The organism is Macrococcus sp. DPC7161 (assembly GCF_004117835.1).
Lineage (GTDB): Bacteria > Bacillota > Bacilli > Staphylococcales > Staphylococcaceae > SDSC01.
Genome location: NZ_SDSC01000008.1, coordinates 1 through 57,671 on the forward strand (window position 1 = coordinate 1; position 57,671 = coordinate 57,671).

The following is a 57,671-nucleotide window of genomic DNA, read 5'->3' on the forward strand; positions in this document are numbered from 1 at the left end:
TCATAGCCATTATTTCCATCTTTATATTCTTTAATAAGTCTTAATTTAAAATCAAGTTCATGCTTTTTATTCAAAATAAACACCCCTAAAGTTGAATTTTAAGGTTCAACTTTAGGGGTGCACTTCACCTATGCGTTTTTAAATATTAACTTTACCGTCGTACCTTCACCTTGCTTGCTACCTACTTCTATATGAATACCATGTATATCCGCTATTTCTTTAACGATTGCCATACCCAATCCATTCGATGTCACTTGATCTTCAGACACATTCGCTTTATAGAATCGTTCAAATAAATGCTTAAGTGTTTGTTCATCCATACCATATCCGCTATCTTCTATTAATAAATAGCCCTTCTCTAACGTCACCTGAATATCACTTTCACTCGGACTATATTTAATTGCATTAGATAGGACATTACCAATCATTTGAAACAATAAATCTTGATTACCTTCAATGGTTACTTCACTTAATTTCGTAGAAACGAACATTTCTTTTTGGTTCAATTGATAGCGATAACTTTTGATTGCTTCATGTACTAATGGCTTTAATTGGACTTTTTCAAATTGAATCGCTTTTTCTTTTTGTTCAATCGATGCGAGCATTAATAATTGAGAAGTTAAGCCACTAAGTCTTTTAGATTGATGTTTAATCGATTCAAGATGTGCTTTGTCTTGTGTTTGTTCAAACATATCAATTTCACCTAATAAATTCGCTATCGGCGATTGTATTTCATGTGACACGTTTGCGACAAATCGTTTGTTCATTGCTTCATGATGTTTAATTTTTTCACTCATGATATTCATTTCTTCTGCAAGTGTTCCGATTTCATCATTTCTTTTATCGATATCCGTCTTTAAATAATTACCCTCACCAATCTCTTTCGCCGCTTCTTTTAGTTTAACAACAGGTCTTACGATAAATTTAGATGATATAAATACAAAAATAATCGATATACCAATCATCAGTGCTAGAAGAATAGCAAGGAAAATTCTAAATTCGTGCATGCTATTCCCCACGTCTGGTCTTAAATAAACATCATAACCTTCGTTTTGAATGTTCATATGTATGCCTACAGTATTTCTCGTTTCATTGTCAAAGAACCCTGTAATCCATAAGCTAAATGGTCGATTTTTTATTCCGTGGTACATACCACTTTTCTCAATCGTCTTTGCAGCTTCTTGTGTATCTAGATTGTCCAATCTAAACTTTGAGCCGTAATGTTTCGTTTGTTGATTATGTACTGCAACAACTTGGTATTGATGGTTCGATAACTGCTTAAAGTAGTCATCTGCCTTTATTTCAGGGTGTGTTTCGATAAATGACTTCTCTTGTTTTAACATACGTGTGATACGCGCATCATTTTCTGACTTCAACATCATATGATAATACACGTTTGATATCATAAAACTAATGACACCACTAAAAATCATGACCATCAAGGTGATAAAAATAAAGCGTGATGATAAATGTTTAAACATGTACTTTATACCCTACCCCTCTTATCGTCTGAATTTCAAGTGTTGTATCATAACTTTCAAGACGCTTTCTAATACGCTTAATATGCACATCCACTGTTCTTTCATCACCATCAAAATCGTAGCCCCAAATAGCTTCAATGAGTGTTTCTCTCGATGCAACTTTAGGATAAGTTTTCATTAAATAGTACAGCAACATAAATTCTTTATTCGGCAAATAAATCACATCTGAATCAATCATGACTTCATAAGTTGCTTCATCAATTGTCACATTACCTAATGTAATTGCTTCGTTATTAATATCATATCTTTTTAAAATCGCTTCGATGCGAAACATGAGTTCCTCAACTTCAAAAGGCTTTGTTAAGTAATCATCACTGCCCGAAGAAAATGCGATACGCTTATCATTTAACGCACTTCTCGCCGTTAGCATAATGACTGGGATATTATAAAGAGATTTTATATCTTTACATAAACTAAAGCCATCTTGTCCTGGCATCATCACATCCACCACACATAAATGGATTGGCTGGTTTTCAAGAATTTCATGTGCCTCATCTGCATGCTCAGCACCTACAACATCATATAACCGATTTAAACCATTCATTACCGTTTCTCTAATTGCACGTTCGTCATCCACAACGAGTATGCTTTTTTTCATATTCTCACCTATTTCATATAGTGTTCATATTCCGTTCACATTACTTCCCTATACTTTAGTCATCAACCAATAGAAAGGAATTTTAAAATGAATTTAGCCATTAAAGAAATCAAATACGCCAAATTTAAATATTTTCTCATTGCTTCAATTATCTTTTTACTATGTTTCTTAGTGTTATTTGTATCAAGTTTAGCACAAGGATTAAAAAAAGATAACATTTCTTACATCGACGCATTAGACACTAAATACTTTATCGTCAGTAAAGATGCTGACAAAAACATTATGAACTCAAATCTATCATTGAATCAAAAAGTAATCGATAAGGAAGACTATCAAACTTTATCGATGATTCCTGTAGCATTCAGTTCTAATGACAAAGTATTATTATCGACATTTCATAATCCATCAACAAAGAACGCAGCATTACTTCCTAAAGAAAATGATGAAATGATTTTAGATGTGCACTTAAAAGGTGAAATAAAAACGCATCATACATTCAAAGGTACTAAACACAAAATCCACATTACGAAATATACGGACTATCAAATGTATGGTCACGCACCAGTAGGTTTTGTAACAGAAAAAACATTAAAGCATATCCGTCCAAATACAAATGCCATTTTGGCTCAAAACTTAGATGATGCAAAAGCAATCAAAGCAAAGTTAAAAGACGTTGAAATCATTAATAAAGATGATGCCAAAAATGCATTACCGAGTTTCCAAGCAGAACAAATGCCGCTCAACTTAATGGTATTTTTCTTATTCTTAATTTCAGCAATTGTCATTACAGTATTCTTCTATGTGATTACAATACAAAAAACAACAGAATACGGTATTTTAAAGGCCATCGGCACAAAGACGAGTAAACTTGTACAAAAAATCATAACTGAAGTACTAACAATCGTTGGTGTGAGTATCAGTTTATCCATCGCCATTATGTTTATCATCGATCAATTAATCCCTGATAAAATGCCGTACTACTTAAATACAAATTTAATATTTATCTTAGTTGGATTATTTATTTTAGTCTCTTTATTAGGTGCATTGTTATCTGTGATTAAAGTATTAAAAATCGATCCGATTAAAGCGATTGGAGGAGAATAATATGATTGAAATCAAACATTTAAATAAAACATTCAAAACAAAAACCGATACGACCGAAGTATTTAACGATATCAACTTAACTGTGAATGATGGCGAATTGATTTGTCTTTATGGGCCATCTGGATCAGGAAAAAGTACATTACTAACAATAATCGGTGCATTACAACAATCAACAAGTGGACAGGTGATTATTGATAACAAAGATTTAAGTCAACTTTCTGATGCTGAATTAACACAACTCAGACTCTCAGATATTGGTTTTATCTTTCAAGCATCGCACTTAATTCCTTATATCAATGTGAAAGATCAATTGATGTATGTTGCACAACTCGATAAACAATCAAAAAGTAATGCAAGTAAGAAAGCTGACCAATTATTAGAAGCATTTGGACTCTCACATCGCGCAAAAGAATATCCAAAAAACTTATCGGGTGGGGAAAAGCAAAGAACTGCCATTGCTCGTGCGTTTATGAATGAACCTTCATTAATATTAGCTGATGAACCGACAGCAAGTTTAGACTTTGAACGTGCCATCCAAGTCATCGAAACCATTCAAAAGCGCGTTAAAGAAACACAAACATCATGTATCATCATCACACATGATACACGTATCTTTAAATATGCTGATAAAGTATATAAATTAGAGAACAAAACATTAATAGAAGAAAAATAGAGTGTATATTATTTAATTGATTAGCTGAGTGAGCGAAGTCTATTCTTTATCGCTCACTCACCATCGATTTCATTCAATTTTAAACCCCAGTGAGCGAAGTATTCTTTTTATCGCTCACTGGGGTTATTTATTATGATTTATTATTATCTCGGATAGTTACCTGGGCACCATAAATCACCATTCGGACATGGTTCTGGTGTTTCAGCTGTTGGTGTTTCACCTGTCGGCTCTTCAGCAGTAGGTTCTTCACCAGTCGGTGTCTCACCTGTTGGTTCTTCTGACGCAGCACCAGAGATATCAACATATTGAATATGTTGTCCTTTATTGCTTGGTACTTTAAAGTCATCTTTAGCATCAAATACAACCGCACCTTGAGGCATTAATGACTCTGGTAAATTCGTAATATGAATTGGATTGATTTGATCAAATCCTGCTTCACCTTTAAAGCCATATGGTCCTGACTTATCTTTCTTCACTAAAGCCACTCGGAAGTTTGTCATAAATTGATCTACTGACATTGTTGGGCTTACATGTTTATGAATCGCATTTTGTAATGTTTCAATTGTTGTACCTTGGTCTTCTAAAATTTCTTTAAAGATCGCATCACCGTTGTCTGCTTGAGTTCTTAAATATTGACCAAATAAATATGATAATGAATAATTCGATAATACATCGTTATTATTTTGCCATTTAATTAATGAATGACCATTCGCAATCGATTCAGATTTATTAAAGTATTCAATACGCTTCGTTAATGGTTGTTTCGAGTAAATTTGTTCACTTGCCATAGAAAATGCTTCATTCAGCCATGTGTCCATTTTTCCATCAATAAAATCGCCTTTTTCTACTAATATATTGCGATTGAAGTTCACCATATGTTGATATTCATGTGCAAGTGTCGTATAGATTTTTGTTACATCCATTTCGCCGTTCTTGCCCATTGATGGGAAAGTATCCATGTAGAACGTTTCTGACATGTTAGAGCCATTCATCATTAATAAATCACGTGGATGGAAGTATCCTCCAACGTAACTACCAGTCTTTTCGAAGTCATCTTTAATATCAAACACTAATATATTGATTTTGCCGTTTTTATCAATATCTGATGGTGTAGAAAAATATTTCTCTACAACTGGTCCGATATTTTGATCAAATTCTTTTCCAATTTGTTCAGCCTTTTCTTTTGTCACACGACTATCTGCCACCCAAATTTGTGCTTTAGAGCCATCGTATTGCAACGTCGCTTTTGTCTTTTCATCCGCATTCGTTACCATATTGATTGTTGTAAAGTCACGCGTATCTCCTACTTGATAATCCTCTACTAAATTCGGAATTTGTGCTTTACTTTGCGTAATTTTGTCTTTTGAAACTTTAGGAATATCAAAGTTTTTGTCAATTTGGTGGATGTCCTTTGATTTTTTGTAATCCCCTAATATCGAATTATTTTTTGTTACAAGTGCCGAAGGTAAATCACCTAAAACTTCAGAACTCCCCAATTTGTCACTGTTTGAATTATTAATGACATAAGTTTTGGCATCTGCTACAGCTAAAGGTGCAGCGATGGCTAATGCAGCAATACAAGTCGTGAATTTTTGAATTTTTTTCATTCCACTTTTCTCCCTCATTATTCATTAATTGTTTTTTAACTATATTGATATAGAAATTACATCAAATAGTTGATTAAATTTTAATAAACATTACGATTTATGTCAATATTTTTTCTGAAAATTCTATTAACTTTTAATATAATTTATATATCAATTATCAATAATCAGAATAAACTACGAGTGTAAAATGGCATTATTATCAGTTTAAAATCACTCATTCCTATGTTTTTAAATTCTTTTTCAATGTTTTTGACATCTATTATTACTTTATTATATAAAATTTTATATTATTTAATAATAATAACTGAAAAATAAAAAAGCCATTCCCTTTAGGAATGACTTTAAAAAGATTCTATTTAGTTACGAATTAAATAATCAAATGCGCTTAATGCCGCTGTAGCACCTGAACCCATTGAAATAATAATTTGTTTGTACGTTTGATCTGTACAGTCACCTGCTGCAAAGATACCAGGAACGTTTGTTAAACCATTACGGTCTACAATGATTTCACCACGGTTGTTTTTCTCTAGTAAATCGCCAGTGAATTCTGTACTTGGTACTAAACCGATTTGAACGAATACACCTTCTAGTTCAATTGTATGTTCCTCATTCGTGTTACGGTCTACGTAAGTTAATGCTTTTAATTTATCATCACCAGTCAATTCTTTTGTAGCTGCTGATTTGATGATTTCTGTATTTGATAATGAATTTAAACGGTCTTGCAATACTTTATCCGCACGTAATGTATCACCAAATTCTAATAAAGTAACGTGTTCTACAATACCTGCTAAGTCAATCGCAGCTTCAACACCTGAGTTACCGCCACCAACAACTGCAACGCGTTTACCTTCAAATAATGGACCATCACAGTGAGGACAATATGCAACACCTTTATTTTTATATTCAACTTCACCAGGTACGTTCATATTACGCCATTTCGCACCTGTACCGATGATTAATGTTTTAGATGTAAGTTTACCACCGTTTTCTAATTCTACATGTACTAAATCGTCAATTTTATCAATTTTAGAAACACGCATTGCATTCATAACATCAATGTCATATGCAGCAATATGATCTGCAAGGTTTTGTGAGAATTCTGGACCAGTTGTTTCTTTTACTGAAATAAAGTTTTCAATACTAGCTGTATCATTTACTTGACCACCGATACGTTCTGCAACAATACCTGTACGTAATCCTTTACGTGCAGTGTAAATCGCAGCTGCACCACTTGCTGGACCTCCACCAATGACTAATACATCAAAAGTTTCTTTTGCATTAATTTCTGATGCTTCAATACCACCGCCTAATTGCGCGATGATTTCTTCAACTGTCATTTTACCTGAACCAAATTCTTCACCATTTAAGAAAATGCTAGGTACAGCCATGATGTCTTTTGATTCTTCACGGAATGCAGCACCATCAATCATAGTGTGTGTAATGTTTGGGTTGATCACACTCATCATATTTAAAGCTTGTACTACATCTGGACATTTTGTACAAGTTAAGCTAATGAACGTTTCGAAATTGAAAGGTCCTTCTAATTTCTCAATTTGTTTAATTACTGCTTCGTCAACCTTTGGTGCACGACCACTCACTTGTAATAATGCCAATACTAATGACGTGAATTCATGGCCTAAAGGTACGCCACAAAATGTAACGCGTGCTGCTTCATTTGGACGCGCTAAAGTAAAGCTTGGTGTACGTTTTAATGTCTCTTCTTTAATCGTAATGCGATTTGATAATGATTTGATAACGTTCAATAATTCCATCATTTCTTGAGATGTTTTGTCATCTGAAGCTGATGCAGTGATTACTACATCTCCTTCCATTAACTCTAAATACTGGGCTAATTGTTGTTTTAAATTATCGTTTAACATAGTATGCTCCTATCTTATTTATAAGATAAGGTTGAGACAAAAGCCCCAACCTTATCTGAATATTCGTTTCAAATTTACTCTGAAATATGATTTAAATGTCTAATTATTAGATTTTACCAACTAAATCTAAACCTGGTGTTAATGTTTCTCCGCTTTCTTTCCATTTCGCAGGACAAACTTCACCGTCATGGCTAGCAACGTATTGAGCAGCTTTTACTTTATCAACTAATACTGATGCTTCACGACCGATACCATCATTGTTGATTTCCATTGTTTGAACAACACCATTTGGATCGATTAAGAATGTCGCACGTTGTGCAAGACCAGCTTCTTCATCTAATACATCAAAGTTACGAGCGATTGTTTGTGATGGGTCAGCAATCATCGTATATTGTAATTTAGAAATTGCTTCTGAATGATCATGCCAAGCTTTGTGTACGAAATGAGTATCGCATGATACTGAATATACATCTACACCTAAACCTTGTAATGTTTCATAGTGATCTTGTAAATCTTCTAATTCAGTTGGGCAAACGAATGTGAAGTCTGCTGGGTAGAAACAGATGATGTTCCATTTACCTTTGATTGATTCGTTAGATACTGTTACGAATGAATCTGATTTTGGATCGTAAGCGTTAGCTGTGAATGGTAAAATTTCTTTGTTAATTAATGACATTGAATTGCCTCCTAAGTTTTATTTTTAATTAGCATTATTATTTTTATTTAGAGATGTGATTTTTATCACTTATTTATAATAATTCTAATTAAGCTTAATTTGATTATTACACGTTTAAAGTTTTAAGTCAACCGGAAACACTTTAAATACTTTAAATTTTTTATATGACTTATTACAAAATATTGACGCAATAACATTACCCTATTCTCAATAGGGTTAATAAGTTATCAGCCATAAATTTGATTCTTAATCTACAAACAATCGCTCTCTTAATAAAATATTCAAAAAAAGACACCCTATAGGTGCCTTTTAATCATTAATTATAGTTGAACTTTTTTCTTTTGATACTGATACACCGGAATACCAAGCAACGTAATAATGATACCTGTAATTGCTAGTCCAGGCTGTGTGAATAATGTATTTAACATAACAAATACACCTGAAAAAATTGCGATTAACGGCACCACTGGATATAGCGGTACTTTGTATGGTCTTAATGTATCGGGTTCTCTTTTTCTTAAAATCATCACAGCGATAAAACTCATCACATAAAATGCCCAAATAACAAATACCAACATGTTTGTAATAGAGTCAAATGCCCCTAATGCAACCATAATCACAGCGATTACAAGTTGTACTAATCCACTAAACCAAGGTGTAGACGATTTTGTAAGATTCATAAATTGTTTACCGAATGGTAATAATTTTTTCTCAGCCATTGCGAATGGTACACGCATGCCTGTCATAATGTAGCCATTTAATGCCCCATATACAGAGATTAAAATACCAATGGTAATCATCTTACCGCCTGATGCGCCAAATAACGAAATTGCAGTATCTGTTGCCGCATTTAAATTACCTGCTAAATGTGAAATTGGGAATGTCATTAAGAATGTTGCGTTGATTAATAAATAAATCGCCATTACTAATCCGATACCAATTGCGATTGCAGCTGGTAAATCCTTTTTCGGGTTCTTCATTTCTCCAGCAATATTCCCTACATGGATCCATCCATCATAAGCAAACATCGTCGCAAGTAAACCTGCTCCAATCGCTGTAAACGGACTTAATCCTGTATCTCCCATTGAAGGCACGATAGAAAATTCAACTTCATGTGACTGGAATAAACCGAAGACAACAATCGCTATTATTGGAATCAATTTAACGACTAATGTGACAGATTGAATCATACCACCGACTTTAGAACCTAATAAATTAATGAGTAATAAAGAAATAATTGCCAATACCGCAATTGGGCTTAGCCACAACTTGTTTAAGTGAAATAAATTCACAATTTGTTGTGAGAAGATAATCCCTTGCGCTGCCATCATTGCCGGGAAATAAATAAACGCTTGTGCCCATCCTGCTAAAAAGCCCCAAAAGTTACCGTATGTATGTTCTAAATATGTTGTTAAACCACCTGTTTTAGGAATCATCGCAGCAAGTTCAGCAGCTGTTAAACCTGCACAAATGGTAATTAAACCACCTAATACCCATATAAATAATGTCATACCAACCGTGCCTGTGTATTCTGTCATATTCGAAATTTTAAAGAATACACCAGAACCAATGATTGTTCCCATAACTAATGCAAGTGCCGGGAAAAACCCAATATTTTTCTTTAGTTCTTGATTCATTTTAATCACCATTTTTCCTTTCTAACCTAGCGATTATATAACTTATTTTTCAGTAGGTCAAAAGGAATAAAAAACTTCAGCCAATTAAAATAAATAAAAATAACGTGATGACAATGGACTTCATCATCCCGTCATCACGTTATCTCATTATATGATTATTTTAATAAATGCTTCTCGATATAAAATGCTGATTCTTCAATTGATTTATACTCTGTATTAATAACAATCGCATTTAAACGTTTGAATACTTCTTCAGCATAAATCAATTCTTCTTTAATACGTTGCATATCATTGTACTGACCTGTATTCGGTAATCCTAGTACTTTCATACGTTCTGTACGAATATTCATAATGTATTTTGGACTTGCTGTTAAACCAAATACCTTTTTATGCTTTTGTGTATACACATGTTCAGGTACTGGTGATTCCGGTACAAGTGGTATATTGGCTACTTTATAACCTTTATTCGCCAAATACATACTTAGTGGTGTTTTAGATGTTCTAGAAACACCGACAATAAGTGCATCCGCTTCTTCTAAATGTGTAAAGTTCTTGCCATCGTCATACTTCACTGAATACTCCATCGCTTCAATACGTTTAAAGTAATCACGATCAAGCTTACGTAAGGCACCACTTTCCATTAATGGCTGACTACCTGTCTTATCACTGATTAAGTGAATCAAATCAGACATGTAATCAATATACGGAATGCCTTGAGCGTTTGCATACTCATGCCCAAATACATTCAAAGCCTCTTCAACCAATGTCGTTACAACAATGGCTTCTTTTTGCTTTGCCAAGTTTAAAATATTCTTTAATGCTTCTTCATCATGTACAAATGAAAACTTCTTCACTTCAACATGACTTAAATCCGGAAACTGCGATAATGTTGCATGTGTCATACGTTGTGCAGTTTCACCGATTGAATCGGATACTACAAAAATACTTAACTGACCTTGTTCAACCATAACATTCTCCTTAAACATTACTTTGGGCAGTTGCTAAAATCGCTCCTGGTACACGGAATGGCGAACATGATACATAATCAAGTGCTAAAGTGTTAAAGAAGTGAATTGATTTAGGATCGCCGCCTAATTCTCCACATACACCAATCTTAATTGACGGATTAACTGCTTTAGCTGATTCTACTGCTAATTTGATCAATTGTCCAATACCATCTACATCTAAAGTTTGGAATGGATCAACTGCTAATATTTCTCGACTTGTATATTCATTAATAAATTTACCTGCATCATCACGAGAGAAACCATAAGTTAACTGTGCTAAGTCGTTTGTTCCGAAACTGAAGAATTCAGAGTGTTTCGCTAACTCACCAGCCACTAAACATGCACGCGGTGTTTCAATCATTGTACCGATTAAGTACTTCACTGATTCACCCATTTCTTGTTCTACTGATTCAATTTTCGCTTTAATAATCGCTTTTAAATCCGTAAACTCTCTCACTGTAGAAACTAAAGGAATCATGATTTCTGGGCTTGTTGTGATACCCTCTTTTTTAAGACGAATCACACTAGAAATGATTGCTTCAGCTTGCATTTCATATAATTCTGGATAAGTAATCGCTAAACGACAACCACGGTGACCAAGCATTGGGTTAAATTCGTGTAATTCTTCGATACGTTTTTCTAAAGTGATGACATCTACATTTAATTGTTTAGAAACCACTTCAATTTCTTCTTTTGATTTAGGTAAGAATTCATGTAATGGTGGATCTAATAAACGCACGATTGTTGGACGGTCTTGAGATAATCTAAAGATTTCTTCAAAGTCTTCCGTTTGATAGACTTTGATTTTATCTAACGCTTGAACACGTTCTTCATGCGTTGACGCTAAAATAAATCGTCTCATTTCAATTAAACGTTCTTCACCAAAGAACATGTGCTCTGTACGTACTAAACCAATACCTACCGCACCAAACTCATAACCTGCTGTAATATCTTGTTTCGTTTCAGCATTCATACGCACTTTTAAGCGTGCAGTTTCTTCAGCCCATTGCATTACTGTATCAAAGTCTTCACTCTTCTCAGCATTTGTTGTTTCAATTTCACCGATATAAACAACACCAGTTGAACCATCTACAGAAACAATATCCCCTTCATTTAATACCTTACCTTGATATTTCACATATTTTTCTTTTGTGTTGATTTGTAAATCGCTACATCCCGTTACACAACATTTACCCATACCACGTGCAACAACCGCAGCATGTGATGTCATACCACCATGTGTAGTAACAATTGCACGACTTGCAACCATACCTTCAATATCTTCTGGCGATGTTTCAGGACGCATTAAAATAACTGCTTCTCCTAATTCAGCTTGCGCCTTTGCATCAACTGCTGAGAATACAATTTTACCAGTCGCCGCACCTGGTGAAGCCGGTAAACCTTTATCTGAAACAACTTCTGCTTGCGCTAAACTTTCTGGTTTAAATGATGGGTGTAATAATTGATCAATTGATTTCGCTTCAATCATTGATACTGCTTCTTGTTTAGAAATCACACCTTCATTGACTAAATCAACGGCAATTTTAATAGCAGCTTTTGCTGTACGTTTACCATTACGCGTTTGTAAAATGTATAATTTTTCATTTTCAATTGTAAATTCAATATCTTGCATATCTTTATAATGCGCTTCTAACTTATGTGTCACATCAACAAATTGTTGGTACACATTTGGCATTTGCTCATCTAAAGTAGCAATTGCTTGAGGTGTACGAATACCAGCAACAACGTCTTCACCTTGTGCATTTAATAAGTACTCACCATATAATTTATTTTCACCAGTTGAAGGGTTACGCGTAAATGCTACACCCGTACCTGAACGCTCACCACTGTTTCCAAATACCATCTCTTGAACGTTTACAGCTGTACCAATATCATGTGGAATATCATTTAAATCACGGTAAACACGTGCACGATCGTTGTTCCAAGATTTAAATACCGCTTCAATCGCTTCTTTCAATTGATCAATCGGCGCTTGAGGGAATGGTTTGTACACTTCCTCTAAATACACTTCTTTAAAGCGTTCACTAATTGCTTTCAATCCTTCAGCTGGAATATCCGCATCAAATTGATGACCATTTTGCTCTTTATATTGATTAAAGTAATCTTCAAAAGCATGCATTGGAATGTTATATACAACTTGACCAAACATTTGTAATAAACGTCTGTAGCAGTCATAAGCAAAACGTGCATCGCCTGTAACAGCAGCTAATTTCTCAACATTTTCATCATTTAACCCTAAGTTTAAAATCGTATCCATCATACCTGGCATTGAAATTTTCGCACCGCTACGAACTGATACTAATAATAAATTTTTATCATCTGAAAAAGCTTTACCTGTCTTAGATTGTAAGCTCTTAATTTGTTCATCTAACTCTGAAAGTAACGTATCATTTAACACTTCGCCATTTGCTAAGTATTCGATACAGCTCTTCGTTGTAATTGTAAAACCGTTAGGAACAGGTAAACCAAGACGCATCATCTCAGAAAGGTTTGCACCTTTACCCCCTAATAAATCTTTCATTGATTTTTGACCTTCTTCAAATGCGTAAATGTGCTTTTCCAAAAAAATCACCTCAAAATTTAATGTGTTATACTAATTAATTATTAGTATGTCATATTATGTTTTTCATGACAACTAAAAATTCATCATTTCATGAATTTTTGTATAAAATATGACAATTCATTAATATTTATTCAAGGATATATATAATAGTCGTGCTTATACCAATGGGGTTTGTTATAATCAATGTAACTTCAAGTAAACGATTACAACTTGAAGATTTAAATAAGAGGAGAGATTCATATGTATCAATTATTATTTATTGATGGCGACAATCAACATGTCGTAGGGTTATTTGAAACTGTTGAAGATGTCAAATCATGGATTGCACAAATCCCGTTCATCACAACGTATGAATCTGAAATGGAATTTACAATCGCGTATGCAGACATTCCAGATTATACGGAAATTGAGTGGCAAGGTAGTATTTATCCATTAACACGACATTCATTCACAGGCGATCACGAAATCGTTGTTGAATGGGAGTACGTTCCAATCATTAAAGCACACCAAGGCATGGTCCCTGGTACCACACTTGTAGAAGGTTATGTTTATGACAATCCTTCAGTAAAACAATACATTGAACAACGCAGTTTATTTAAAGATGAACTGAAACAATATTTTGAAGCACAAGGTAAGAAAGTAAGCATCGGTGGCTTAGGTTCAGAAGACGGAGAGTATATCAATGTAGAAGACGGACCATTCATTCATATCGACCCATCGAATGTAGAAAATTGGTTACACGAAGGCAGTATAGAAGCATTCTTAAAATCATACGAATAAATAGTTGACTGGCTAGTATTGATTTAATACTAGCCAGTCATTTTTTATTTTAGTTGTATTTCATGTGTCAGTGGCTAGTATTCATCCGATACTAGTCAGTCACTCTTATTTTCGGGCTTTTTTATGCTCCAGTGGCTAGTATTCATCCGATACTAGCCAGTCGCTCTTGTTTTGGAGGTATTTTATGCCTCAGTGGCTAGTATTCATCCGATACTAGCCAGTCACTCTTATTTTCGGGCTTTTTTATGCTCCAGTGGCTAGTATTTACCCGATACTAGCCAATCACTCTTATTTTTGGGGTATTTTATGCCTCAGTGGCTAGTATTTACCCGATACTAGCCAGTCACTATTATTTTCGGGCTTTTTTATGCTCCAGTGGCTAGTATTTACCCGATACTAGCCAATCACTCTTATTTTTGGGGTATTTTATGCCTCAGTGGCTAGTATTCATCCGATACTAGCCAGTCACTATTATTTTCGGGCTTTTTCATATGTCATCCACTTTAATACTTTGTAACATCTCTTTTGACTTGTGTTGGTAATTCAAAGAATGGTTGAATATCTTGTACGTATTCTAGTATTCCCATGTACTCATCATGTTCATCAAAGACCGCTGTATAAGTTACATAAATATATTCGTTCCCCTTTTTAAACCACATGACTTCTTTCTCAGATTTTCGCTCTTTAAGATTACGTAATACTTGCATCATTTTAGGCAAACTTTTTGGTGGATGACAATTTGCAACGGCACGTCCAATTGATAATGGTGTTCTTATAAACATCATATCTTTCGCCTCTGTTATTTCATTGAAGTATTTAAATAAACCACGTTTATCAATAAAAGTGAGTTCTAAAGGCAATTGATTTAAGATTAAATTCGCTTCTTTTACCGTTAAAAATCCGCCTCCCATTCTTAAATTCACACTGTCGTCAAGGCTTTCAATATTTTTCACATATTTTAATTCTGTTTGCCATATCCCTTTTTTAATTGCAAATCCAAAGGCATCACTTTCATGATCAATATTGATATAATCTTGTTCAGAAAATAGTGCTTGAACGAGTGGTATAAACAAATATGTTTCTTGTTGCATCATTGAAATAAATAATGATTTTAATTCATTAAAACATTTTTCAATATGTCTAAATTCAATTTCATCTAACTTTAGTAAACGTTTCTTTAATGTACTATATAATGCTTTAATATCATCATCTTGTTCCCATAATTTACGGTTCATTGTATACACTTGATGGCGTTCTAATATTGGAAAATATAATTTCTCTTTGCGATTATAATGACGATACAAATGACCAAGTTGCTTCATTTCATCTGAAATGTTTAATGCAGTACCTTCTGATTTGTACTTTAATAGTGCTTGTTCAATCGTATCTAACAAACTTATAAAGTGTTCATTTTCACGTGAAAATACATTTAAAGGATGCTCATCATCTAAAGAAACATATATCGACGAGATTTTAATGTCAGTCAATTTCTCATATACATCCATAAATTCAATGATTGTCTCCATTTTAAACAAATGCTCTGTATAATGAATTTGAATCAAAGAAAGTAAAATCTCTTTCGTTTCCATAGGTACAACAACACTTTCAAACAAATCTATATCTAATTCCCCATCTTCTATTTGCTTTAATATTGATTTTAATTGTAATACAGTCTCAAAATTAATCATAAGACACCTCTAAACATACATTTTATTTATATCTTATAAACACTATATCATATTCTAATTTCTTCAACTGTTTTGACTATGTCGATTTATAGAACAATGATCTCCACTAAAAAAAGAGACTCAATAAGAGAATCTTTAAAATTAATATTTTCGATTACTTACTTTGATTAACAATACTGTAGTATTTATTTGAAGTGATCCAATACATCAATCCATAAACAAGCATAATAACAAATCCAACACCCATATAACTTGTGATGAACATTAGTTTATCACGCACACCTAAACATCTATTTTGATTCTATTATGTCATAAAATAGTAAAATAAAAAAAATACCGCAAATGCGGTATTTCTTTATTTAATCTTTATTCGTTTGGATTTCTTTTCTATTTTCATTTCACCGTTATGTTCAACACCATAATCAATAACTTCAGCGTATAAAGATTTTGCTTTGTTCAAATCATCAATAGTTCCAGTTGAATGAATATCTGGATTAAAAACCTCTGTTGATTTACTTTTATTTTTATCTTCATCTGTTTTTATTGCATTAAAGTAATATTTTTTTCCCTTTTCATCATAAATCATCATATCAAAATGATGATTAGAAGAACTTACATGCTCTATCATTGCTGATAGAGGATTTAATGTTAAAGTTTCTATTTTAACATTATTACGATTATTCAACTTTACACGTTTATCAATACGCATTGTTTTAACTTTTTTATTAAAAGTCGTTGGATCAACATCAAACTGATATGCATATACTTCTCCTTCACCTGATAATGGCCCAAGTTTCATTTCAACATGGTATGTTGATTTCGGTACTTCATCTCTTAAGTGTACGATGCCGATATTACTTGTGATGTTACTTTTTAAATCTTCAGATGACCCTGAGTATCCTTCAAACATTTCTTTACCATTTATTTTTAAAGATATGATACTTGAACTCGTTGTATTTTCAGCTTTCTTGCTTTTGTTATCAATTAACTCGTTATACGTAAAAAATTTACCTTCTGCAAATACATCAACGAGCCTTACATTCTTATTTTTTAAAGTGATTGTCTCATTAACATGTGTAGCATATTTTTCTGCTTTCGGCGTCAAAATGTCTTTAAAGGAATATTGAATATCTTCTATCCATTTTGTTGCACTTGCTTGAACACTCTCATTTAACGCAATGAATGGTGTTGCAATCAATAAACTAGCCGCTGCCACTGATGATAACATGTATTTTCTTAATTTAGATGGTTGTTGTATATTTGCCTGTTTTTGATGGACACTCTTTTTAAATTGATTTAAATATTGATTTTGTTCTTCCGCTGACATTTCTACTTCTTCTAAAGTATCTGTTTCAATTTCATTAAATTTTTCATACAAAAATGAATTCATTACAAGTCTCCTTTCATTAATCTAATCTTTTTCTTCGCTCTAGATATCCGATTATAAATATTACTTGTTTTCATATTTTTTGCCATTGCAATTTCATTAGGTGAATAACCATCGATATAAATCATAGACATCAACTCTTGATCTTCAATAGATAAATCTCTAATTAAATCTTTCCATAACTCATCATGAAGTGATTTATTTTGTTCAATAAACATAGTTTCTTCAATATGCGCAATGGATGTATTGTTTTGTTCTTTTTGATACTTTCTAATAATATTTATTGCTTTGTACTTTGCAATGACTGCAAGCCAATTTTTAAATGAATTTTTACTTGCATCATATTGCCCAATATTTTGCCATATGGCCAAAAGACAATCATTTATACACTCATCCAAATATCTATCAAAATAGTGTAGTTGTTTGATACTTACTACCTTTATCAATCCACCATATTCTTTTAATAGTAATTGCATACCTTCTTCATCTTGATTTAAAAGTTTTTGTATAATTTCGTGATCACGTTGATTCATATTGACCTCCTTTACACCTATATATTCGTCTTAACATTTCATTTTCTATCACTCAGATTAAATTTTCTTAATTTTATACGTTTCTCTTATAGTATGTTACATTTATATTATCAAACAACGAGGTGATGGTATGAAGTCTTATTGGTTAAATATTCCGGTTAAAGATGTGCAAGCGTCGAAAGCTTTTTTTAGTGGGATTGGTTTAGAAACGAGAGATGGTCAAGACCCTGAGCAACTGGCGAGTGTACATATGGGCAGTATGGTGTTTTGTTTGTTTAGAAATGACGTATTATCATCATTTATACAAGCCCCTATTTCAGATACATCTACAGGTAATGAGATGATTGTTTCATTCGATTTATCAACGAAAGAAGAAGTCGATACATTATGTGAAAAAATCGAAGAACACGGTGGAAAAGTACTTGCTGGCCCATCTGTGATGAATGGCTATTATGGCTGTTTATTCACAGACTTAGATGGCCATAAATATAATGTAATCGTTATGTAGCGCTGGTTTCAGCGCTTTTTTTATGACTCTAAAGTTTGTGAACATAATCACAAAATGTCATGATTTTGTCAAACTTTCTTGTGATTCCACTCACAAATGAGCGTATATTAATAGATGAATTAAAAATACTATTTAAAGAAGAGATGATATTTATGTTTGGTATATCCATTGTTGGGTTACTCATTCGATTTATTATTGGAGGAATTGCAGTAGCAGCCGCTTCAATCGTAGCAGGAAAAGTTGGAGGTAAGATTGGTGGAATAATCGCGACAATGCCCGCAGTATTTATTGCAGCAATGTTATCTTTATCAGTAGATCATAAAGGAAATGATTTAATAACTGCAGGAATGAATCTAAGTTCAGGGGCTGTAATGGGAATTACAAGCTGTATATTAACAGTTGCCATTACATCAGTTTACGTTTCTAAACACGGATTCAAAAAAGGTGCAGCATTCTCAGTTGCATGTTGGTTCTTAATTTCTTGTGCGTTATTTACAATCAAAAACTTATAAAAGGTGATCAAAATGAAATTTAAAATATTATTATTAAAATTCTTAATCGGTGGTAGTACAGTAGCTTTAAGTTATATTGTTTCTAAAATCATTCCATGGGAAGATTTTGGTGGTATCTTTGCAACATTCCCAGCAGTCTTTTTATTATCAATGTGCATTTCAGGCATTGAATACGGAGACAAAATGGCAGCACACGTTTGTAAAGGTGCAATCTTTGGTATGACAGGCTGTTTATGCTGTATATTAGCCACTTGGACAATGTTAAATGCAACAGGCATTTGGGCATTAAGTTTAATCGTTGGATTAGCAACATGGTTCGTTAGTGCTATGGTTATTTTCACAACCGTTGAACATGTAACAGAAGCTCGTAAACATCGTTTACATAGTGTTAAACACATCTCCTAGGAATTAAGGAATATATAAAAATGGCACGCTTAATGGCGTGCCATTTTGTTTGTATTTATGGTTGATTTAGTTGATATAGTTGCACGCTTATTAGGGTCTCGCGTGCAGTTTCTCTTGTTTCTGCACGCTCAATGTACGCTTGCGTGCAACTTCCTCCAATATTAAATCGATTTTGGCGATTCTATACCTAACAATCTTAAACCTTCTTCTAAAACAATAGATACTGCACTTAATAATGCAATACGATCTTTCAAATGTGATTCATCATCTAGTATTCTTACTGAGTTGTAATATTGATTAAAGTATCTTGCAAGTTGTAATAAATATCTTGCTACTTCTGCAGGTGAGTGTTTTTCAAATGCTGTGATTAATGTAATTTCAAATAAATGTAACTGTTTAATCATCGGCCATGCAGCCGCATCGATTGTATTCACTGTGTCAACTTGTTCTATTCTACTTTTATCAATCAATGCATGGATTCTTGCATTCGTATATTGTAAGTACAAGCATGTGTTTCCTTCTGCTTTTAACATTTCTCCTATATTAAATTCAATATCATTGAGACGGTCATTTTTCAAATCATTAAAAATCACTGCCCCAATCCCAATTTGCTCTGCGACTTTATCAATATCATCTACATACGTTGATTTTTCTAAAATATTTTGTTTCGCCATACGCACTGCTTCATCCAAAACTTCATTTAGTAAGATGACTTTTCCTTTACGCGTCGACATCTTCTTCCCGTCTTTCAATATCATACCGAACGGAATATGTTGCATATCTTTTGCCCATGTAAATCCTAATAACTTCAATACCTCTATTAATTGTTTAAAGTGTAAAGATTGTTCATTACCCACTACATAGTAAGAATGGTCAAAGTTATATGTACGTTTTCGATACAATGCAGTCGCTAAATCTCTTGTAATATATAGCGTTGAGCCATTATTTTTCTTAATTAAAGCTGGCGGCATTCCTTCAAGCTTTACAATTTGTGCGCCATTATCTTCAACTAAAAGATGCTGACTTGCAAGAAGTTCCACAATTTCATCCATTTTATCATTGTAAAAAGCTTCACCGTGATATGAATCAAATGTAACACCTAGTCGATCATAAATTTTATTAAAAGCGTCTAAAGAAACACTTCTAAACCACTCCCATAGTGCAACATGGACTTCATCACCTTGTTCTAACTTCAAGAATGCTTCACGACCTTGTTCATCTAATTCAGGGTTCTTTTCTGCCTCTTCATGGAATTTCACATACAGTTTAAACAGTTCTGGAATTGGGTCTTTTTTAACGTCGGCTTCATTCCCCCATAATTTATAAGCCACAATTAATTTCCCAAACTGAGTTCCCCAATCACCTAAGTGATTGATTTTTACTGGGCTGTATCCTAACTTTTCAGCAATTAACGCGATAGAGTTACCGATAACCGTTGAACGCAAATGTCCCATGCTAAAAGGTTTAGCGATATTCGGTGAAGACACATCCATTGTAATCACTTGCCCGTGCCCCATATCACTATCCCCATAATGACGCCCTTTTTGTAAGATGCGTTTAATTTGAAGTTGACCGAGATACGTTTGATTGAAATAAGCATTCACATAGCCACCAACCGCTTCTACATGGTCAATCAAAGGGTCATGTAATTGTTCTGCAATACTTTGAGCAATTTGATTTGGTGCTTTTTTTAAATGTTTGCTTAACGTAAAGACAGGAAAACTCAAATCACCTTGTCCCTCATGCTTTGGATATTCTATAAGTTGAAAAATCTCATCAATAGATAATAATTCAATTTGTGTACTTAATGCTTTTGCAAATATATGTTTCATAACCATTCCTCCATAAAAGATAAAATAAAAAAGCACCCACCTCTTATAAAAAGAGGTGAATGCTTACATCCACGGTACCACTCTCATTATGTTCATAAAGAACACACTCTAAATTGATAACGATGTTGCCACCGGATATACCTACTCATTTCAATACATCATTCACAAAGTGCGCTTCATTATCCATTTCATATTGCCCTCACACCAACGACAACTCGCTTAAATCCATACATAATTACTCTCTTTGCGTCTAACAATTAATCCTATTAAATTATCAAATATCATATCACGAAGTAATTAGAAAAACCATCTTTTTTTACACTTATTTACTAAAAATATACCAAACATCAAAAATGATTGTAATGATGACTTGTCCTATTAATATGTATTTAAATTGATTCGGATTATACGTAACACGTTTATGTCTTTTGGCACGTCTTAAATTATTATAATGAAACATCGCACTTGAAATTAAAATATATAGCACAGATCCTACAAACAATAATACATACTTTAACATCGTCATCCCTCAGTTCTGATTTTGATTTGATTATATCTCAATGTTTCACTAAAGGTTTGATGATTTTTGCTTTATTACCAAATAACTTCTAACACCCGTGCAATTTCCTTTGTTTCTGCACGCTCTACATACTCTTGCGTGCACCTTCCTATGTTTCTGCACGATCCACATACTCTTGCGTGCAATTTCCTATGTTTCTGCACGATCCACATACTCTTGCGTGCACCATTCTCTCTCTAATATAAAAAAGCCATCACCTCAGTGATGACTTCTATTACATTTCAATAATTATTTTTCCTTTGGCACGGCCAGATTCTGAATAATCTAATGCTTTTTGTGTATCTTCAAATTTAAACACGCGATCAATGACAGGTTTAATTTTACCTGCTTCAATATGTTGTGTGATAGTTGCTAATTGTTCTCCGCTTGGACGCATGAATAAGAATTCATATGTTGCATCATACTGCTTTGCTTGTTTCTTTAATTTTCTTGATACAAGCTTAAACAACAATTGTTTCGCACGACCAAGGCCTAATCTTTGTGCAGTTACTTCAGTAGGTAGCCCAGAGATTGAAATGACTTTACCACCTGGCTTCAATATACTGAAACTATCTTCTAATTGTTTACCACCTAATGTATCGAAAACTGCATCATAATCTGATAAAACATCTTTGAAGTTTTTTTCTTTATAATTAATCACTTCATTAGCACCTAAAGACGTTACTAAATCAATACCTTTATCACTTACAGTTGTTGCAACATGTGCTCCAATGATTTTTGCGAGTTGAATTGCAAATGTACCTACACCACCTGATCCTGCTTGAATTAATATCTTTTGGTTCGGTAATAATGCTAATTCCTCATAAAGTGCTTGATAACTTGTTAACCCTACTAAAGGAATACTTGCCGCTTCTACGTAGTTCAGATTACTTGGCATCGGTGCAATTACATCTTCTTCAACAGCGATATACTCTGCAAACGTTCCAATTTTATCTTTATTTGTACGTCCATACACTTTGTCGCCAACTTGATATCCTTTAACACCACGACCAACTTTAACCACTTCTCCTGCAAAGTCATTCCCTAAAATTAAAGGAAATTTATAAGATAACAACAACTTTAACTCCCCATCGCGAATTTTAAAATCCACAGGGTTAATACTTGCTGCATGAATTTTTATTAACACTTGCCTTTTTTTGCTTTAGGAACTTTAACTTGCTTACTTTCCACTACTTTTTGGCCATATTTATCTATCGCCATTGCTGTCATTGTCATATTAGTGCCTCCGAATATTAATTGTTCTCATCAGTCTAACACAATTACGTATCACACAATATAAATACGCTTAAATAAAAAAGTACGACGCTCGCCGTACTTTTGTTTATCGGATAAATCCACCTTCAGAGTGAAAAACTTGCCCTGTCATCCAGTCGCCTTTATCAGATAATAAAAATTCAACCAAATTAGCAGTATCATTTGGTGTACTCATCCTGCCAAATGGAAAACTATCCTTTATCCATAGTCGCTGTACTTGTACAGGTTCATCTAAATAACCTGTATTTGTAACACCGGGATTAATACAATTGACTGTAATATTTTTTGGGGCTAAATGATGCGCCAATGACTTCGTGATTTCTGAATTTGCCCCTTTAGATAACGCATAACAAATTTCATCAGACATCGGTCCTAATGACTGACCACTTGTAAATAATAATACCTTTCCTAATCCACGTGTGGGTTCGAATTGTCTTACAAACATTTGAATAAGTAACATCGAAGCTTTTGTATTCACCTGATAGTGTTGATCTAACCAACTTGGTTTAAGACTTTCAATATCACCATCATGACCACTCATAGCATGGTTACATACTAAATAATCTATCGGACCATATTCATTCATCCATGATTCCATTGACAATATGGCTTCATCTGATTCGAAATTAACCGATTGATTAGCAAATACTGCTCCATCTTGTTTATATTGTTCGAGCGATTTAATCACTTGTGAAATATCGTCTTTGCCCCATGGTTGTCTTTCATCATGACCAACATAATGTTGAATCAATACGTTCATTCCTAGTGATAAACAGCGCTTCGCAAGACTGTAACCAATACCTCTTCTTCTACTTACACCTGTGATTAATACTGTTTTTCTTTGCATGCAATCCACCTACTTTTGTGTCAATACCCCATCATTCATTTCATATACTTTATCAAATTGATCTAATAACCTTAAATCATGTGTGACTACAATGGCTGAACGATTGCCTGTTTGTACTTGTTGTCTAATGAGTTCGATAACTTCATGTGCTTTTTTAGAATCTAAACTTGCTGTTGGTTCATCTGCAAGGATAATTTTAGGATTCGTATAAACTGCTTTTAAAATGGCAACACGTTGGCGTTGTCCACCTGAGAGTTCATTTGGATACTGATTCAATACACCACTCAATCCCAATGCCTCAACATTTTTCATCCATTCATCATGGTCCATCACATTTTTATTTACTTTATTTAATAATTTAAATTGATCTTTAATTTTAAGAAATGGTACTAAGTTTGATGATTGCAAAATAAATCCTAATGTCTTTAACCTTACTTTTGCACGTTGTTTCTCTGAATACTTCGATACATCTTTACCGTCAATGATGATGCTACCTTCTGTAGGTGACTGCAACAATCCTGCAATGGTCAATAACGTACTTTTTCCTGATCCTGAAGGACCGATGATTGCAATCATTTCATTAGCGTTTACTTCAAGCGTTGTTGGTTGTAAGGCTTCAACGTATGTTTGACCTTTACCAAACGATTTACGAACGTCTTTTAATTGTAATAACATAAGTCCTCCTAATTGATAATTTTTAATGGATCTACTTTTTGAATTGAACGGATCGAGAATAAGCCACCTAACACGGCCATCACAATAATAGTTACTGCATATATTGCAATCGTTGCTAAATCAAATTTAATCGGTACAACCGGTGGCAATGCGAGTTGCGTACCATACGTCAATAACAATGCAATTAGCACTGAGAAGACACCAATCACAAATGTTTGTAATACAAGTGAACGTGCTAAGAAACCGGTACTAATTCCTTGTGCCTTCAATAAGCCATATACAGCTGCCTTTTGAATCGTAATGATATATAAGAATATCCCGATAATACATGCTGAAATTGCAAATAAGAAATAACTCATAATATCTAAAGTTAATTTCTGTTCAGTGAAACCTGGTAACTTCTTAATAAAAGTATCTTTATCAACTAAACTATATTTATCATCTAATTTCACATCTTTAAACTTCGAATCTCTAATAACCAAAGCATTCACTTTGCCCTTTAATCTTTGATTCGATAACACATCAGCTGTATGCATATTCGCATAAACGATAGGTGCAGCGTTATATTTAGATTGATCCGTGAAACCAACAATCTTTAACGTTTCATCAGTTCCAGCCAAATCTAGTTCGTCACCAACCTTAAATCCTTTTTCCTTTAAAGTGTCATCAGCAACCACTTCAAAATCCTTAGAAAATGATTTCCCTTCCACAACATTCGGGTTTAGAAATTCATCTTTATCAATACCGAACAACATGGTATTTTGCTTTTTTTCACCTTTAGCAATGATAACACCTAAATTTTTAATAGATGCTGTTTCTTTAAACTTATCCTTCACATCACTTGCTTTAAACAAAGACTGCGCTAAATTTTGGTTAGATTCATCTGTAACTACAAATGCATCAGCCTTCCACTTATCAATAGATTCTTTGTTCATATTCATTAATCCAATACTTAATCCTGAAACTAAAAATAATAAATACGAAATTAAGACTAACACACCAATAATTAAGCCAAACTTCAGCTTATTAAATAAAACTTCTTTTAATGCTAAAAACATAGCACCCCTCCTTAATTTTTATTATACAGATATTTACTCATAAAATAAAAAGCACTCTATGGATAGAATGCTTTACAACACTCAACTTATTATTCTTTGACCTCAAACTTTTCAGCGCCACGCTCTTCAACGACAACATCTGCATTAATTGCTTGAACACGTTTACCATCAATGTTAATTGTCACTTGCGTTCCGCCATTTTCATTGTATTTCGTACGTACATTTTTGCCATGATACTTTTTAAGTACTTTACCGTCTTTACTATAAATTGTGACTGTTCTATCTAAACCTTTCGTATCACTTTCAAAATCTTTACCCCAATCATCAAAAACAGTACATCCAGATAATAAAATCGTACCCACTAAAAGACTACATGATAATATCCATTTAGATCTCATATGTTCACCCCATCAAAAGTTGATAAGGATATTGTACATATAAACTATACATCATTTTTGATAATAATTGCTTCTAAATTACCTCACGTCCGAAAGAATCATTTGGATAATATCATCTTGGGTTAACGATTCATCAATGATTTTTTCACATGAAACACCTAATCGATCATCTTCAAGAAACCATTGTCGCATCTCCTCTTCCCCAAAATCGACATCTTTAAACTGATGTCTTCTTAATGTTTCTTCAAATGGAATCTTAAAGTAGTATGGATGGACATGATTTTCGAAATCTGTAATTAAACCTCGGAGCATATCACCGTGCTTACGATTCGTTAAAATCCCTTCTAAAATAACAAAATCACATCGTTCCATACCAAATCGTACAATCGTATCCAACAAATCCGTAGACACACTACCGACCTTATCCTTAACACGTAACATCTCACGCCTTACAATATCTTGAGGCACAAGTAATGTCCCTTCACCTAAATGCGCTTGTAATAACTTTGCAGTAGAAGATTTACCACAAGCAGAATTCCCACGTAAAATAATCAACTCTGACATACTGACCTCCTTATAAAAAACACCCAATTCTTATGAATTAGGTGCCTTTGTTTATTTTTGGTATAAAGTGAATTCTGGTTTTTCAAAGTTTTCGATGACTGATTCTAATGATTCAATCGTTTTACAGAAATAAATATTTTTACGATCGCTTTGTGTTAAGAAGCCGTTTTGTACCATTGAATCATAAAATTGTTCAATTAAATCATAATATCCGCTTTGGTTAAAGAAGATACACGGTCTATCGTTTTGACCAATGCGTGACCATGATACGACTTCTGTAATTTCTTCTAATGTCCCTGGTCCTCCTGGTAATGCGATACATACATCTCCGATATCAAGCATTTTCTTTTTTCGAATTGGCATATCATCTACGATTAGTAATTCTGTTAAATTTGGATGAGAGATTTCACGGTCTGCTAAAAATTTTGGCATTACACCTGTTACTTTCCCACCATTTTCTAATACTGTATCTGCCACTGCACCCATTAAACCGATATGGCCACCACCATATACGAGTGTGTGATCATTGTCTGAAATCCATTTTCCTAATACTTTCGCTTCTGTTTCAAATATCGGGCTATTACCTTTACTTGCGCCACAATATACGATGATATTCATATTATCCCAACCTTTTCTTTGATAATGTTATTGTAATAGACCTTGGTTATATTGTTCAATAAATTCTAACACTGCTGGAGCAATGGCATCATCATGTGCTATATCAAACCATTTGATTTCTGTAATTTCACTTTCTGCTGAAAAATTTTCAATTGGTTTTATTGATTTAAAACATGCTAATGATACTGTCATAGTAGCATCTGGATAAGCAGGTCCAATCACATTTCCCATATGGTGCAGTTCATGCTTCTCTAAATGAACACCCAATTCTTCTTGAATTTCTCTCACTAACGCGTCGATAGGTGCTTCGTTAGCTTCAATTTTACCACCTGGAAAGTAGTACTTTGTATTCTCCCTTACTTTTACTAACATTAATTGATTGTCTTTAATTTCTACTAAACATACACAGTTTATATCTGCCATTTATAATCCCTCAATATCTTTAATTAATGTTTCGACATCTTCTGTTTTTGTTGACCAACTTGTACAGAATCGAACTGCAGTATGTTCGTCATCTACTTTTTCCCATGTAGCGAATGTGTATTTATCTTTTAATTGTTCAATTTGTTGATTCGTTAAGATTGGGAATCTCTGATTGGTTGGTGATGGATATTTCATTTGAATTCCAGCTTTTTCAAACGCTTCTGTAAGTCGATTTGCTAGTTGAACTGCATGTTCGGAAATGCTGTGATAAAGATTGTCTTCAAATAATGTTTGAAATTGTATTCCTAACAATCTTCCTTTAGCCAACATGCCGCCTTGTTGCTTGATGTGATATCTGAAGTCTGTTTTTAAGTCATCATTTGTGATCACGACCGCTTCTCCAAATAACGCACCTACTTTTGTACCTCCGATATAAAAGACATCTGAATACTGTGCCAAGTCACTGAGTGTGACATCATTTTCATCTGCCGCTAATGCATAGCCTAACCTTGCACCATCTATAATCAAATACATATTATTCGCTTTACAGAATTGATATAAATTTTGTAATTCTGATTTCGTATACAGTGTCCCAAATTCTGTTGGTTGTGAGATATAAACCAATTTAGGCTGTGGCATATGTTCAAATGTTACATCTTCCCAATAATTTTTGACGAATGTTGCAACATGCTCTAACTGTAGTTTGCCATTTGTTTCAGGTAAAGTGATGACTTTATGGCCTGTATTTTCAATGGCTCCTGTTTCATGTACTGCAATATGTCCAGATTCCGCTGCAATGACAGCTTGATGTGGTCTTAGCATCGATGAGATGATTGTTTTATTTGTTTGTGTCCCACCTACTAAAAAATGAACATCACCGTCTGTATTTGCAGCATCTTTTATTAATTTAGCTGCATACATACAATGTTCATCCACACCATAACCTGGATGTTGCTCATCATTTGTTGCGATTAATTTTTCTAAAATTTTTGGATGTGCTCCTGTTGAATAATCATTATCAAAACGTATCATTGTTCCACCTCTTTTGTAGTTACTAGTATATCACTTATAATAATTTTAAAAGAAATAATAATCTTTAGATTTTGATTTCACATATATAAGGAGCGATTCAAATGACAGAACAAGAGAAATTCGAAGCATTTAAAATGAATACTTTGAATGAACAAGAAGAAAAATATGGGAAAGAATTACGAGAAAAATATGATTCAAAAGTAGTTGAAGCATCTCATCAACACTTTAAGCATTTATCGAAAGCACAATATGATGCAGCTGTTGCGGCGGAAAATGCATTGATCAATGAATTAAACACCCTTTTATCTCAAAATATTAGTGATTTAGATCATCCTAACGCAAAGTCTGCATTCCATCACCATAAGACTTGGTTAGAAATCATGAGTGGTATGTATAGTACATCATACCATCAAAATTTAGCACATATGTATATTGCAGATGAACGTTTTAGTGACTACTATAATAACAAAACAATAGAAGATTCTGTACAGTTATTAAGTGACATTATTATACGTCATACAATCTAATATTTATCTGTATTAAATACGTTTTTAATAAGTTTAAGTCAATGTAATATTAGCACTTATTTTATAATTTACACCTTTTATGAAATTGTTTATATTTATCATAGAGGTGATGATATGACAACAGTAAACGAACAGTTACTTGATTTAATCAAAGAAAATCATTTAACTTATAAAAAAGTTCAAATTAAAGACCATACCGTAAGTTATTTTGAAACAGGTGAACAGCACAAAGATACGTTATTATTGATTCATGGATTTGGAGCTACAGCAATCGATTTCTTACCTTTGATGAAACATATGCGTGAATTACATATCATTTCGATTGATTTACCTGGTCGCGGCGATTCAACAATGAACGAACGTATTTATACACCAGCAGAAATCGCAACTTGGTTACACAATTTTGTTACTAAAATCGGCCTTAAAAATTTTCACATTGCTGCACATTCAATCGCTGCACACTACATGTTTGATTACGCAAGTAAATATGACGTCATTTCATGCATCTCATTAGATGGTGGTTACATGTCACCTAAACATGTTGAAGGGTATTCGTTAGAGCATGAAATAGAACAAACAAAATCATTTGTCGATATGCTTGCTTATGATACGGAAGCAGATTACTTTGCTGAAGAAGAGAGTATTGGAAAGACCTTTGAAGAAGCATTGATCGATCGTAGATTATTTGTAACAAAAGGAGAAGGTTTAGAATATACTTTATCTCCTGATATGGCAGCCAACTTTGTTATTGGTGCTAAAGATTACCCTAATCAAAAGGTATTAAAGAAAGTAAAACAAGATGTTTTGATTTTAAGAAGTGATTTACCTGAAGAAATTAATGATTTTAGAGCAAATGAAATTAAAGACTTCACTGACATAAAACCAGCAACTGTAATGATTGTTAAAGATAGTACACATAGCGTATATATCACACAACCAGAAATCACAGCAACTTATATTAAAAATTGGATTGAAAATCAATAAATTTAGTGTAAGCCAATCTTTATCGATTGGCTTATTTTTTTGCGGCTCATCTGACACTTACACTTGAGCCACAGATTCATTTGCAGCTCATCTGACACTCACACTTGAGCTGCAAGGCGCCTTTATTCAAAGATTTTAATATCACCGTACATTTCAACTTCTCCATTTCTTACAATCAACATACCCTCATCAGTCAGTGCAAATACTTTTACACCTTTTTCTTTAACGACTTTCTCGTTATATGGGTCCATATATGGTTCATAATGTACTTCGATATCAAATCCTGATACTAAGTTCAGTCCTCTTTCATACGAGAAAGAGGGATAATCTTCATCTGGTGTGATGTGATAGTGATTTAATTGCACCATTGCACCTGCACTGTAACCTACAACAACACCATTAAATGCTTGTATCACCTCTACTAAGTCTTTTTCAATTAAACGTTGCATCATAAGTTCTGGGGCCCCGCCTGTAAAGAATATGACCTCCGCATTTTGTATTTCCTGTTTCATATCATCTATAGAATCTTGATAATAATTTATCCATCGAATCGCTTCTTGTTCTACACCGAATGTTAGTAATGGATCAATTGTCGGTTGATAAAATTTTCCACCCACGCCATAAATATTTTTCCATTCTTTTTCGTTAGTAACATATTTATCGGTAAACGAAAATGGAATAATCAACACGATTTTACCTTTAATATACCTTTCAATTTCTGAATTCCAATTGCTTTTTTCTTTAAATAAGCTAAGTAAAATATTAATCATGTCATCACCCTTTTTTTATTTTTTAAAACTACAAATCATCGTTGCTTAAATTTTGCGTTATGTTATAAATCATTCTAAACTTATACTATCTTGATGTACGAGGTGTACCATGTCTTTTGTATTTCGTTTTTTAAGAACGATTTTTATCGCAACATTAATTTTTATTATTTTAATCTTTTGTATTCAATATTTCCAATCTCAAGATGATCGTTTTAGACAAATTGATGATCAAGTGAAAGCAAGTCGCGATATTAAAAATGCTTATATCCGAATTGACCATCCTAAGAAAATACATGAATTTAAGAAAAATTTAACAGCGCACGATCGTTTTTACGTTGCTTCAATTAGCAAGCTCTTTACATACTCTGTCGTATTTCAACTGATAGATGAAGGTAAGTTATCAATGGACACACGCATGGTTGATGTACTCGACAAAGATAAAGTAGATCATTTATTGACTATTGATGGTAAAGATAAGACATCAACAATTACCGTTGATCAATTATTAAACCAAACAACTGCTTTACCCGATTATGAGTCTGATCATTTAGACAATCAACCATCTATAGGTTCAATATTACAAAAGCAAGATCTCGATTTTCCACCGAATGAAGCCATTAACTTAACGAAACAATTATCTGGAAAACATTTAAATCATGAAGCTTATTATTCTGGTATGAATGCAACATTACTCGGACTGATGATTGAAAAGATTACACATCAATCGTTAGAAGAAAACTTTAAATCACGTATTTTTCAGCCACTTGGTTTAAAGGATACAGCTGTACCTGATAAATCTCTAAAGATTTCAGATACGTATTACAAAGACCGTAAAGTGAATAATCTTCTTTATGCACAAAGTAACATCGCACCAGCAGGTCTTGTATCTAGTGGTCATGATTTAATGATTTTTATTAAAAGTTATTTTGATGGTCAGTTATTTAAAAAATCACATATCAGTCATCCTGATTTCGTACCACTTCAAGGTTCAAAATCTATGTACGCTCATGGTTTAATGCGTGTTGATGCATACGGAGTCATACTAGATGGTCACGCAGGCTCAACGGGTAGCTTTGCATTTTATGCACCAAAGAAAAAAGCTTATATCGTAGGTACGATTAATCAAAATGATGTCAATCAGTATAAAATCATCTCAGCCTATATCAATTCATTAGATTAAAAAGGTCCATCAGAAAATATCTGATGGACCTTTTTTTCATAAAAAAACACACTAGCTTTTGCTAGCGTGTTTGAATTGGTTATATTAGAATCCCCAAGCTGATAAACCTTGTGCATTGTATGCTCTAGTTGCAGCGTTGATTTGGTCTTGAACTGTTGCTGTTGAACCCCAACCTGGCATAGTTTGGAATAAACCTGAAGCGCCTGATGGGTTGTATGCATTTACTTGACCATTTGATTCACGTGCAATGATGTGCTCCCAAGTTGAAGCTGAAACGCCTGTACGACGAGCCATTTCTTGAGCTGCAGCTGAACCTACTGAACCAGCAGTGTTACCGTTAGCTAAACGGATACCACTTGTTTGAGTGTTTGCACTTGTGTAAGAAGTTTTAACTGCTTGTGGTGCTGAGTAAGTTTGTTTTACAACTGGTTGTGAAACTGGTGCTTGGTATGAAACTGCTTGTGGTGCTTGGTAAGCAGTAGCTGCAGTTGTGTTACCTACAGGTGCATTTGTATCAGCTGCACCTGTGTAGTGGTATTCCCAAGTCCAGTAGCTACCATTTGATTCGAAATCAAATTGGTAACCATTGTATACGAATGAATAGTCATAAGCGCCTTCTTCAACGGGTGCTTGGTTTAATAATTCTGGGTGGTTGATTGCTTTGTCAGCTAAATCTGCTTTATTGATTTCTGAAGCGTCTGCTGAATGTGAGAACGCTACTCCTGTTAATCCTAATCCTAATGCTAATGATGTTGTCATTACTGTTTTTTTCATTTTATAAATCCTCCATTAATTTCGTTTTTTTAAATGTTTCTATATCAACTTTATGAAATTGTCTGTTTTAAGTACATTAACTACAATACCACATAATTTATGCTTGTAAGTTACAGCGAATTAACAATTTACCTTCTAACATTACAGTGAATGTAATATAAAAAAGTCAAGTTATATCCCTTTTTACACTTTGAAAGCTTGTTGTTACGGGTATATTAAATTAAATAGAAAATATTGTATGTTACAAACAGATTAAAACAACGAATATTTCGTAAAGTTACGGTGTGATATGTCATATTGATGAAAAAATACAACATTATCACGTAACAACATCATATAAAACATTGGTGAAATATAAGTGAAAATAAAAAAGCTGAGACAAAAGTCTCAGCTTACAAAATGAGATTAGTTACCGTTGAACATCCAATCTACACCATATTTATCTTTTAAGGCACCCATAACGCCACCCCAGAATTGTTCTCCGATTGGCATTTCTACTTTTGTATCAGGATGTGCAGCGACACGATCAAATAATTCAGTCATTGCTTTAGTGTCTTCTGCATTATCTTTAGCCCAGTTGATTGATAAAGAAATACTTGCATTGAAGTCTCCTGCCTTACCGAATTTATCGGCTGCATATAATTTATGTCCTGCCACTTTAAACTCTGAATGCATTGTCATATCTTCAGCTACTGCTGGGTCAACACCAAATTGGCCAGCTTGTTCAGGACCTACAGGTAAACGGTTGATGTCTGTTGCACCAAATACTTCTTCATAATAAGCTAAAGCTTCTTTTGCACTATCAAATGCTAAATACGGGATTAATTCTGTCATGTGTCATGACCTCCTAAATTGAATATGAAATCTATTTAAATATAGCACAATGTATTTTGAATTACGAATTTCAACATACGTTTTGCTCAAATTTTAAATTGAACGTTTTTCACGATCTTTAAAATAATTGTCAACGATTGGTTTTACTTTTTCACCATATAAACGAATGGCATTCATAATGTCTTCATGTGGCATTGAACCCATCGGTAAATGAATCATAAATCGATCTAAATTTAATGCTTCTACTGTATCGATGATTTTATATGCGACTGTTTCAGGCGATCCTACATATAAGGCACCATATTCAATTTCACTTAAATAAGCTTCCATGCTATAAGCTGGCCATCCACGTTCTTTCGCTAATACATCATGACTATTTTTCGTTGGATAAAAATACTTTTCTCTAGCAAGTTCATCTGTTTCAGCAATAAAGCCCCATGAATGCACTGAAACAGTCATCTTACTTAAATCGTGGCCATGCTCACTACCGATTTGTTTATATAAATTAATATTTTGTCTGAAACGTTTAGGATTACCACCGATGATAGCATATGTAATCGGCAATCCTAACTGAGCGGCACGGAATGAACTAGATGGCGTACCACCAGATGCAATATTAATAGGAAGTTCTTTTTGTACAGCACGAGGATAAACTCCTTTACCTTCTACAGGTGCACGTGTTGTCCCTTCCCAAGTAACGATTTCATTTTGATTGGCTTGAATCAATAAATCTAACTTTTCTTCATATAAACGTTCATAGTCATTTAAATCGTAGCCAAAGAGTGGGAATGACTCAATAAATGATCCACGACCTGCCATAATTTCTGCACGACCATTACTTAAAGCATCTAATGTTGCAAATCGTTGATATACACGAATCGGGTCATCAGAACTAAGTACGGTAACAGCAGATGATAATTTAATATGATTTGTAAGAGGTGCTGCTGCTGCCAATACACTTACAGGATCTGAAACAGCATAGTCTGGTCGGTGATGTTCACCTAAACCATAAATATCTAAACCAACCTCATCTGCCAGTTTAATTTCTTCAACAATATCACGTATACGCTCTGCAGCTGATATTTTCCCATGATTTCCTTGCTCGTTAAATCTTTCACTATTATCTCCAAATGAAGTAATACCTAATTCTACTTTCATAAGTTCTCCTATCCGAATCGATTGATTCTTAATGTTCATATTGATATAATATTTATACTCAGTATAATTATTATATCATATATTAAAAAATAATCAACATTGTTGATAAAGGAGTGATTCATATGAACATTACAGGTCATCATCATATTTCAATGTACACAAAAGACGTACAAAAAAACAAACAATTCTATACAGAGATCCTTGGCTTAAGACTGGTAGAAATTTCAGTGAACCAAGATAATCCAACGATGTATCATTTCTTTTATGGTGATGAAACTGGTAACGCTGGTACATTGCTCAGTTTCTTTGAAATCAAAAATGCCGGACCTATGCAACGTGGCACGCACAATATTGCACGTTTGTCATTATTACTACCTAGTGCATCCGCGGTTCAATATTTCGTTGAAAGATTAAATAAGCAACACATTGAAACAACAAACGTCCAATACGGTAACGAAACAGGTATTTTGTTCAAAGATCCTGATGATTTAGAGATTGTACTTATCAATAATCACAACCGTAACATCCCTCAGACTTGGGAACAAAATCCTTACACTGATATTCCAAAGCAATATCAAATTTTAGGCATGGGACCAGTGATGTTACATGTAAGAGATACAGAAAAAACAATTCAATTCTTATCAGAAACACTTGGTTTCAAACAAAATCAACATCAATATACTATTGATGAAACAGGTATTTATTCAGACTTTATCATTGAAGAAAATACACACTCACCTGCAAAACCTGGTCGCGGTTATGTGCATCACATCGCTTTAACACTACCAATAGACGAAGATTTAATACAACTCACACAAAAGTTGGACCAATTACCTGGAAAACATACAGGGATTATTGACCGCTATTTCTTTAAATCCATTTATTATCGACATAACGGCATCATATTTGAATTCGCAACAGACGGCCCAGGATTTACACGAGATACTGACAAAGCACATCTTGGTGAACAACTTCACTTACCAGACTTTTTAGAGCATCGACGTGAAGCAATAGAACAACGTTTAACACCATTAACATAAAAAATAAGCATCTGAGACTTAGCCTCAGATGCTTATTTCACTACCAATACTGGTATTTTCACTTCTCTAATAATACGTTTACTCACACTACCTATGACCGCTTCTTGGAATCGATTTAATCCTCTAGAACCGATGACAAGTAAATCATAGTTGCCAGATTGACTCGTTTTAATAATCGTTTCACAAACCTCTCCATGTACGACAAGTAGTTCATATTGAATATTCGTATCCTCTAACAATGAAATCATATGCGCTAACTGATGTTTACGATGCATGATGCTATCTTCTTGATAATGAAGTACTGCATCTTTCGCATCTTCTGCTGAAACAACACTGAGTAATGTCACCTTGCTCTTCAAATGTATTGCTTCTTGAAGTGCGCGCATACTGTTATCCGATCCATCTACTGCAACTAAAATATGTTTATACATTATGAAGCCTCCTTTAACCATTTGGTAAATACGAAATGAAGTACACTTCCTGCAATAACCCCTACAGCTAAATTATGTGTCAATAAAACTAAAATAATCGTTAATAATACCACAGAAATATCTGTCCATTTGGCGTTTTTCAAAAACTTAAATGTCCCAAAATCAAATGTTAAAAATGCCACAACAACCATAATACCCGCTAACACAGCCATTGGAATTTGTACGACATATTGGCCTAATACAATAATCAAAAACATTAAAAACGACCCTGTCACAAGTGAAGATAATCTCGTTGTTCCACCCGATTTCAAATTCATCACGGATTGACCAATCATCGCACAGCCACCGATACCTCCAAAAAACCCTGAAAGAATATTCGCCATACCTTGTCCTGCAGCCTCAATATTCTTATTACTGTCATATGATAATGCATCATCCACAATTCTTGCGGTTAACAGACTTTCAACCAATCCAACAATCGCCATTGATATACTATAAGGCAAAATAATCTTAAGTGTTTCAAAATTAAACGGTACATTCGGAATAAAAAAGTGTGGTAAATGACGTTTAATCTCACCTAAATCGCCAACCGTTTTCACATCCACATGTGTATAAATAGATATCACTGTCAATAACAATACAGCGATTAAAGGCGCTGGTATCTTCGTAAAATACTTAGGCACAACATACACAATCACCATCGTTATAACAGCGAACACATAAGTAACGCCATTAATACCAAAAATATGTTGCAGTTGTGATGAAAATATCAGTATCGCTAATGCATCAACAAACCCAATCATAACTGTATTCGGAATGTACTTTAAGAGCTTACCAATCCCTAGCACACCCATTAATATTTGAAGAACACCCATCAGCAAAGTCGCAGCTAATAAATAATCCAAACCATGAATCTTTACTAACGGAAATACTAACAATGCAATTGCACCTGCAGCAGCAGAAATCATTGCAGAGCGCCCGCCTGTAAAAGCAATAACAACAGCAATTACAAATGACGCATATAAACCGACCATAGGATCGACACCCGCAATAACTGAAAATGCAATCACCTCAGGAATTAACGCAAGTGCAACAACCATACCTGCTAAAATATTTTGAAACGGTTTATCTAACCATTCTCTTTTTAAATAATCAATCATAATAACCTCCACTTACAATATGATGATTATATCATTAATAAAGCACATAAAAAATAAGCCTACCGCTTTGGTAGACTTTATTTGTCTTGAATCGTTGATTGTGATGTGATGATGTCTAACATTTGTACTAATTTTGCAATACCTAAAACGACAAATGCAACAATTAGAATGCCTTTGAAAGCTGCTAAATGGATAACAGCAAAGAAATCTAATACAAACAACATGAAAATCACTGATAAAATTAATTCGATCGATTGTTTCATGAGATCACTCCTTAAATCGTAATTATTCAGTTTCCTTCTAATTACTAGTAGCATATCACATTTAAATTAGAAAAAGTTAAAATCACTGGATTTTTAAGGTAATTTTAAGGTTAGGGTTCATTTGTCAGAATTGTTTGCTAAATCAACACTATTTCGCCACGATTTCTCAACCTTAAGGATGATGTTAAACACCTTTTTTAAGCGTATAGTAAAAGTATAAATGGAGGCGATTATCATGAATTTCATAGGAAATGTACTTTGGTTTATATTTGGTGGATTGGTGAGTGGATTGGCATGGCTATTCTTTGGACTCCTTTGGTGCATTACGATTGTAGGCATACCCGTTGGTTTACAATGCTTTAAAATCGCTGAATTAAGCTTTAGCCCATTTGGTAAAGAAATTATTTATCGTGACAGTCCAACTTCAATATTACTCAACATCATTTGGATCCTTGTTAGTGGTATCCCATTAGCAGTCGTACACGTAACAAGTGGCATCGCACTATGCTTAACCATCATTGGTATCCCATTCGGAATCCAATCATTTAAACTCGCAATCCTTTCATTAATGCCATTTGGCGCACAAATCGTTAAAAGATAAATCAATAGCAAACAATTAATGAGCCCTAAAAAGAGGGCTCATTTTTTGTCATATATATTTGACATTTTAAATCATAAATATTATGATTGATATGTCAAATATATACGACATTTCCTAGGAGAATATATATGAATAACGTACGTACTTATAGAAAAAAGTTAAAAATTTCTCAATTAGATTTAGCGAAATCCATCAAAGTTTCAAGACAAACAATCAATTTAATTGAAAACGATAAATATAATCCATCTTTAGATTTATGTATCAAAATTGCTAAAGCACTTAATACAGATTTAAATGCTTTATTTTGGGAAGTTGAGGAGGAGAATTTGAATGAAATTCAAATATAGTAAGCTTATGTCGACTTTTGTAGGATTAGAAATGGAAGATGATGAATATCAAAGACAAATGGGGTTTGAAATACTTACAAACGCATTTAACTATATATTTTTTCTGTTATGCTCTTTAATGCTCATCAGTTTATTTTGGGATATCATGCATCAAACCATTTCAGTTGGGACCATTTTATTTTTCATCATTTTACAAGTCTCATCTATTATTTTATTAAATAAATCAAGAAAGAATCAGGCCGCAATTACAGAAGTTTATTCTGACGAAGAATACAATGAAGAAATTCATAAATTGCGAAAATCCTCAATAAAAATTGGGCTTTATTGGGGCACTACAATGTATATCACGATGGAAATTATCTTTAAAATTGCGGCTGGAGAAAAGTTCGAATTCTCATTTTTTAATTTAATCATTTGGATTTTAGGTGGTGCTCTTTTTGGCACAATGATGTATTATGCTTCAAAATTAAAAGTTAAAAAAATCTCAAACGACGAAGGTGATATTGAATGAACATTCTAAATGAAAAACTAATGAAGCGTAATGTTGGTTATATCAATCAAAGAGATGAGTATCAAAAATCAGAACTATTAAAGATGATTTCAACAACATTCATTACATGCTATATACTCTTAGTTTTATCAATAATAATCTGCTTAGTGACTGATGTTATATTTAATAACATTTCTTTATCAACATTACTTCTCTACGTGGTTTACTTATTCGCATTTATATACCCTTCTATTTATGGTGCTAAAGTTAGGAAAACAATATATCACCAATACACGGAATCTTATGATGAAAATCATTATAAGAAGCATTTAGAAACTCTAAAATTCCAAAGTATAAATTTTTTCGTTTTTATTATTATCTCTAATCTAATTTATTCAACGTATGCAGATTACTATTTTTTTAATGAACCATTTAAGTTAGATTTATCGGACTTATTAGGAGCCATCGTCAATTCAGTAATTCTTACATTCGCTATTTACTTTATCGGAAAATTGATGATAGATAAAAAATATTAAAAGTGGCAGTTGCCACTTTTTTCTTGCAATTATACAAGTTATGCTAAAATAAAAGCATTACATTTTGAGAGGTACTTGTATGAAACGTTTCTCACCGATCATTTCTAGTTTGTTATTGGCGACTTTTTTAGCGCGATTTAGCGTCTTTTTAGTAATGCCATTTTTATCTATCTATTTAATGAAGACTTATCATTATACAGGATTTCAAATCGGCTTAATTTTATCTACCTCTGGTGTTGTTGCGATTATTTTAAGTATGACTTCTGGTAGTGTTATAGACCGCTTCAACAAAAGGCATGTTATTTATTTTGGATTAATCATCGGGATATTAAGTTATGGATTATTCCCTATGATTCATACATTTTTAGGCTTTATCACTTTCTCTATTACATCGACCATTGGTGCGACATTAGTTGATCCAACTTACCGTGTATTAATTTCAAAGTTTACAGATGACCACAATCGAAAGTTTATCTTTAATATAAGATACTATTTAATCAATGTTGCTGCTGCAATTAGTCCGTATATCGCAAGCCAAATTCTTTGGATTGGGATTCAACAATTATTTTATATCGTTGCAGCTGCACTTATTTTTAACCTTTGTTTATTTATATTCATATTCAATAAATACCAAATCAATTTAAAGGATAGGCATGATTTACAAAATGTACCCTTTTTCAATATGCTTTATATCTTTAAAGAAGATAAATCATTTCTATACTTAGTGTTAGGTAACATCTTCATCGTATTTGGTTATACGCAGATGTCAGCAACTTTAAGTATGTATTTAGGGAAGATTTATGATTATCAAACATCGATTCACTATTACGCAGTACTCATGATTGTGAATGCTGTTGTCGTTATAGTCGGACAATACTTCGTTTATCGCATTGGAGAGCATATCAAAACAAGTACCGCAATCATGATAGGTGCGATTTTACTGCCACTTGGCCTTGCTCTATTTGGTGTATCCAATCATTTGTACGCATTAGGATTTGGCATGCTTGTGTTGACCGTTGGAGAAATGTTTGTATTTACAATGTGGGATATCCGAATCGATGAACTCTCACCAACGGCACTAAAAGGCTCTTACTATGCACTCACAGGCCTAACAGGCATCTCACGCATCATCGCACCAATCTTTGGCGGACTACTCATCGACTGGACAACAAGTGGTCTTTTCATATGGGGTGTCATCGGTTTAATCACCTACTTATCATTGCCAATGTTTTATAAAAGTAAGCAGATAAAGCCTTCATAAAAAAGCTAGAACCTTGATAATAAAAGGTTCTAGCTTTTTCTATATTCTAGTAATTTCTTTCAATTTACTGCCTTCAAATGTACATTGATAAACATCTGGTTTTGTCGTTGATTTCCAAAACTCATATCCGATTTCTGGACGATAATAGTTCATTATAATCGTCATGATGTTCCCATGCGTCCCTATAGCAACTGTTTTTAACGTCTCATCTTGTAAGATGGATTCAATTACAGGAATCGAACGTTCTAAAACTTCTTTTGTAGTTTCTCCACCTTCTAGTTTAAATTCGTGGTCTTCTAATGACATTTCAATTGCATTTTCAATTTCTTCTTCTGAAGATTTATATGCACCTTTTAAAGTTTTTTCTCTTAATTCTTTATATAATTTTATAGGTGCTCCATTCGCTAATGGCTCCACAGTTTGTATCGCTCTATTATAAGAACTAGAAATAAATTGGTCGAAATGAATATGTGATAGTTTATCTGCAATCGTCTTCGCATCTTTAAATCCTTTTTCTGAAAGTGGTCTCTCTTTTTCTTTTCCAAATATAAAAGGCGATTCTGCGTGTCTAATAAAATAAATGTTTGTAATCATTGATACTCCTCCATAATGTTTTATCTCTTATACTTCTCCATCATCGCTTGTGGTATATGACAATAGTCTCCTGGGTGTCTGTCTAAATAATCTTGATGTTTATCTGCACTTCTTACGTAATTGGTTAATGATTTGACTTCTACTTTTATTTTTTCTTTGTCATTTCTATTATTAATAAAGTTTCTCGCTTGTTCTAAATGTGTTTCATCTTCGCTATAAACACCTGTTCTATACTTTTCTCCGACATCTATACCTTGTTTGTTCACGCTATATGGGTCAATAATTAGAAAGAAATCTTCCATTAATGTTTCTACAGTCGTTTGTTTTGGATCAAATGTGACTTTGACGCATTCTGCATAGCCGTCATATTCACCATCTAATGTATGCGTTGTACCATTGGCTCTTCCTGCTTCAGTAGTCACAACACCAGGAACGGTCTTCATAAATGCTTGCACACCCCATAAACATCCACCTGCTATATATATTTTTTCCAACTCATTTCCTCCTTCAATTAATACTTCTATTATAACCATATTTTTTAAATTTATCAGATAATTGAAAAAAATCTCGCTTTAAAGCATTGTATTGTGATAACTTAACGTATATACTAGTACTCATATTATTTCACGCGTTTATAGGAGGGTTCTATGAAAACAAAACTTACACTTAAAGAAAACATCTTTATTGGTTCCATGTTATTTGGTCTCTTTTTTGGTGCTGGTAACTTAATTTTTCCACTCCACTTTGGTCAAGCTGCTGGATCTAACGTTTGGATTACTAATTTAGGGTTTCTTGTTACCGCAATTGGCCTTCCTTTTCTAGGGATTATCGCGATTGGTATTTCCAAAACAACTGGTTTGTTTGATATCGCAACCAGAGTGAACAAGACTTATGCCTATATCTTTACGATCTTACTTTATTTAGTCATTGGTCCGTTATTCGCTTTACCACGTTTAGCGACGGTTTCATTTGAAATTGCATTTTCATCATTTTTAGGTAGCAAACCGAATCCTTTATATTTAGCATTATTTAGTTTGATATTCTTTATTATCGCATGGACATTTTCTAAGAAACCTTCAAAGATTTTAGATTACATTGGTAAATTCTTAAATCCTGTCTTTCTAGTATTACTTGGTTTAATCGTCGTTTTAGCATTATTAAAACCAATGGGTATGATTCATGATGCACCAATTCAAGCAGATTACAAAGAAAATCCATTTTTAAAAGGATTTTTAGATGGTTATAATACATTAGATGCGCTTGCTTCACTTGCATTCGGTATTATCATTGTTTCAACAATTAAGAAATTAGGAGTTACAGAGCCTAATCACATCGCACGAGAAACAATCAAGTCTGGATTAATTAGCGTTATCTTAATGGGTGTTATTTATACTCTACTTGCAATCATCGGAACAATGAGTTTAGGTTCATTCAAAATAAGTGAAAATGGTGGCATTGCTCTCGCACAAATTTCACAACATTACCTGGGTAATTACGGCATCATTTTATTATCTGCCATCATTATCGTCGCATGTTTGAAGACAGCAATTGGACTTATTACTGCATTCTCTGAAACATTTACAGAATTGTTCCCAAAACAAAACTATTTAATGTTCGCAACAGTGGTTAGTATCATTTCATTCGTTGTAGCAAACGTTGGATTAACTAAAATCATCCAACTTTCAATTCCAGTATTAATGTTCTTATATCCATTAGCGATCACATTAATCTTATTAACATTATTCAGTAAAACTTTCCATCACTCAAAAATCGTATATCAAACGACAACATACATTACATTAATCGCTGCGTTTATTGATGGATTAAAAGCTTCTCCAGAAGTGATTTCAACATCACCAATTGCGAAATCAATCATTAATGCAGGTAATGTATTACCATTTGCAGAAATCGGTATGGGATGGGTATTACCAGCAATTATAGGATTTATTATCGGATTTATCATTTATAAATTACAACGAAAGCCACAAGTACAATAAAGATAAAATAAAAGCCAAAATCAGCTGATTTTGGCTTTTTTTCATTGTGACAAATTTATTTATAGCATACAATTCAATTAATCAAACGACTAAGGAGATACTATGAGAAAACTAATCTTATTTTTACACAGTTCATTAGACGGTTATGCAGAAGGACCGAATGGACCAATGGATATTAGCTTTGTAGCCTATAATGAAGAACTTGAAGCATTCGCCAACAAAGTACTCAGTACCGCAGATACAATCCTTTGGGGTAAAAACACATATGAAATGATGCATAGCTATTGGCCAACGTTAATCGATAACGAAGAAGCAACAGAACATGAACGCAACCATGCAAAATGGATCAATGACGTTGAAAAAGTCGTTTTCTCAACAACATTAGAAGAAGCAACATGGCATAACACAACATTGGTTAAAGAAAATATTATCGATTACATCAAAACATTAAAACAACAAGACGGCAAAGACATCGTCATCCTTGGTAGCCCAAGACTAGCCCACTACTTAATGCATTATAACCTTATCGATGCATTTAAAATCACAGTATCACCAAATACCGTAGGAAGTGGATTACCACTATTCAACGATAACACATTAGCATTAAACCTTATCGAAAGTAACGTATTCTCTACAGGCGCATTAGGATTACATTATGAATTAAATCAAGATTAAAAAAGCCACTGAAGTGGCTTTTTTAGTTTAATCAATTCGACTCGTTGCATCCAAATACACCGATAAATTATCTCTTTTTCCGATTGCTACTATTTCAATAATCTCAATTTGATGCTCAACTTGCCTAAATATTATTCTTAATCCCATTTTTTTAAATTTAATTTTCCTGCAGTGAGACAGCTTTCCAGATAGTGGTTCTCCAATATTCATCCCATGCATCTCAATTTTTTTCAAACCCTTTAAAACAACTTTCTTCTGACTACCGTCTAATGACAAAAAATCATTCTTAGAATATTGAGTAAATCTCAATTTAAACATAACTTACTCCCACTCATCATGCTCATCAAGATTAATAGAATTTAAATTAATTCCTGTAACCTCTTCAACAGAATATGTCTTTAGATTTTGATCATTTAGTCTTTGTTGAATTTGGTATGATTCAATTTTATCTCTTAACATCATCAATTCATTATTTAAACCTTCATATTGCTCCTGAGTTAATACAACACCAGCAATTTTATCTCTATTAAAAATATAAACACCATTTTCTCTAATTTCAGCTTCTTTAAAAACTGACATTGGCGATTTTTTTATATCCGTAATACTTTTTATAGGCACTTCTAAATTTTTCATACAATCACCTCAAACACATTATAGCACCATAAAAAGACTTTTTAAAATCTTTTTATAGTGCTATTTAATATGAAATCACTTTATTCTAAATTAAAAAATACCGCTGAATAACATTCATTCAGCGGTATTTCTTATATATCGAAAATCCAAAGACTACCTAAAGCAATCAATGCACCTATCAAAGCAAAAATTGATACAAGTTCACTCAAATTCTTTACCGACCCAATAACGATCATATACTTTTTCATAATCGTTCTTTAATATTTCTATCAACTGTTTGTCAGTAGAAACGATATCAATCACATCATTAGTAATATAAATATCTACAGTATCATCGTAAAAATGAATAAATGCTTCTGGTTTTTCATGAATAATCATTTCAATAGCGTATTTAATTATGGATTCAATTAAAATATTTTTTACATTTACCATTTGATACTTAATAGATGTATCTTCATTATCAATCATGATATCTTCTTTCCAATTTGTAATGTTAAAATACTTTCCAAGTTTAGGACGATTATCTCTTGAATGGCGATCTTCTATGGTTCTATAACAGACACAAAGGTGCATCGTACGATCTTGAAGAACTAAAGATAGTACCTTTCTAATTAAGCTAGTAGTTAACTTCTCATATCCAAATCGAATACGGTAATCATCAGTAACTTGAAAATAAGGAATAGGCGTATCAGGTCTGAAAACAATCTCTTTATTATTAATAATCATATTGATCTCCTTACAGTTTGAAAATTAATCGCTTATCCCATTAATTCCTTCAGTTGATTTAATCGATGTTCTAATTCTGAGAAATCGATAATACGTGCTTGTCTATGAAATTCTCGTCCTTGTGCAAATACAATCACTACAGGTGATGTAAATAATGACAATTGTCCAGCCGCTTCCGGCACTTCATTCACCATCATCTTTGCATTTGGGAATGGATACCTTTCTAATAATGCTTCAACACGAGGTAAATCAGCGTGACAAACACTACAGCCTTCACTCATTACATACAAGACAAATACCTCTTGTTTAGTACTTTCCATTAATTGATTATAATCATTAATCTGTTCCATATCGCTTCACCTCGGTTACATTATCTATCTTCATCTAATGTTGATAATACAACAAATATCTATAAGTAGCACTCATGAGAACTTCTTAAATAATACGCGTGCAACTAAGAAGATGACTAAACTTAAGCCAATTGAAATATACCAAGGAACAATCACTTGTGGCCCTACTTTTAGGAATAATAACGGTAACATGTATAGTGCAAAGATAACACAACAACATAACCAATAAACAAAAAACTTACCGATATTTTTACGTTTAGCATCTATGTCTATTGTTTCCTTTTGAATATCCCTTAACACCTTATCAAGGAACAAATAAAAAGCAAGCATCATACTCACAAACCCAATAGCAAAGCCCCCAATATTCATTGGTTTTTGTTCTGTAAAGAAACTCGTAATTAGATTAGAAATACCATCAAAAATCAAAATCATAGCCAGTGGATATAAAGTGATGGTAAACAAGAACATCATAATATTTCGATTATGTTCACGTGGTAATTCATCAACAAGCTCTTCAGCAAATTGCATCGTATCCTCACCAAAAAACTCCTCAGTCGTAACCCCTTGCGATTGTGCTTCAAGTAAATGATCAATTAAATCATTCAACACCTCTTCAGTCGCTTCACTTTGCAAACGCCACTCACAACGTAAATACATCAGTACTCTTTCATATTCCTTTAAATTACTAGGCGATAATAATGCTCTCTTCTCATTATTCATTTCAATCAAAGCATCCGTTCGAGACATATTAATGACCTCCGTTCAATATTTTAGATATCGGACCAACAATTGCATTCCACTCTTCATTCATTTCTTCAAGTGCTTCGATACCTTCATCAGTAATAAAATAATACTTACGTTTAGGACCTACATCGCTCTCTCTCATTTCACTTGTAATGAGATTTTTCTTTTGTAACCTTAATAAAACAGGATAAATCGTACCTTCACTGATGTTACCAAGACCTGTTTCTAATAGTTTTTGTGACAGTTCATAACCATACACTTCTTTTTGTTTAATAATGGACAACACCACAGCATCTAATAAACCCTTTAGCAACTGCGTTCTCATTCCCATATAATCACCTCTATTTTGTAATACAAGATAGCTATTTAAAATAAAAGCTACTTTGTATTACATAGTAGCTATCATAAATATAAGACTATTCCATACATTTGTCAAATCCATGGAAATAGCCTTTAAAATAATTTACATCAGTCCCAATGTTTACCTACTTCAAAACAGCATTATAAAATTTGAATCGTCTAAACTTAATTAAACAACTCCCTTGGAAAGATGTATCTTTAAATTATGTGTAAACAATCAATTTATTTAATAAAAAACGTATTTTTTAGTGTTTTTTACTCATTTTTATTATTATTACATTTACAATGCATGTATATATAATTATGAAAAATCCCATACCATATATGTTAATATAACTACCTTGACGAGAGAAAAGGTACCATACTATAAACAAAATAATTAATGAATATGATACGTATGATGAATATGTAGTTAATTTTTTTTCATCATATAATGATTTCTTCTCTTTAGACATTAATGAGTAACCTGATATTAAATCTGCACCTTTACCCATTCTAAACATTATACCTAATAATAAAAGGAATGTTACAATAACCAAAGTAATAATAAACGGAATATTCATCATCTCCTTAACTTAAAAATCTTTTTCTTAAATCATCATATGGTAATTCACATGATTTTTTATTATTACTTACCCTAAATTTTCTTCTATATTTAGCTAATAATTTATAAATTTTATCCTAAAATTTATAGTAATAACCATTAGAAATCGAATATTTATAATTATATCACTAAATATTTCAATAATTGCTTCACTATATACATATTCCTTGAAACCTTATATATATTATACTATCGATATTAGGATTATTACTTCTAGTTATTAATCACTCTCCATTTTTCTTTTTCTATCACTAATTTAACAATTCAAAGTCTAAATTCTCAGGTTGTCTAGGAAGTGGGTCTTTCATACTTAATAAATCTGTTGTAAGGATATTTTTATCTACTTCCGTTATTGAGAAATTATCTATCCAAACACACCCAACACCTTCTAATAATACGCCGAAATGAATTGAATGACTTTCGTTAGGCACATCTAGTACAACTGAATATTGATTCCACTCATTTGTACCACTAATACTACGATTACTCATATTATCAAATTGTAATGTATTGTTGTATTGATCATCAATTCTCGCCCATAATCCACTTGAATTTACTTCTTTAGTCGCGATAAACGCACTAAATTTTATTCTTTTTCCTTTGAAATCTTCCGATGAAATACTTTGCATTATCGTACCAAAATCTCCATTTTGCATTTCTTCTTTTTTTGATATGCAATTCAACTTCGCACTCTGTGTACCAGAGTGTACATACATTGTTTCTTTATTAATTTCATAGCGCTCTACTTTAGATCCTGATAAAAACCATCCTTTTGGTGTCGTCATTTTAAAATCCTCCTTTATTAAATCTCTCATGATTTTTCTATACTTTCCTGGTGGTAACTGATATAGCTTTTTGAAACATCTCGTAAATGATTCTTGGTTTTCAAAGTGAGTTAATGCTGTAACATCTATAATTGAAATATCTGTATGAATTAATAAATAAGATGCTTTTGCCATTCTTCTCTTAGTAATATATTCAAATATAGTTGTATTTAAATGATTCTTAAAATAACGCGTTAAATGAAACTTTGAATATCCCGTTAATTTTTCATAATCGTCTAAAGATAAATCTTCGAATAAATTTTCTTCAATGATTTCAATAACCTTTTGAATATATGGTTTCAAATTTATACTCACCTCTTTCTTAAATTTATATTAACGAATCAGCATTTGAATTTCTTGACTCAGATTGCTGCATTAATAATCAGATTTATATATACTCACTTCAAAACAGCATTATAAAGTTTTGATTTTCAAAATGTTCTATTTGTAAAATGTACATAAATAGAGGAGTGCTGCCAACACTCCCCTTGTATATCCGTTTATACGGTGACTAGCTTTAATATAGTTATTATAACCACTCAGCTCTGTCAAGCTTATGAGTGGTTATTTTTTGTCTCTGTTAACCAAACTAATGAATCCTAGCTTTTGATGCTATGTTTACACACTATAATCAAGCATTCCAAAGTCTAAATTTTCAAGCTGGCTACGTAGTGGGTTACCAATTAGTGAAATTAATAAAAAAATAGCTATTACTCATTATTTGAGTGAGTAGCTTCTTTTTTTAATTTTTAGTTTCTTTTTTTAGTGATACAATAATAAATAATATATATTAGAATACAAATATCAAATGTACCAAATATTATTAATACTATAAATTCATATATAACTTGTTTAAGAATCATATAAGTAACTAAAAATGCTATTATTAATATAATTACTAAAATGTTACCAATAGCAAATGTAAAATATTTTTTGAATTGAAGACTGTTAAATTCTATTATTTTTTTCATTCTGCTAAGTGAAACTGAATACAAATCATCTTTAAGAATTATTGGTGTTGCTCTTAAATCATCAAAATTTAAAAAGAATTCAACTTCTTTGTATAGTTCATTTCTTGGTGTTAAATATATTATCTGATTACTTTTATTTATATGTAATAATTCATATTCCATATCTTCAAATTTTACATAAGGTTTTCTAACTTCGTTAAAAAATAATTTTACATTTAAATATACGAAATATGTATATATCAAATACCAAAATACGAAACTTATAATTAATAACTCAAAGTCATTTTTTTCTATTTTCATATAAGTAGTAGTAATATGATACACAGGATATATAAAAGTAAAACTATACAAAATATAACCAAAGTTTCTCTGTAACCAATTATTCGAAATTGATTTCTCAACTTGAACTTTATTTGTAAAATTCGATAAAGCTATTGGTATTAATATACCTAAAAAACTTACAAAGATACCTACCCATTTATCCATATACTACCCCTTTGCTAATTAGTATCTAAATAATAGCATATAAACAAAAAAGGCTAGTAAACCTATTTTAATTAATAGATATACTATCCAATTTAGTAGTAGTTTTATATTATTTATCATTATTCAAATCATGAGACTCCAATAACAATTTTTTGTCCAACTCGTATTAAGTTATTTTTAATACCGCTAAGTTTTATAATTGATTCAGGTTTAACTATATACTTAGTAGATATACCCCAAATCGTATCACCCTCTTTAGCAGTATCTAATATTCTCTTAGATCTTTCTCATCTTTCATATTGTAATTATAATCAGTCAATAACTCTTTTAATGAACGCTTCTTTTTCTTCTGTATATTTTGGTCTATCTTCAGAATATTTTTCTGAAAGTACTTCTTTCAAATCCATATAGGCATCCCTTAATTCATCATTTAACTTTAGTCGATCTCTAAATTTGATTAAATCATTCCACTTTTGATTATTTAGATTTACTAAGTGTATAAAATGTGTGTGTGTTTGAAAAGTTTCATCAGAAAACTTAGCTAGAACTATTTCATCGTCTTTTTGTACACGAAGTCGATAAATGCCAATTGATTTCAGCGCATTAAAGAATGGTTCTTGCATCGTCTTATAATCATCCACACCTATCATTATGTCTATGATTGGTTTAGCTTTTAATCCTGGTATCGCTGTACTTCCAATATGCTCGATGCATTCAGATTTTAGATTTGTTACAGATAAAATTTGATTTTTAACTTTATTAAACTCCTCAATCCATGAATTTTGATAATCCGAAAGCAAAACTTCTCCTCGTTTAACACCTAGATTCATTTACTGTTCTCCTTTCAATTATTTTTTATATTTCTTAACTTCAAATGTATATCCATTAATATTTTCATTATTTATTACATCAAATTTTTGATCTTGAAAATCTTTTCTAATTGTTAATGTGTTCAAACAGTTAAAGCCTAGTTCATAGTAAAGTTTAAGTGCTGCTAAATTTCTTGCAGCAACTTCCAAATATAAAGACTCTGAGTATTTTTTTACTATCTCTTCAATCATAAAAATCACTTTTCGACCAATTCCTTTACCTTGCATTTCAGGAATTATAAAAATATCTTCAAGCCAATCTATTTGCCCACCTCTGCTACCCAAATGTACAAAGCCGATATTTTTATTTTCATATTCTATTAAATAAAATAGGTGTCCCACAGAAGTCCATTGATTATAATGTTCAATAGCATCTTCCATATTCTGAATATAATTATTATGCTCTTTCCAAAATAATTGAATTAGATGATATGCACATTGCTTTTCAGTTTCTGATTTTATTTCATTAATAAGTTTTAGATTCATAACATCCTCACATATCGTATAATTTTATATGTTCTTTACTTTCACTGTAATACTGCAATCTATCTTCAAGGGTTCCAGTATGCAATTCTATTTTGTGCCCGTCAGGATCTTCAAAATAGATAGATTTTTTATCTTTTGGGTCTCTTTTTCTACCTTCTAGTATAAATACATGATGTTTTCTTAAGTGTTCATACCACTCGCTAAAACTCTCATCCCTAATCGAAAATGCAATGTGAGTATATGATAAATGGATTTCATTTCTTGGTATATCAGTTTCTTCATTCAACGCTATCCAAATGCCACCTATATCAAAATACGCACTTTTATTACCTTCCATCAAAATTTTCCCTTTAAGTACATTTTGATAAAAATCTATAGATTATTTCAAGTTTGATACCGAAAAAGTAATATGGTTAAGTGCTGTTATCATACTAAATCTCCTTTTCTCATTGTGATTTTCAACAATAAATATAATAAAATTTCCATAGGCTTATTGTTAATCTTATAATAAAATGAGTTTTCAGACAATTAAGATAAAACATATTCTATAATTCATAGGAGAAATTAAAAATTGATTATCAAAACAAAGAGATTATTTTTACGCGAGTTTAAATTAGAGGATGTCACTGATTTGTCTAAAGTATTGTCTAATCCTGATTCAATGAAATATTATCCAAAGATATTTTCACATAAAGATGTCATAAACTGGATAGAGTGGAATATAGAAAATTATCGTTTATATAATCATGGATTATGGGCTGTTATCTTAAAAGAAACAAATCAATTCATCGGTGACTGTGGTATAACGATTCAAAATATTGATGGAGAATTACTACCAGAAATAGGTTTCCATATTATCCCAGAATTTTGTAACAAAGGTTATGCCTCAGAAGCTGCCCTTACTTGTAAAAATTACGCATTTGATAAGTTGGGGTACAGTGAAATCTATTCATACACCAATGTAGAAAACTTAGCATCTCAAAAAGTAGCAAAAAATATAGGTATGCATGTACATAAACAATATAAGAAAAACAACAAAACACATATTGTACAAATGGTACACAAAATATAATAATTTATATTTAAAATACTGAAATTATCCTAATTAATATTCTTCACGCTTTAACCATATGATATAATATAAATACAATATAATAGCTCGTATCTTATTTAGAGTAGGTGAAGGGACTTGGCCCGATGAAGCCTCAGCAACAGGCATATTTGTACTGTGCTAATTCCAACAAGATGACATCTTGAAAGATAAGAAGTTCTTTTTAAGCTCTTCTTTATTTAAGATGAGCTTATTTTTATTGTAAATATAAATTAAGGAGTGTTTATGATGAGAACTAGAGCAGATGTATTAGCAGAACTTTCGGAGGTTCAAATGATCCAACCTAAGAGTTGGGGTTCAAGTGTGGCAAAGGCAAGTAGAATTTCTAAGCTGAAAAGTGAGTTGAATGCCTTAGATAACGGTAGTTATTTGCATACGAATGAGCCTGTAAATGTCACGAATAATAAAAGATTGAATTCGTTATTAATGGTTATAAAGTCTCAATTGAACCAGTATAAAGCAAATAAACCGGAATAAGTTATTATTCCGGTTTATTTTTGTTTATAGTTCGCATGGAAATCACACTAACTTATAATTTCATATATATTTCTAATGATTAAAAATGCTACGATAAGGATTATGACACTTGATAGTTTATTTAATATAAGAATAAATCTGCCCGATTTGTCAATTGTACCAACAATTTTTCCGATTAGTGCAAGACTGATAAACCATATCCAAGATACAAGAATAGTCGCAATAGTAAATGCTACTTTTTCATCATTAGAATAAATTGATGCACTAGTCCCAATAACACCTATTGTATCCATTATTGCGTGAGGATTTAATAATGATACAGACATCGCAAAGCCTATCTGTTTTTTTGCAGACATAGGTGGCTGATCAGTTGCATCAGCCGGCTTTTCATTCCATAATGACCAAGCCATATATAATAAAAAGAATAAACCAACAATATATACAAATAGTTGTAACGATGGATAATGATTTAGCACTAAAGATACACCTAAAACTGCTAACAAAATCAGCAGGGTATCGCACAATCCCGCAGTTATCACTACTGGAAGAGACTTCTTTAAACTCTTATGATTAGCGCCTTGATTAAATACAAATACATTTTGAGCACCTAATGGTAATATTAGTCCTAATGCTAATAAAAATCCATGTAAAGTCGCTTGAATCATATTAATCACCTTTTCTAATTATTCTTCTTATACTTAATGGTAATTATATTACATCATAAACCCCGAAACAAAAAGGGTTTATTTACGAATGGTGAAATCATTATCAACAATCAAGATGTCAGCAAGTTAACAGAGAAGCAACGTGCAAAAATACGACTCAAACAAATCGGACTTATTCTTCAATCTTCAAATTTAGTTCCGTTCTTAAAAGTAAAAGACCAGCTTAATTTGCTTGATAAAGTGAACCAAACTAATATTTCAAAAGATGAATTTAACACCCAAGTTAAAGAGCTAGGCTTATCATCCGTCATGAATCAATTTCCATAAGAACTCTCAGGAGGTCAGCGTCAGCGTGCCCTAATACACAGAACGTTTTAATATCAGCAAGTGACATACCTGTTTCTTTTAAATGTGTAATCGATTCAACCCACAATTTATTTTCTTCAGAAAACACGCGCTTATTACCTTGACGCGCTACTTTAAATAAGCCTTCTTTTTCATAAAATCTCAAAGTATGTTCACTCAATCCTGTAAGTTCAACAAATTCTCCCATCGTCCAAGTCAATTTCTCACCAACTTTCAAAATTAGCTTAACACCTAGAGAGAACTCTAGGTCAAGTAAAAATTTTATAAATAATCCTCTGCTTGCTCTCCATGCTTCTTGCCATATGACTCCATGAGTTTAAGTATTGGTAATATTTCCTGCCCCATCTCTGTTAATGAATATTCAACACGTGGTGGAACTTCTGGATATACTTCACGATGAACGAGCCCATCACTTTCTAATTCTTTTAATTGCTTTGTAAGAGATCCTTGTGAGATACCTGATAAAAATCGCTTAATATCACTAAATCGCTTCGGCTCATCTTTAATAAACCATAAAATAAAATACTTCCAGCGGCCGGATAACAAATTTTGAGTGAAACCTATTCCATATAAATCCCTTTTATTAATAATCATCGTATCATCAAATCCGTATTTACAAATTTTCGCCATAATCTCCCGTCCTTATACAAACGTACTAAAAATAGTACTTAATCACATTTTATTGCCGTCTTTTCAAACTTGTATATAAGTATATAATTTATACTACGATAACTCAAATAAAGAAGGAGCTTTAGTAATGACAATTAATAAAAGAGATGGCAAGATGAAACTTGCGCTACAAATGGTTTCCGGATACGGTGGTGAATTTAAAACGTGGCGTATGCCTGGTGCTGTTGCAGATGCTTATACAAACATGGACTTCTATGTAGAAAATGCAAAAATAGCTGAGCAAGGTAAAATCCATACATTGTTTATCGCAGATACCCCTGCTTTAGCAAATGACATTTCAACAAACTCTCCGATGCATCCAATGGATCCCACAATAGCACTCACAGCAGTTGCAAGAGAAACAAAGCACATCGGGATTGTATCAACCTATTCTACGACATATACTGAACCGTATAATTTAGCACGTACGTTAAAAACGTTAGATATTGTTAGTAATGGTCGAATGGGATGGAATGCAGTAACGACATCGAATCATGAAGCTGCTGCAAACTTTGGACGACCACTTCCAGATCGTGATACACGTTATGATATGGCGCACGAACATATAGAAGCTGTACAAACATTATGGGGTACTTTCGGACGTGATGCTTATATTCATAACAAAATAACCGGTGAATATGTAGACATGTCAAAAGTCAAACGCGCAAATTACCATGGTAAACACTATCAAACACGTGGACCTCTTCCAATACCAGCTTCACCACAAGGGCAACCACCAATATTTCAAGCGGGTGGCGGTGAAAAAGGATTAGAACTTGCAGGAAGGTTCGCTTCAGGTGTATATGCGAATCCATTTACGAAAGAAGAAGCGAAATTACATCGCATGATGTTACGTAAAAGTGCAGAAGCACATGGACGTAACCCTGACGATATTAAGATGTTTGCAGGATTTATGTTCTCAATTGGAAAGACAAAAGAAGAAGCACTTGAACGTCGCTATATGATGCAGGAATTTGCACCAAGAGAAACTGCACATCATGTAGAATATTTAGGACATATGGTTGGATTATCAATCAGTATGAATACAATCGATATTACACGACCTCTACCACAAAGCTTAATCAGTCAAATGTATCCATCACCAATGGATCCAAGATCAGATAAAGCTTATGAATTATTAAAATCAGGAATGTCTGTTAAAGATGTGTTAGCTAATGGTGTAATCAACTACCATCCAGTTGTTGTCGGTACACCTGAAATGGTCGCTGACTTCTTAGAAGATTGGTATTTATCAGATGCAACTGACGGCTTCTCTATCGTGCCAGATTCATCGCATGATGGGGTCAAAGATTTTGTAGAGCAAGTCGTACCTATTTTACAGGAGCGTGGACTATTCCACACAGAATACGAAGGAGAAACATTAAGAGAAAATTTAGGCGTATCTTATGAATATGGATTGAATCACTAAGGAGGAAGTTATAGATGATTTAATGCAAAATTTCTAATCTGAGGAGGTTTATTATGAAAATAGGTATAATTGGTGCCGGACCAATCGGCACAACAATTTCCAAGCATTTATTTGATGCTGGACACGAAATTAAAATAGCTGATTTAAGATCCATTGATAAATTAAAGGACAAAGACTATAAAGGAAATGCCGTAACGATTGAAGATGTAATACAAGATATTAATGTATTAATCATTTCTATTCCTTTTCATGTCGTTCCTCAATTAAAGAATCATCTATCACAACTCGATGAACATACAATTATAATTGATACGACAAATTATTATCCTTTTAGAGATGGTAATATAACATCCATCGAACAAGGTAAAGTTGAAAGCGTGTGGGTTTCAGAACAAATTGGCAAACCTGTGATTAAAGCATTTAACAACCTACTTGCGATGACACTTCAAAATATCACATCTGCTGATGGTAAAAAAATAGCTATGGCGATTTCAGGGGATAATCAAAACCATAAAGATACCGTAACAAATATGATTAGAGAAATTGGAATAGATGTTGTAGATAATGGCGAATTAAATAACTCATGGAGACACCAACCAGGAGCACCAGCATACTGTACTGAACTTAATCAATCACATTTGGAGCATGCCTTAAAGATTGCTGTTAAATCTTCTGTGCCTATCAATCGGGACGAAGTGATGAAACATTTCAAACCTAATATGCAACATGAAGATATCGTAGCGATGAACAGGAAAGTTTATGGTGCTGATACATTATAAAAATAAGACCGCTTGAATTCAAGCGGTCTTATTTTCACTTCACAAACGTTATATAAACTTTGTTTCCTTCAATTAATTCTTCATCCGTTAAGTTATATGCTGTGCCATATTGCGCATAATATCCTAGATAGTTTGCACCTATATAATTAAAAGTTGCTTCAAATGGACTTAGTAAGGTTTCAAGCGTGAAATGATTTGATCCTTCTTCCGAATAATCCGCTTCATTTGACCCAACTGTCACACCAATACCAAACGATTTACCCTTTAACTTAGTTCCTTCTGGCCCATATGCATAATTGTACAGGAACACTTCATCAAGATACTGCTTTAATAATGGCGGACTACTATACCAGTAGAATGGGAATTGGAAGATAATCTTATCATAATTTAATAATCGTTCCTGTTCAGTTGCCACATTAATCTTTGATTCAGGGTATAACGCGTATAAATCAATGATATCAATATCTTCTTTCATCAAACTGTCCATCCATAATCGATTGACGCGTGAATGCTGCATATCCGGATGAACGATAATCACTAATGTCTTCATATGTATCACTCCTCAATTCTTTTAATCACTTTCGCAGGTGTTCCTGCAACAATCGTATTTGGCGGTACATCTTTTGTTACTGTTGAATCAGCTGCAACGATTGAATTCTCCCCAACTGTTACACCTGGTAATACCGTTACATTTGCACCTAACCATGCATTCTTCTTAATCAATACCTTTTTTACAACTAAACCACGACGCTTCGTTGGATCTACGATATGATTGACAGAAATAATTCTTGCTGACGGTCCAATGAGCACATTATCCTCAATTTCAATGCCACCTAAATCAACAAATGTTACATTCTTATTGATGAAGATATCTTTACCAAACTTAATATGACGGCCGTAATCAGTATAAAATGGTAATGAGACAACGACACTTTCATCGATTGACTGGCCTGTCATTTCGCCTAGTATTTTTAGTACTTCTGTATTCGTTTTATAGCCATCATTGATTTCAAATGATAATCTTTCGCTGTTGCCTTTATGTGTATGGATTTCATCATAAATCGGATCATCTTTCAATATTTCAATATTTTGAATACGT

At 32.9% G+C, this 57,671-nt stretch carries 67 protein-coding genes, 2 pseudogenes, 1 riboswitch and 1 other annotated feature (1 of these 71 running past the window's edge); of the genes and pseudogenes, 20 read left to right on the forward strand and 49 right to left on the reverse strand.

Annotation, left to right across the window (positions count from 1 at the left end; genetic code table 11):
* Positions 1-128: 128 nt before the first annotated feature.
* Together ER639_RS09815 and ER639_RS09820 are read right to left on the reverse strand one after the other, a co-directional pair.
* Complete coding sequence (locus ER639_RS09815; protein WP_164993419.1) at positions 129-1,406, reverse strand: sensor histidine kinase; 1,278 nt, start codon at positions 1,404-1,406, stop codon at positions 129-131.
* A gap of 67 nt (positions 1,407-1,473) precedes the next feature.
* Positions 1,474-2,139, reverse strand: a complete 666-nt coding sequence (locus ER639_RS09820) for a response regulator transcription factor (protein ID WP_129065617.1) — start codon at positions 2,137-2,139, stop codon at positions 1,474-1,476.
* 87 nt (positions 2,140-2,226) lie between these two features.
* Between ER639_RS09820 and ER639_RS09825 the strand changes: the two genes are divergently transcribed.
* Complete coding sequence (locus tag ER639_RS09825) at positions 2,227-3,243, forward strand: ABC transporter permease (RefSeq protein WP_129065618.1); 1,017 nt, start codon at positions 2,227-2,229, stop codon at positions 3,241-3,243.
* 1 nt (position 3,244) lies between these two features.
* Positions 3,245-3,916 carry an ABC transporter ATP-binding protein gene (locus ER639_RS09830; RefSeq protein ID WP_129065619.1) on the forward strand — a complete coding sequence of 224 codons (672 nt, stop codon included), beginning with the start codon at positions 3,245-3,247 and terminating at the stop codon, positions 3,914-3,916.
* A gap of 143 nt (positions 3,917-4,059) precedes the next feature.
* On the opposite strand, the gene ER639_RS09835 is transcribed toward ER639_RS09830, so the two are convergent.
* The 6 genes from ER639_RS09835 to ppdK form a co-directional block, all read right to left on the reverse strand.
* Complete coding sequence (locus ER639_RS09835) at positions 4,060-5,523, reverse strand: M30 family zinc metallopeptidase (protein ID WP_129065620.1); 1,464 nt, start codon at positions 5,521-5,523, stop codon at positions 4,060-4,062.
* 356 nt (positions 5,524-5,879) lie between these two features.
* The gene (gene ahpF, locus ER639_RS09840; RefSeq protein WP_129065621.1) at positions 5,880-7,403 is read right to left on the reverse strand and encodes an alkyl hydroperoxide reductase subunit F; all 1,524 of its coding nucleotides are present in this window, start codon (positions 7,401-7,403) and stop codon (positions 5,880-5,882) included.
* A 106-nt stretch (positions 7,404-7,509) separates the two neighbouring features.
* Complete coding sequence (gene ahpC, locus ER639_RS09845; RefSeq protein ID WP_129065622.1) at positions 7,510-8,079, reverse strand: alkyl hydroperoxide reductase subunit C; 570 nt, start codon at positions 8,077-8,079, stop codon at positions 7,510-7,512.
* A 320-nt stretch (positions 8,080-8,399) separates the two neighbouring features.
* On the reverse strand, positions 8,400-9,716 hold the full coding sequence (locus ER639_RS09850; protein WP_483306243.1) for an APC family permease: 1,317 nt from the start codon (positions 9,714-9,716) through the stop codon (positions 8,400-8,402).
* Between the two features lie 155 nt (positions 9,717-9,871).
* Positions 9,872-10,684 (reverse strand): pyruvate, water dikinase regulatory protein, encoded by an 813-nt coding sequence (locus ER639_RS09855; RefSeq protein ID WP_240664039.1) that lies wholly within the window; start codon positions 10,682-10,684, stop codon positions 9,872-9,874.
* A 10-nt stretch (positions 10,685-10,694) separates the two neighbouring features.
* The gene (gene ppdK / locus ER639_RS09860; RefSeq protein WP_129065624.1) at positions 10,695-13,307 is read right to left on the reverse strand and encodes a pyruvate, phosphate dikinase; all 2,613 of its coding nucleotides are present in this window, start codon (positions 13,305-13,307) and stop codon (positions 10,695-10,697) included.
* A 240-nt stretch (positions 13,308-13,547) separates the two neighbouring features.
* Here ppdK and ER639_RS09865 point away from each other — a divergent pair, with 240 nt between their 5' ends.
* A complete protein-coding gene (locus ER639_RS09865) occupies positions 13,548-14,087 on the forward strand; it encodes a hypothetical protein (RefSeq protein ID WP_129065625.1) in 540 nt (179 codons plus the stop codon).
* Between the two features lie 503 nt (positions 14,088-14,590).
* Here the strand turns inward: ER639_RS09865 and ER639_RS09870 are convergent.
* From ER639_RS09870 to ER639_RS09885, 4 genes are all read right to left on the reverse strand, one after another.
* Complete coding sequence (locus ER639_RS09870) at positions 14,591-15,775, reverse strand: PAS domain-containing protein (protein WP_129065626.1); 1,185 nt, start codon at positions 15,773-15,775, stop codon at positions 14,591-14,593.
* 154 nt (positions 15,776-15,929) lie between these two features.
* On the reverse strand, positions 15,930-16,055 hold the full coding sequence (locus ER639_RS12515; RefSeq protein ID WP_255420568.1) for a hypothetical protein: 126 nt from the start codon (positions 16,053-16,055) through the stop codon (positions 15,930-15,932).
* 75 nt (positions 16,056-16,130) lie between these two features.
* The gene (locus ER639_RS09880) at positions 16,131-17,165 is read right to left on the reverse strand and encodes a DUF4179 domain-containing protein (RefSeq protein WP_129065627.1); all 1,035 of its coding nucleotides are present in this window, start codon (positions 17,163-17,165) and stop codon (positions 16,131-16,133) included.
* Entirely contained in the window at positions 17,165-17,695 is a 531-nt protein-coding gene (locus tag ER639_RS09885; protein WP_129065628.1) for a sigma-70 family RNA polymerase sigma factor, read from the reverse strand. Before ER639_RS09885 ends, ER639_RS09880 begins: the two co-directional genes overlap by 1 nt.
* 130 nt (positions 17,696-17,825) lie before the next feature.
* On the opposite strand from ER639_RS09885, the gene ER639_RS09890 reads away from it, so the two are divergent.
* From ER639_RS09890 to ER639_RS09900, 3 genes are all read left to right on the forward strand, one after another.
* Positions 17,826-18,203 carry a VOC family protein gene (locus ER639_RS09890; protein WP_129065629.1) on the forward strand — a complete coding sequence of 126 codons (378 nt, stop codon included), beginning with the start codon at positions 17,826-17,828 and terminating at the stop codon, positions 18,201-18,203.
* Between the two features lie 152 nt (positions 18,204-18,355).
* On the forward strand, positions 18,356-18,715 hold the full coding sequence (locus ER639_RS09895; protein WP_129065630.1) for a DUF3147 family protein: 360 nt from the start codon (positions 18,356-18,358) through the stop codon (positions 18,713-18,715).
* Between the two features lie 12 nt (positions 18,716-18,727).
* Positions 18,728-19,120 carry a DUF3147 family protein gene (locus tag ER639_RS09900; RefSeq protein ID WP_129065631.1) on the forward strand — a complete coding sequence of 131 codons (393 nt, stop codon included), beginning with the start codon at positions 18,728-18,730 and terminating at the stop codon, positions 19,118-19,120.
* A 161-nt stretch (positions 19,121-19,281) separates the two neighbouring features.
* Here ER639_RS09900 and argS read toward each other — a convergent pair whose 3' ends face one another.
* The 11 genes and pseudogenes from argS to ER639_RS09955 all read right to left on the reverse strand — a co-directional run bounded on the left by argS (position 19,282) and on the right by ER639_RS09955 (position 28,401).
* Entirely contained in the window at positions 19,282-20,958 is a 1,677-nt protein-coding gene (argS, locus tag ER639_RS09905; protein ID WP_129065632.1) for an arginine--tRNA ligase, read from the reverse strand.
* A gap of 42 nt (positions 20,959-21,000) precedes the next feature.
* Positions 21,001-21,213, reverse strand: a binding site (T-box leader).
* A gap of 61 nt (positions 21,214-21,274) precedes the next feature.
* Positions 21,275-21,472, reverse strand: a complete 198-nt coding sequence (locus ER639_RS09910; protein ID WP_129065633.1) for a hypothetical protein — start codon at positions 21,470-21,472, stop codon at positions 21,275-21,277.
* Between the two features lie 274 nt (positions 21,473-21,746).
* A pseudogene (locus ER639_RS09915) lies at positions 21,747-22,741 on the reverse strand (NADP-dependent oxidoreductase).
* Between the two features lie 112 nt (positions 22,742-22,853).
* Complete coding sequence (locus ER639_RS09920) at positions 22,854-23,633, reverse strand: SDR family oxidoreductase (RefSeq protein ID WP_129065634.1); 780 nt, start codon at positions 23,631-23,633, stop codon at positions 22,854-22,856.
* A 9-nt stretch (positions 23,634-23,642) separates the two neighbouring features.
* Positions 23,643-24,308 carry an ABC transporter ATP-binding protein gene (locus ER639_RS09925; RefSeq protein ID WP_129065635.1) on the reverse strand — a complete coding sequence of 222 codons (666 nt, stop codon included), beginning with the start codon at positions 24,306-24,308 and terminating at the stop codon, positions 23,643-23,645.
* 8 nt (positions 24,309-24,316) lie between these two features.
* On the reverse strand, positions 24,317-25,366 hold the full coding sequence (locus tag ER639_RS09930) for an ABC transporter permease (RefSeq protein WP_129065636.1): 1,050 nt from the start codon (positions 25,364-25,366) through the stop codon (positions 24,317-24,319).
* Positions 25,367-25,455: 89 nt separating this feature from the next.
* On the reverse strand, positions 25,456-25,764 hold the full coding sequence (locus ER639_RS09935; RefSeq protein ID WP_129065637.1) for a DUF5052 family protein: 309 nt from the start codon (positions 25,762-25,764) through the stop codon (positions 25,456-25,458).
* Positions 25,765-25,842: 78 nt separating this feature from the next.
* Complete coding sequence (locus tag ER639_RS09940; protein ID WP_129065638.1) at positions 25,843-26,328, reverse strand: kinase; 486 nt, start codon at positions 26,326-26,328, stop codon at positions 25,843-25,845.
* 51 nt (positions 26,329-26,379) lie between these two features.
* On the reverse strand, positions 26,380-26,946 hold the full coding sequence (locus ER639_RS09945) for an LOG family protein (RefSeq protein ID WP_129065639.1): 567 nt from the start codon (positions 26,944-26,946) through the stop codon (positions 26,380-26,382).
* Between the two features lie 27 nt (positions 26,947-26,973).
* Positions 26,974-27,369 carry an NUDIX hydrolase gene (locus ER639_RS09950; RefSeq protein ID WP_129065640.1) on the reverse strand — a complete coding sequence of 132 codons (396 nt, stop codon included), beginning with the start codon at positions 27,367-27,369 and terminating at the stop codon, positions 26,974-26,976.
* Positions 27,370-28,401, reverse strand: a complete 1,032-nt coding sequence (locus ER639_RS09955; protein ID WP_129065641.1) for a threonine aldolase family protein — start codon at positions 28,399-28,401, stop codon at positions 27,370-27,372.
* Between the two features lie 101 nt (positions 28,402-28,502).
* Here ER639_RS09955 and ER639_RS09960 point away from each other — a divergent pair, with 101 nt between their 5' ends.
* Together ER639_RS09960 and ER639_RS09965 are read left to right on the forward strand one after the other, a co-directional pair.
* Positions 28,503-28,928, forward strand: a complete 426-nt coding sequence (locus tag ER639_RS09960; RefSeq protein ID WP_129065642.1) for a TipAS antibiotic-recognition domain-containing protein — start codon at positions 28,503-28,505, stop codon at positions 28,926-28,928.
* A gap of 114 nt (positions 28,929-29,042) precedes the next feature.
* Positions 29,043-29,912: an alpha/beta fold hydrolase gene (locus ER639_RS09965; protein WP_129065643.1), complete on the forward strand. Its 870-nt coding sequence runs from the start codon at positions 29,043-29,045 to the stop codon at positions 29,910-29,912.
* A gap of 122 nt (positions 29,913-30,034) precedes the next feature.
* Here ER639_RS09965 and ER639_RS09970 read toward each other — a convergent pair whose 3' ends face one another.
* Entirely contained in the window at positions 30,035-30,682 is a 648-nt protein-coding gene (locus tag ER639_RS09970; RefSeq protein ID WP_129065644.1) for a Type 1 glutamine amidotransferase-like domain-containing protein, read from the reverse strand.
* Positions 30,683-30,791: 109 nt separating this feature from the next.
* Here ER639_RS09970 and ER639_RS09975 point away from each other — a divergent pair, with 109 nt between their 5' ends.
* Positions 30,792-31,862, forward strand: coding sequence for a serine hydrolase domain-containing protein (locus ER639_RS09975; protein WP_129065645.1), 1,071 nt, complete (start codon positions 30,792-30,794; stop codon positions 31,860-31,862).
* An 84-nt stretch (positions 31,863-31,946) separates the two neighbouring features.
* On the opposite strand, the gene ER639_RS09980 is transcribed toward ER639_RS09975, so the two are convergent.
* The 3 genes from ER639_RS09980 to ER639_RS09990 form a co-directional block, all read right to left on the reverse strand.
* Positions 31,947-32,636 carry a transglycosylase SLT domain-containing protein gene (locus ER639_RS09980; protein ID WP_129065646.1) on the reverse strand — a complete coding sequence of 230 codons (690 nt, stop codon included), beginning with the start codon at positions 32,634-32,636 and terminating at the stop codon, positions 31,947-31,949.
* A 405-nt stretch (positions 32,637-33,041) separates the two neighbouring features.
* Positions 33,042-33,470 carry a VOC family protein gene (locus ER639_RS09985; protein ID WP_129065647.1) on the reverse strand — a complete coding sequence of 143 codons (429 nt, stop codon included), beginning with the start codon at positions 33,468-33,470 and terminating at the stop codon, positions 33,042-33,044.
* Between the two features lie 93 nt (positions 33,471-33,563).
* Positions 33,564-34,628, reverse strand: coding sequence for an LLM class flavin-dependent oxidoreductase (locus ER639_RS09990; RefSeq protein ID WP_129065648.1), 1,065 nt, complete (start codon positions 34,626-34,628; stop codon positions 33,564-33,566).
* A 122-nt stretch (positions 34,629-34,750) separates the two neighbouring features.
* Here ER639_RS09990 and ER639_RS09995 point away from each other — a divergent pair, with 122 nt between their 5' ends.
* Complete coding sequence (locus ER639_RS09995; RefSeq protein ID WP_129065649.1) at positions 34,751-35,668, forward strand: VOC family protein; 918 nt, start codon at positions 34,751-34,753, stop codon at positions 35,666-35,668.
* A 32-nt stretch (positions 35,669-35,700) separates the two neighbouring features.
* Here the strand turns inward: ER639_RS09995 and ER639_RS10000 are convergent, their stop codons facing one another.
* From ER639_RS10000 to ER639_RS10010, 3 genes and pseudogenes are all read right to left on the reverse strand, one after another.
* A complete protein-coding gene (locus tag ER639_RS10000; protein ID WP_164993420.1) occupies positions 35,701-36,099 on the reverse strand; it encodes a universal stress protein in 399 nt (132 codons plus the stop codon).
* Positions 36,100-36,125: 26 nt separating this feature from the next.
* Positions 36,126-37,259 (reverse strand): annotated as a pseudogene (locus tag ER639_RS10005) (SulP family inorganic anion transporter); the annotation flags it as partial.
* A gap of 77 nt (positions 37,260-37,336) precedes the next feature.
* The gene (locus ER639_RS10010; RefSeq protein WP_129065652.1) at positions 37,337-37,522 is read right to left on the reverse strand and encodes a hypothetical protein; all 186 of its coding nucleotides are present in this window, start codon (positions 37,520-37,522) and stop codon (positions 37,337-37,339) included.
* Between the two features lie 235 nt (positions 37,523-37,757).
* On the opposite strand from ER639_RS10010, the gene ER639_RS10015 reads away from it, so the two are divergent.
* The 4 genes from ER639_RS10015 to ER639_RS10030 all read left to right on the forward strand — a co-directional run bounded on the left by ER639_RS10015 (position 37,758) and on the right by ER639_RS10030 (position 40,757).
* Positions 37,758-38,123, forward strand: coding sequence for a YccF domain-containing protein (locus ER639_RS10015; RefSeq protein WP_129065653.1), 366 nt, complete (start codon positions 37,758-37,760; stop codon positions 38,121-38,123).
* A gap of 128 nt (positions 38,124-38,251) precedes the next feature.
* Entirely contained in the window at positions 38,252-38,470 is a 219-nt protein-coding gene (locus ER639_RS10020) for a helix-turn-helix transcriptional regulator (RefSeq protein ID WP_129065654.1), read from the forward strand.
* On the forward strand, positions 38,454-38,981 hold the full coding sequence (locus ER639_RS10025) for a DUF3278 domain-containing protein (RefSeq protein ID WP_129065655.1): 528 nt from the start codon (positions 38,454-38,456) through the stop codon (positions 38,979-38,981). The genes ER639_RS10020 and ER639_RS10025 overlap by 17 nt, the downstream gene beginning before the upstream one ends.
* Positions 38,982-39,575: 594 nt before the next feature.
* Positions 39,576-40,757: an MFS transporter gene (locus tag ER639_RS10030; RefSeq protein WP_129065656.1), complete on the forward strand. Its 1,182-nt coding sequence runs from the start codon at positions 39,576-39,578 to the stop codon at positions 40,755-40,757.
* 39 nt (positions 40,758-40,796) lie between these two features.
* Here ER639_RS10030 and ER639_RS10035 read toward each other — a convergent pair whose 3' ends face one another.
* A complete protein-coding gene (locus ER639_RS10035; protein ID WP_129065657.1) occupies positions 40,797-41,351 on the reverse strand; it encodes a histidine phosphatase family protein in 555 nt (184 codons plus the stop codon).
* Between the two features lie 20 nt (positions 41,352-41,371).
* Positions 41,372-41,845 carry a peptide-methionine (S)-S-oxide reductase gene (locus tag ER639_RS10040; protein ID WP_129065658.1) on the reverse strand — a complete coding sequence of 158 codons (474 nt, stop codon included), beginning with the start codon at positions 41,843-41,845 and terminating at the stop codon, positions 41,372-41,374.
* Positions 41,846-41,998: 153 nt separating this feature from the next.
* Between ER639_RS10040 and brnQ the strand changes: the two genes are divergently transcribed.
* On the forward strand, positions 41,999-43,348 hold the full coding sequence (gene brnQ, locus ER639_RS10045; protein WP_129065659.1) for a branched-chain amino acid transport system II carrier protein: 1,350 nt from the start codon (positions 41,999-42,001) through the stop codon (positions 43,346-43,348).
* 102 nt (positions 43,349-43,450) lie between these two features.
* Positions 43,451-44,023 carry a dihydrofolate reductase family protein gene (locus ER639_RS10050; RefSeq protein ID WP_129065660.1) on the forward strand — a complete coding sequence of 191 codons (573 nt, stop codon included), beginning with the start codon at positions 43,451-43,453 and terminating at the stop codon, positions 44,021-44,023.
* 27 nt (positions 44,024-44,050) lie between these two features.
* On the opposite strand, the gene ER639_RS10055 is transcribed toward ER639_RS10050, so the two are convergent.
* The 12 genes from ER639_RS10055 to fosB form a co-directional block, all read right to left on the reverse strand.
* On the reverse strand, positions 44,051-44,341 hold the full coding sequence (locus tag ER639_RS10055; RefSeq protein ID WP_129065661.1) for a type II toxin-antitoxin system RelE family toxin: 291 nt from the start codon (positions 44,339-44,341) through the stop codon (positions 44,051-44,053).
* A 3-nt stretch (positions 44,342-44,344) separates the two neighbouring features.
* Positions 44,345-44,656, reverse strand: coding sequence for a hypothetical protein (locus ER639_RS10060; RefSeq protein ID WP_129065662.1), 312 nt, complete (start codon positions 44,654-44,656; stop codon positions 44,345-44,347).
* A 201-nt stretch (positions 44,657-44,857) separates the two neighbouring features.
* Positions 44,858-45,382 (reverse strand): hypothetical protein, encoded by a 525-nt coding sequence (locus ER639_RS10065; RefSeq protein ID WP_129065663.1) that lies wholly within the window; start codon positions 45,380-45,382, stop codon positions 44,858-44,860.
* 32 nt (positions 45,383-45,414) lie between these two features.
* Complete coding sequence (locus ER639_RS10070; RefSeq protein WP_129065664.1) at positions 45,415-45,732, reverse strand: thioredoxin family protein; 318 nt, start codon at positions 45,730-45,732, stop codon at positions 45,415-45,417.
* Positions 45,733-45,804: 72 nt separating this feature from the next.
* Entirely contained in the window at positions 45,805-46,479 is a 675-nt protein-coding gene (locus tag ER639_RS10075; protein ID WP_129065665.1) for a DUF1129 family protein, read from the reverse strand.
* 1 nt (position 46,480) lies between these two features.
* Positions 46,481-46,807, reverse strand: coding sequence for a PadR family transcriptional regulator (locus ER639_RS10080; RefSeq protein WP_129065666.1), 327 nt, complete (start codon positions 46,805-46,807; stop codon positions 46,481-46,483).
* 274 nt (positions 46,808-47,081) lie between these two features.
* Positions 47,082-47,402 (reverse strand): DUF3784 domain-containing protein, encoded by a 321-nt coding sequence (locus ER639_RS12580; RefSeq protein ID WP_129065667.1) that lies wholly within the window; start codon positions 47,400-47,402, stop codon positions 47,082-47,084.
* A gap of 289 nt (positions 47,403-47,691) precedes the next feature.
* Entirely contained in the window at positions 47,692-48,567 is an 876-nt protein-coding gene (locus ER639_RS10090) for a helix-turn-helix domain-containing protein (RefSeq protein WP_240664041.1), read from the reverse strand.
* Between the two features lie 446 nt (positions 48,568-49,013).
* The gene (locus ER639_RS10095) at positions 49,014-49,721 is read right to left on the reverse strand and encodes a hypothetical protein (RefSeq protein WP_129065668.1); all 708 of its coding nucleotides are present in this window, start codon (positions 49,719-49,721) and stop codon (positions 49,014-49,016) included.
* A 311-nt stretch (positions 49,722-50,032) separates the two neighbouring features.
* Positions 50,033-50,551 (reverse strand): GrpB family protein, encoded by a 519-nt coding sequence (locus ER639_RS10105; RefSeq protein WP_129065669.1) that lies wholly within the window; start codon positions 50,549-50,551, stop codon positions 50,033-50,035.
* An 18-nt stretch (positions 50,552-50,569) separates the two neighbouring features.
* Entirely contained in the window at positions 50,570-51,076 is a 507-nt protein-coding gene (locus ER639_RS10110; protein ID WP_129065670.1) for a GNAT family N-acetyltransferase, read from the reverse strand.
* 7 nt (positions 51,077-51,083) lie between these two features.
* Positions 51,084-51,452 (reverse strand): metallothiol transferase FosB, encoded by a 369-nt coding sequence (gene fosB, locus ER639_RS10115; RefSeq protein ID WP_240664048.1) that lies wholly within the window; start codon positions 51,450-51,452, stop codon positions 51,084-51,086.
* Positions 51,453-51,647: 195 nt separating this feature from the next.
* Here fosB and ER639_RS10120 point away from each other — a divergent pair, with 195 nt between their 5' ends.
* Together ER639_RS10120 and ER639_RS10125 are read left to right on the forward strand one after the other, a co-directional pair.
* Positions 51,648-52,148 carry a GNAT family N-acetyltransferase gene (locus tag ER639_RS10120; RefSeq protein WP_129065671.1) on the forward strand — a complete coding sequence of 167 codons (501 nt, stop codon included), beginning with the start codon at positions 51,648-51,650 and terminating at the stop codon, positions 52,146-52,148.
* 91 nt (positions 52,149-52,239) lie between these two features.
* Positions 52,240-52,343, forward strand: a riboswitch (SAM riboswitch).
* Positions 52,344-52,412: 69 nt separating this feature from the next.
* Positions 52,413-52,664 carry a hypothetical protein gene (locus ER639_RS10125; protein WP_129065672.1) on the forward strand — a complete coding sequence of 84 codons (252 nt, stop codon included), beginning with the start codon at positions 52,413-52,415 and terminating at the stop codon, positions 52,662-52,664.
* 47 nt (positions 52,665-52,711) lie between these two features.
* Here the strand turns inward: ER639_RS10125 and ER639_RS10130 are convergent, their stop codons facing one another.
* The 3 genes from ER639_RS10130 to ER639_RS10140 all read right to left on the reverse strand — a co-directional run bounded on the left by ER639_RS10130 (position 52,712) and on the right by ER639_RS10140 (position 54,325).
* Complete coding sequence (locus ER639_RS10130; protein ID WP_129065673.1) at positions 52,712-53,329, reverse strand: LysE/ArgO family amino acid transporter; 618 nt, start codon at positions 53,327-53,329, stop codon at positions 52,712-52,714.
* 307 nt (positions 53,330-53,636) lie between these two features.
* Positions 53,637-53,912, reverse strand: a complete 276-nt coding sequence (locus ER639_RS10135) for a MerR family transcriptional regulator (protein WP_240664045.1) — start codon at positions 53,910-53,912, stop codon at positions 53,637-53,639.
* A gap of 44 nt (positions 53,913-53,956) precedes the next feature.
* On the reverse strand, positions 53,957-54,325 hold the full coding sequence (locus tag ER639_RS10140) for a winged helix-turn-helix transcriptional regulator (RefSeq protein WP_129065674.1): 369 nt from the start codon (positions 54,323-54,325) through the stop codon (positions 53,957-53,959).
* Between the two features lie 127 nt (positions 54,326-54,452).
* Here ER639_RS10140 and ER639_RS10145 point away from each other — a divergent pair, with 127 nt between their 5' ends.
* Together ER639_RS10145 and ER639_RS10150 are read left to right on the forward strand one after the other, a co-directional pair.
* A complete protein-coding gene (locus ER639_RS10145; protein WP_129065675.1) occupies positions 54,453-55,793 on the forward strand; it encodes an NtaA/DmoA family FMN-dependent monooxygenase in 1,341 nt (446 codons plus the stop codon).
* 53 nt (positions 55,794-55,846) lie between these two features.
* Positions 55,847-56,572 carry an NADPH-dependent F420 reductase gene (locus ER639_RS10150; protein WP_129065676.1) on the forward strand — a complete coding sequence of 242 codons (726 nt, stop codon included), beginning with the start codon at positions 55,847-55,849 and terminating at the stop codon, positions 56,570-56,572.
* A gap of 34 nt (positions 56,573-56,606) precedes the next feature.
* On the opposite strand, the gene ER639_RS10155 is transcribed toward ER639_RS10150, so the two are convergent.
* Positions 56,607-57,122, reverse strand: coding sequence for an NAD(P)H-dependent oxidoreductase (locus tag ER639_RS10155; RefSeq protein WP_129065677.1), 516 nt, complete (start codon positions 57,120-57,122; stop codon positions 56,607-56,609).
* A gap of 5 nt (positions 57,123-57,127) precedes the next feature.
* Positions 57,128-57,671, reverse strand: the 3' portion of a protein-coding gene (locus ER639_RS10160; RefSeq protein ID WP_205757712.1) for a DapH/DapD/GlmU-related protein. 17 nt of this gene lie beyond the right edge of the window; 544 of the gene's 561 nt are visible here — the last part of the coding sequence; its start codon lies off the right edge, out of view; it ends in the stop codon at positions 57,128-57,130.

What these genes read in the sequence shown, in the direction of transcription:
- ER639_RS09815 (WP_164993419.1), bottom strand. Translation starts at nt 1,406, where the DNA reads ATGATATCAAACGTGTATTATCATATGATGTTGAAGTCAGAAAATGAT.
- ER639_RS09820 (WP_129065617.1), bottom strand. Translation starts at nt 2,139, where the DNA reads ATGAAAAAAAGCATACTCGTTGTGGATGACGAACGTGCAATTAGAGAA.
- ER639_RS09825 (WP_129065618.1), top strand. Translation starts at nt 2,227, where the DNA reads ATGAATTTAGCCATTAAAGAAATCAAATACGCCAAATTTAAATATTTT.
- ER639_RS09830 (WP_129065619.1), top strand. Translation starts at nt 3,245, where the DNA reads ATGATTGAAATCAAACATTTAAATAAAACATTCAAAACAAAAACCGAT.
- ER639_RS09835 (WP_129065620.1), bottom strand. Translation starts at nt 5,523, where the DNA reads ATGAAAAAAATTCAAAAATTCACGACTTGTATTGCTGCATTAGCCATC.
- ahpF (WP_129065621.1), bottom strand. Translation starts at nt 7,403, where the DNA reads ATGTTAAACGATAATTTAAAACAACAATTAGCCCAGTATTTAGAGTTA.
- ahpC (WP_129065622.1), bottom strand. Translation starts at nt 8,079, where the DNA reads ATGTCATTAATTAACAAAGAAATTTTACCATTCACAGCTAACGCTTAC.
- ER639_RS09850 (WP_483306243.1), bottom strand. Translation starts at nt 9,716, where the DNA reads ATGAATCAAGAACTAAAGAAAAATATTGGGTTTTTCCCGGCACTTGCA.
- ER639_RS09855 (WP_240664039.1), bottom strand. Translation starts at nt 10,684, where the DNA reads ATGGTTGAACAAGGTCAGTTAAGTATTTTTGTAGTATCCGATTCAATC.
- ER639_RS09865 (WP_129065625.1), top strand. Translation starts at nt 13,548, where the DNA reads ATGTATCAATTATTATTTATTGATGGCGACAATCAACATGTCGTAGGG.
- ER639_RS09870 (WP_129065626.1), bottom strand. Translation starts at nt 15,775, where the DNA reads ATGATTAATTTTGAGACTGTATTACAATTAAAATCAATATTAAAGCAA.
- ER639_RS09880 (WP_129065627.1), bottom strand. Translation starts at nt 17,165, where the DNA reads ATGAATTCATTTTTGTATGAAAAATTTAATGAAATTGAAACAGATACT.
- ER639_RS09885 (WP_129065628.1), bottom strand. Translation starts at nt 17,695, where the DNA reads ATGAATCAACGTGATCACGAAATTATACAAAAACTTTTAAATCAAGAT.
- ER639_RS09890 (WP_129065629.1), top strand. Translation starts at nt 17,826, where the DNA reads ATGAAGTCTTATTGGTTAAATATTCCGGTTAAAGATGTGCAAGCGTCG.
- ER639_RS09895 (WP_129065630.1), top strand. Translation starts at nt 18,356, where the DNA reads ATGTTTGGTATATCCATTGTTGGGTTACTCATTCGATTTATTATTGGA.
- ER639_RS09900 (WP_129065631.1), top strand. Translation starts at nt 18,728, where the DNA reads ATGAAATTTAAAATATTATTATTAAAATTCTTAATCGGTGGTAGTACA.
- argS (WP_129065632.1), bottom strand. Translation starts at nt 20,958, where the DNA reads ATGGTTATGAAACATATATTTGCAAAAGCATTAAGTACACAAATTGAA.
- ER639_RS09910 (WP_129065633.1), bottom strand. Translation starts at nt 21,472, where the DNA reads ATGTTAAAGTATGTATTATTGTTTGTAGGATCTGTGCTATATATTTTA.
- ER639_RS09920 (WP_129065634.1), bottom strand. Translation starts at nt 23,633, where the DNA reads ATGCAAAGAAAAACAGTATTAATCACAGGTGTAAGTAGAAGAAGAGGT.
- ER639_RS09925 (WP_129065635.1), bottom strand. Translation starts at nt 24,308, where the DNA reads ATGTTATTACAATTAAAAGACGTTCGTAAATCGTTTGGTAAAGGTCAA.
- ER639_RS09930 (WP_129065636.1), bottom strand. Translation starts at nt 25,366, where the DNA reads ATGTTTTTAGCATTAAAAGAAGTTTTATTTAATAAGCTGAAGTTTGGC.
- ER639_RS09935 (WP_129065637.1), bottom strand. Translation starts at nt 25,764, where the DNA reads ATGAGATCTAAATGGATATTATCATGTAGTCTTTTAGTGGGTACGATT.
- ER639_RS09940 (WP_129065638.1), bottom strand. Translation starts at nt 26,328, where the DNA reads ATGTCAGAGTTGATTATTTTACGTGGGAATTCTGCTTGTGGTAAATCT.
- ER639_RS09945 (WP_129065639.1), bottom strand. Translation starts at nt 26,946, where the DNA reads ATGAATATCATCGTATATTGTGGCGCAAGTAAAGGTAATAGCCCGATA.
- ER639_RS09950 (WP_129065640.1), bottom strand. Translation starts at nt 27,369, where the DNA reads ATGGCAGATATAAACTGTGTATGTTTAGTAGAAATTAAAGACAATCAA.
- ER639_RS09955 (WP_129065641.1), bottom strand. Translation starts at nt 28,401, where the DNA reads ATGATACGTTTTGATAATGATTATTCAACAGGAGCACATCCAAAAATT.
- ER639_RS09960 (WP_129065642.1), top strand. Translation starts at nt 28,503, where the DNA reads ATGACAGAACAAGAGAAATTCGAAGCATTTAAAATGAATACTTTGAAT.
- ER639_RS09965 (WP_129065643.1), top strand. Translation starts at nt 29,043, where the DNA reads ATGACAACAGTAAACGAACAGTTACTTGATTTAATCAAAGAAAATCAT.
- ER639_RS09970 (WP_129065644.1), bottom strand. Translation starts at nt 30,682, where the DNA reads ATGATTAATATTTTACTTAGCTTATTTAAAGAAAAAAGCAATTGGAAT.
- ER639_RS09975 (WP_129065645.1), top strand. Translation starts at nt 30,792, where the DNA reads ATGTCTTTTGTATTTCGTTTTTTAAGAACGATTTTTATCGCAACATTA.
- ER639_RS09980 (WP_129065646.1), bottom strand. Translation starts at nt 32,636, where the DNA reads ATGAAAAAAACAGTAATGACAACATCATTAGCATTAGGATTAGGATTA.
- ER639_RS09985 (WP_129065647.1), bottom strand. Translation starts at nt 33,470, where the DNA reads ATGACAGAATTAATCCCGTATTTAGCATTTGATAGTGCAAAAGAAGCT.
- ER639_RS09990 (WP_129065648.1), bottom strand. Translation starts at nt 34,628, where the DNA reads ATGAAAGTAGAATTAGGTATTACTTCATTTGGAGATAATAGTGAAAGA.
- ER639_RS09995 (WP_129065649.1), top strand. Translation starts at nt 34,751, where the DNA reads ATGAACATTACAGGTCATCATCATATTTCAATGTACACAAAAGACGTA.
- ER639_RS10000 (WP_164993420.1), bottom strand. Translation starts at nt 36,099, where the DNA reads ATGTATAAACATATTTTAGTTGCAGTAGATGGATCGGATAACAGTATG.
- ER639_RS10010 (WP_129065652.1), bottom strand. Translation starts at nt 37,522, where the DNA reads ATGAAACAATCGATCGAATTAATTTTATCAGTGATTTTCATGTTGTTT.
- ER639_RS10015 (WP_129065653.1), top strand. Translation starts at nt 37,758, where the DNA reads ATGAATTTCATAGGAAATGTACTTTGGTTTATATTTGGTGGATTGGTG.
- ER639_RS10020 (WP_129065654.1), top strand. Translation starts at nt 38,252, where the DNA reads ATGAATAACGTACGTACTTATAGAAAAAAGTTAAAAATTTCTCAATTA.
- ER639_RS10025 (WP_129065655.1), top strand. Translation starts at nt 38,454, where the DNA reads ATGAAATTCAAATATAGTAAGCTTATGTCGACTTTTGTAGGATTAGAA.
- ER639_RS10030 (WP_129065656.1), top strand. Translation starts at nt 39,576, where the DNA reads ATGAAACGTTTCTCACCGATCATTTCTAGTTTGTTATTGGCGACTTTT.
- ER639_RS10035 (WP_129065657.1), bottom strand. Translation starts at nt 41,351, where the DNA reads ATGATTACAAACATTTATTTTATTAGACACGCAGAATCGCCTTTTATA.
- brnQ (WP_129065659.1), top strand. Translation starts at nt 41,999, where the DNA reads ATGAAAACAAAACTTACACTTAAAGAAAACATCTTTATTGGTTCCATG.
- ER639_RS10050 (WP_129065660.1), top strand. Translation starts at nt 43,451, where the DNA reads ATGAGAAAACTAATCTTATTTTTACACAGTTCATTAGACGGTTATGCA.
- ER639_RS10055 (WP_129065661.1), bottom strand. Translation starts at nt 44,341, where the DNA reads ATGTTTAAATTGAGATTTACTCAATATTCTAAGAATGATTTTTTGTCA.
- ER639_RS10060 (WP_129065662.1), bottom strand. Translation starts at nt 44,656, where the DNA reads ATGAAAAATTTAGAAGTGCCTATAAAAAGTATTACGGATATAAAAAAA.
- ER639_RS10065 (WP_129065663.1), bottom strand. Translation starts at nt 45,382, where the DNA reads ATGATTATTAATAATAAAGAGATTGTTTTCAGACCTGATACGCCTATT.
- ER639_RS10070 (WP_129065664.1), bottom strand. Translation starts at nt 45,732, where the DNA reads ATGGAACAGATTAATGATTATAATCAATTAATGGAAAGTACTAAACAA.
- ER639_RS10075 (WP_129065665.1), bottom strand. Translation starts at nt 46,479, where the DNA reads ATGTCTCGAACGGATGCTTTGATTGAAATGAATAATGAGAAGAGAGCA.
- ER639_RS10080 (WP_129065666.1), bottom strand. Translation starts at nt 46,807, where the DNA reads ATGGGAATGAGAACGCAGTTGCTAAAGGGTTTATTAGATGCTGTGGTG.
- ER639_RS12580 (WP_129065667.1), bottom strand. Translation starts at nt 47,402, where the DNA reads ATGATGAATATTCCGTTTATTATTACTTTGGTTATTGTAACATTCCTT.
- ER639_RS10095 (WP_129065668.1), bottom strand. Translation starts at nt 49,721, where the DNA reads ATGGATAAATGGGTAGGTATCTTTGTAAGTTTTTTAGGTATATTAATA.
- ER639_RS10105 (WP_129065669.1), bottom strand. Translation starts at nt 50,551, where the DNA reads ATGAATCTAGGTGTTAAACGAGGAGAAGTTTTGCTTTCGGATTATCAA.
- ER639_RS10110 (WP_129065670.1), bottom strand. Translation starts at nt 51,076, where the DNA reads ATGAATCTAAAACTTATTAATGAAATAAAATCAGAAACTGAAAAGCAA.
- ER639_RS10125 (WP_129065672.1), top strand. Translation starts at nt 52,413, where the DNA reads ATGATGAGAACTAGAGCAGATGTATTAGCAGAACTTTCGGAGGTTCAA.
- ER639_RS10130 (WP_129065673.1), bottom strand. Translation starts at nt 53,329, where the DNA reads ATGATTCAAGCGACTTTACATGGATTTTTATTAGCATTAGGACTAATA.
- ER639_RS10140 (WP_129065674.1), bottom strand. Translation starts at nt 54,325, where the DNA reads ATGGCGAAAATTTGTAAATACGGATTTGATGATACGATGATTATTAAT.
- ER639_RS10145 (WP_129065675.1), top strand. Translation starts at nt 54,453, where the DNA reads ATGACAATTAATAAAAGAGATGGCAAGATGAAACTTGCGCTACAAATG.
- ER639_RS10150 (WP_129065676.1), top strand. Translation starts at nt 55,847, where the DNA reads ATGAAAATAGGTATAATTGGTGCCGGACCAATCGGCACAACAATTTCC.
- ER639_RS10155 (WP_129065677.1), bottom strand. Translation starts at nt 57,122, where the DNA reads ATGAAGACATTAGTGATTATCGTTCATCCGGATATGCAGCATTCACGC.